Here is a 56,770-nt window from a genome sequence, read left to right as displayed (position 1 = left end):
ACATAACCTTAAAAGGCCCTGTTTTGGCGGGACAAGTGAAAGCCTATCTGGTCATGACGCTGGACGATTTTCAAAACAAAAGGCGTTTTACCGTGCCCAAGATGAAAGACAAGCTCAAGGCCGTAAACCGAGATCATGGCCCTGAAGGTCTCACACAAATCGTCGAGTTTTACGCCAGCCAACGGCGCAAATGATTCGCATTTACTCCGCCAAAGTCGTATACTGAAGGCCTGGGAAGAGCGGACAGTTGGATGACCTATGATCTTCGCTCCAGCACGGGTAATACCGCAATCGGAGCAACCTCAAAACACCGCACTTAATTCGACCACTCGGTACGCCGGGCAGGTCCCCGGCGTAGCCAATACGCAGGGGAGAGCGATTATGCAAGTTCCCGTCCAAATCAGTTTTCATGGATGCGATCACTCAGACGCCGTCGAAAGCGATATCCACGCCAGAATCAATAAGATCGAAGCCTTTTACGGACGAATTACCAGCTGTCGTGTGGTGGTGGAACTGCCGCACAAATCCCAGGCCCAAGGCAAGCTGTTTCATTTCAACATCGACATGACGGTCCCGGGCGCGGGCCACATCGTGCACAACGACCACGGCCAAGACCCGGCCCACGAAGACGTGCATGTGGCGCTGCGCGACGCGTTCAACGCCGTGGATCACCGGCTGAAAAAAGTCGTCGGAAAACGCCGCGACGAACAACGCCGCGCCGTTGGTTAATCACCCGACACCAGAGCAACGCGCGGGCGCAAAAGAGGCCTACGTGATCGTGCCTGATCACCTCTTTTCCAGTCCGCGCGATGCCCTGGTCCTCTAACACCTAAGGGGGCTGTTTTCGATTTGCGCGCGAAAGGCTGGAAAAGCCTGGAAATACAAGTAAAAACACACTAAAACTCTGCCCATGCAAATCGATACGTCCCGCGACAGAACCACACTCACCGCCGTATTGGGTCCGACCAATACTGGTAAAACCCACTTGGCGATGGAGCGCATGCTCGCCCACAATTCGGGCGTCATCGGCTTTCCGTTGCGCTTGTTGGCGCGCGAAAATTACGACCGCGCCGTCAAGGAAAAGGGCGCCGCCCACGTGGCACTGGTCACGGGGGAAGAAAAGATCATCCCCGCCAAGGCGCGCTATTTCCTCACCACCGTGGAAAGCATGCCGCAAACGTACGGTGAAAATCAGGTCTTTGAATTCGCCGCCATCGACGAAATTCAGATGTGTTCCGACGCCGACCGGGGCCACGTCTTCACGGACCGTTTGCTGAATTATCGCGGCAGCCAAGAAACCATGTTCATGGGCGCAGAAACCGTCAAGGGCTTGATCCAAGCCCTGGTGCCCGAGGTCGAGTTCCAAACCCGGCCCCGCCTATCGACGCTTCGCTATACCGGCTACAAAAAACTGACGCGCTTGAAACCACGCAGTTGCATCGTCGCGTTTTCCGCCAACGATGTGTACTCCATCGCCGAGCTGGTGCGCCGCCAGTCGGGCGGTGCCGCCATCGTCATGGGCGCGTTGAGCCCGCGCACCCGCAACGCCCAGGTGGACATGTTCCAATCGGGCGACGTGGACTACCTCATCGCCACCGACGCGGTGGGCATGGGCCTCAACATGGACGTGGACCACGTGGCCTTGGCCGCGACCCGCAAATTTGACGGCCGCATGATGCGCGACCTACAACCCGCTGAACTGGCCCAAATCGCAGGCCGTGCCGGCCGTCACATGAACGACGGCACGTTCGGCACCACGTCAGACATTGCCGGTCTGGGTGCGGGTATGGTCGAAGCCATCGAACAGCACACGTTCCAGCCGCTGAAATTCTTGTTCTGGCGCAATGCGGGTCTGGACTTCAGCTCCGTCAAAACGCTCAAAGCCAGCTTGGCCGAACGCCCTGAGCACGACGCCCTGCGCCGTGCGCGCGAAGCGGACGACGAGGTGGTGTTGGACACCCTGTTGAAAGACAGTGCCATCACGGATTTGGCGACCAGCAAAGACGCCGTCACCACCCTATGGGACGTGGCGCGCATTCCCGATTTTCGCAAAATCCAAACGGATGAGCATCCGCAATTGCTGGGGCGCATCTACCAACACATCACGAGCGACGCCGCCCACATCCCCAGTGACTGGATTGACGAGCGCGTCAAACGCATTCACCGCCTGGACGGCGACATCGACACCTTGATGGGCCGCATCGCCGCGATCCGCACCTGGACCTACGTCGCGCACCAAGCCGCCTGGGTCGAAAACCCGGTGGAATGGCAAGAACGCACCCGCGCCATCGAAGACGAACTGTCCGACGTCCTGCACGAAAAGCTCACCCAGCGCTTCGTCGACAAACGCACCAGCCAGTTGGTCAAAACCTTAAAAGACGACGTGCCCCTGGCCGCAGCGCTGCATGACGACGGCGCGCTGGAAGTCGAAGGCCACCACTTGGGCCATTTGAACGGCTTTCGCTTTGTGCCCACCGAAAGCGATACGTCTTTGGCCGCCAAAGTTTTGGATTCCGCCGCAGGCAAAGCGCTGCGCGACAAAATTACGGAGCGTGTGAGCTTGCTCCAAGCTGATGCCGACGGCGCGTTTACTTTCACATCCGACGGCCGCGTCGTATGGCGGGGCGAGCCTGTGGCGCGCTTTGCCAAGGGTGGCGAATTGCTCAGCCCGCGTATTGTTGCGCTCACCAGCGATCTGCTGGAGTTTGAGCAGAAAGAGGCCATCGAAGAGCGTCTGAACTTGTGGGCCAGCGATTTGATCCGTGACCGCTTGGGCCTGATGCTGGCCGCCCGCGAAGCCCCGCTGCAAGGCGTGGCGCGCGGACTGGTCTATCAGCTCACCGAAAGTCTGGGCGCCCTGCCCCGCTTTGAAGCCCGCGAAGAGATTAAAGGCTTGTCCAAAGAAGACCGCCACGAACTGCGCCGTTTGGGCATTCGTCTGGGACGCCACCTGATCTACATCCCCACCCTGCTGCGCCCTGCACCCGCAGAGCTGTCTGTGTTGTTGTGGGGCGTGTTCGAAGAAAGCGATCCGTTGTTGCCGCCACCCCCGGCGGGCCGCGTGTCGTTGAAGCGCGAAAAGCACGAACCCGAAGGCTGGCTGCGCGCCGCCGGCTTCCGTCCCGCAGGCCAGCTGTTTGTACGCGCCGATATGTTGGAACGCTTGGCCGAAATGGCGTGGAAACGCTTAGAAGCCGCCAAGGGCCCGTTTGAAGCCAACGAAGATTTCTTATCCCTTGCTGGCTGTGGTGCGGACGATCTGCCCGGCATTTTGACCAGCCTGGGCTTTCGCGCGGACAACGATGGCAAATGGTCGCCGAAAACTTGGCGCAACACGTCCAAGGACAAAGGCCGCCACAAGCCCAAACCGAACGCTAAAGACGGTGAACAGACGTCCGACGACGCCAAACCACACAAGAAAAAACGCCCCCCGAAAAAAGGCCCTCACAAAGGCGGCCCAAAAGGCAAACCGGGTGGAAAACCGGGTGGCAAGCGGCCGCAAAAACCGCGCGAACCCGCCATCGACCCCGATAGCCCGTTCGCCAAGCTGAAAGACCTTAAATTCAAGTCATGACCGCTGAGGCTTCCCCCCGCATCCGCATCGATAAGTGGCTGTGGCACGCCCGCTTTTTCAAAAGCCGCACCTTGGCGGGTAAGTTCTGTGCGGGTGGTGGTATGCGGGTCAACGACCAGCTGATCACCAAAGCCCACGTACAAGTCGGCCCCGGCGATGTGCTGACGTTTGCCAAGGGCAACCTCATCAAAGTCATCAAAATTGCAGCCCTCGGCACCCGGCGCGGCCCTGCGCCCGAAGCCCAGGGGCTTTATGAAGACTTGAGCCCGCCGCCTCCGCCCAAAAAAGAGCGCCCTTTCCAGCCCGCCAAACCCGGCGCGCGCGAACCCGGTGCCGGACGCCCCACCAAGGCCCAACGGCGCGCCATCGACAAGCTGCGCGGCGACTGATTACGACTTTCGGCGCGTAAACCTTGGTTCTATTTATCGCTCTATTACGCCCAACGTATACGGTTGTTTGCGGTGCACTACCACTTATGCCCCCCACCTTAACCCTAGGAGCGCTCGACAGCCCCCACTCAGATTGGGGATAATTATCCGAAGCTTGGGGAAGCAGGGGGCATAACTTGGGAGATGCAACGCACATGACTTTATCCGTAGACGAACTCTTGACCATCCAAGATTTACCAGAAGCGTTGCGCTCAGAGCATTGCTACAACGATTTGCAGCACGCCATGTTGGTGATTTTGTTCCGCCACGGCCTGAAGTCGCTAAAGCTCAACAAAACCGAGCTGTCGACACGCATCCTCGACAACATCACCCTGTATCTCTACATCCACTTCCTCAACGAAGAGGAAGGCATGATCTTCAAAACCAAACAAGGCTGGCTGGGCCGCGACAGTTTGGCCGAGCATAGTGAGCAGCACTTGAACTTCTTGGATTTTTGGTTCACCGACGTGCTCAAACCCTTTAAAGACAGTACTGTCCATGCTCAAGACACACTCGAAAAGCTTTCTCAGTTCTACAACATCGTTATCCAGCACATCGGCGAAGAAGACTTGCCGGCCTATGGTGTGGACGCCGTCAAAGTCGAAATGACCCGTCACGAACTGGGGCGTTTGTCGGCAACCAACCTGCCCATGTCTCCGTTTATGGCGGGCGCGCTCGATACCGTCAAAATGTTGGCTCCGCATGTGGCCAAAGCCCTCGACACCTCGCACCTGACGCCCGTGGCCTTAAAACCGATGAGCAACCTTAATTTGGTGAGCGGCATCGGTCCGATCTTGGAAGGCCGCAGCGGTTCGCTGCGCGATCGGTTTGTTCGCCAAACCTTGGGCGATCAAACCCAAGAGCCGGACAGCACGTTGCTTAAAGTGGGATAAAATCCAACAGTGTCTCTCAACGCAAAGGCCGCGCAATTGCGTGGCCTTTTTTCATTTATCGACGTTCGTGTTCAAGTAAGCTATCAATTGAAATGCGCCACCCACACTTCAGGATACCGCCATGATCGACCGTTTGGTTCAAATGTTCAAAACTCAAGAAGAGGACTTGCCGCTGTCCAAGCATGACAAGCAGCTGGCCGCCGCCGCCCTGTTGGTCGAAGCCGCCGTGATGGACGGCAATTTCGACGACGATGAACGCACCGTGGTTTTGGACTTGCTCAAAGACCGGTTCGAACTGTCCGGCGAAGACGCACATGCGCTGACGCAACAGGCCGAAACGACCGTCGCCGAGTCCAAAGAGCTTTATACCCTGACCCGCACCGTCAAAGACGCCTTCGATCACGAAGAACGGGTCGAAATGATTGAAATGCTGTGGACCGTTTCTTTGGCCGATGGCGTGATCCACGATTACGAAGCCAACTTGGTGCGCCGCGTGTCTGGATTGCTGTATGTTTCGGACCGCGAAAGCGGTGAAGCCCGCAAACGGGCCCTGACCAGTGTGGGTATAGAATAATCCTACATTTTTCGGGGATTTGTTTATCCTTGAGCCGTTCGAACAAATGGCGTAAACACGATGCAAATCCATTTAGAGATTGGAGTTGAGGATGACCTACCTCGTTGTCGAAAATTGCATTAAATGTAAATACACGGACTGTGTCGAAGTCTGCCCCGTAGATTGTTTCTACGAAGGAGAAAATTTTCTGGTGATTAACCCGGAAGAATGTATCGACTGCGGTGTGTGCGAGCCGGAATGCCCGGCCGAAGCTATTTTGCCCGATACCGAACCGGGATTGGAAAAATGGCTCGATATCAACACCAAGTATTCCGAAATCTGGCCCAACATCACCACCAAGCGTGATGCCCTGCCCGAAGCCGATGCTGAAAACGGCAAAGCGGACAAGCTTGCCGCTCTGAGCGAAAAACCCGGCGAAGGCGACTGATTGTTACTTTCCGAAAAGCGCCGCAGTTCAAAAAACTGCGGCGCTTTTTGCGTTTAAAGCCTGATTTTTGGGCTTTTTTTGATCCAAACAGGCCACTTTTGGCCAAAACCCCTGCCTGCGGGGGTGTTTTTTTGACGAAATTATGTTACATTAATGTTGAAGCTGGCCCCTGGGGGTCGGCTTTGTTTTGCCCTGAACGCTTGGTTGCTTGCACGCAGTGAAAACTGTGAGCAGCCTTTTTTCGGCATTTTGGGAACGGGTAACGCCCCCTTGAGCGACCAACGCGCACGATTTGAAAAACAAAAAGATCTGAAGGCAACACATGGCAGATAAAATGATGTTCAGCGAAGGCGACTTCGTGGTGTACCCGACGCATGGCGTCGGCAAAGTTCTTGGCGTCGAAGACCAAGAAATCGCAGGCCATCCCCTGAAACTTTTCGTCATCTCTTTTGAACACGAACGCATGACGTTGCGGGTTCCCATTGAGAAAGCGACCGATTCCGGCTTGCGCAAATTGAGCTCCAAAAAAGTTATGGAAGGCGCGTTGACCACGCTCAAAGGCCGCGCCCGCGTGAAACGCACCATGTGGAGCCGCCGCGCGCAGGAATACGAAGCCAAGATCAACTCTGGCGATCCGGTTTCCATCGCCGAAGTGGTGCGCGACCTGCATCGGCGCGCCGACCAGCCGGACCAATCGTTCTCCGAGCGCCAAATCTACGAACAAGCGCTCGAACGCCTGGCCAGCGAAGTCGCAGCCGTGGAAAAGATCGACATGGATAAAGCACAAGAGAAGTTGGAAAAACTCCTCAAAGTGGCCTAATCAAATTCCAAATAAACAAAAATCCGGAGCAGTCCAATTGCTCCGGCTTTTTTGTGTTTTGCGTTCTAACTATTTGACGACCTTCACCCGAGCCCCCCGGATCAGCGGGTCGTCGGGGCCGATGCCGTTGATGGCTTCGAACCATTCGGCTTTGTATTCGTCCACCTTCATGCTGGCGACCAAGTCGTCAAACGTTACCCCACGCCCGACCGTGACGACGCGGATTTCTTTGACTGGAACCCGGGCCGCTTCGCGTGATGTGATTTCGCGAAAGCTGTAGGTGGTGCGACGGAACGGCTCGTTCAAACGATCGGTGTCTTGCGCGTTCGAGACGAATTGCAGCATCCAATAATGGTCTCTGTCCTGTTCAATGACGATGCGCCTGACGTTCAGATTGTCTTGTCGCGCATGGCCTGTGACGGCAGGTAAGCCATTGATTTCTAGCCACTCTACCCCCTTGAGGCGGCTCGACAGCCCACCTTTCCATTTGTTGGTGAGGAACTGCTCCATGCCGCCAGCGTCTTCGACGGTCTTTTTGGAAACCCCGCGAAACTTAATGTTGTTGTCTTTTTTGTCTTTTGCCAAAACCAAGCTGGGTGAGTTTTGCAGTTCGAAGCCGTCCGGCACGCTGAACTCAAAGCGCAGTCCGGGATGGATGAACGTCTGTCCGTCGATAATGCCCTGCTCCGGATCGTCGCCGAACACCAAGCCGTCGATGCGTTTGAGAAAGCTTCTGGCGTTGCGCGTGTTAGCTTTGGCGGCTCCGCTTTTGTCGGCGAGTTTCACCGCCTGCAAGATCCGGTCAGCCGTGCGCGGGTGGGTGGCCAGCATGTTTTGGCGTTCCGACCGATCGGCATCGCCCGCCTTCAAGCCCTCGATGCGCTGTTGTGCGCGCAACTTGGTGAAAAAGCTGGTCATGGCGTCCGGGTCGTAGCCTGCGCGAATGATGTAGCGCACACCCAGCTTGTCGGCTTCCAGTTCTTGGTCGCGCGAATAGCTTTTGAGCGCCAAATTCGCCCCCAACGCGGCAATGTTTTGCGCGCCGTTCACGCCGTAAGCCCGAGACAGCACGCCCAAAACCTGCACACCCAAATTAGCCGCCATGGCGGAACTGTAGCGCTGTGCGGTGTGGCGTGCAGTGACGTGGCCGATTTCGTGGCCCAGGACGCCTGCGACCTCAGCCTCGTCACTGGCCAAGGCCAAAAGCCCACGGGTGATGTAGACATAACCGCCCGGCAATGCAAACGCGTTGACCTTGGTGTCGTTCAACACAGTGAACGTCCAATTCAAGTCCGGCAATTCGGAATATTGCGCCAATTCCTGGCCCAAATCGTCAATGTAGGCCTGCCAATCGCCAGCCGTGAACTCACCGCCGAAAGCCTTCACCATTTTGGGGTGCTCATCGGCACCGACCTGCTTTTCTTTGGCAGGCGACATAAAACCGGTGAAGCTCTGCTTTCCGGTGGCGGGATTGGTGGAACACGCCGCCACCACCACCAATGCAGGGGCGATGGCAAGCAAACGGGACCAGGTTCTAAGGGTATGTTTCATCATGACAAAATATAAGCACAATTAATATAGAATTTCCAAGCGTTCGGGGTGATCCAGCAAGATCAAAGGACCGTTTCGCGACTTCACCCAGCCGCGCACCCGCACGCGCTTGGCGCGCAACTTCAACAGATCAATGCCTTTGGCCTCAAAATCCGGGGCGCGCTTAGCGTCGATTTGAATGGTGAAATCTTTGCGCCAGTTCATGGCGAAATTGAGGTAAATACTGTTCTTCACATGCGCAACATCAAACACCCGCCCTTCGACCAATTGAAAGGTGCCCATGTCGTGACGCACGTTTTCGGGGGTACGGATGGTGTAGTACGGCAAGCCCCAAATGCCCTGCTTGTCGGCCCGCGCTTGGCGTTCGAACGCCAGCAATTCGTCGCCCAGAACACGGTTGTCGGGAAAGGTGTAAACCCGCGCAAGCCCTCGTTTCAACAGTTCCGCCTGCAGCCACAGCCCGTCCGCAGCGCGGCTTAAGTGCGCCAAAACGCGGCGGTGGCGGTCTTGGGGTGTGGGGGCCAGATGCAGCTTGACCTCTTGGTCCAGCACCAAATCTTCGACCAAGGCTTTGGCTTCCACCCCCAGCGGCCAAGCCGGGAAGTTGGGTCTGCCCAAAGGCAGCTTTGGGGCCTGGATGCCGACAAAACGCACTTGGCGGCCATCGCTTAACTTGACCGTATCGCCGTCCACGACTTCAACCACACGAAAGGTGCCGCCATCGGTCAAAGTCTCAGGCCCGGCCGAAACCGCAAGACCCGGCCACAGCAAAACCACCAACAAAGCGAAACGCAAAAACAGCATCACTAAATTCTCAATTGCTTCTTCGGACTTTTGTCCCATGTGACCTATACTAGGCTGAAACCACAAAAATATCATACCCCGAAGCAAACGATCCGAGCCTATGGATAGCAACCGCGGACCCTACCTCTACCCCCCGATCAAACCGTTTGTCGCCGACATGTTGGATGTTGGCGATGGCTATATGATCTATTACGAAATCTCTGGAAACCCGGATGGTATCCCCGTGGTGTTTTTGCACGGTGGGCCCGGTGCCGGCACCGTGCCGTCACAACGCCAATACTTCAATCCGGAAAAATACGCCATCGTCTTGTTCGACCAACGCGGCAGCGGACGCTCGCTCCCCTATGCCAGCCTGAAACACAACACCACCGACCATCTGGTCCAGGATATGGAAAAGCTACGCAAACACCTCCATCTCGACAAATGGATGGTTGCGGGCGGGTCTTGGGGCTCGACCTTGGCGTTGGCCTATGGCACCCGCCATGCGGACCGCTGCCTGGGCTTTTTGCTGCGCGGCGTGTTTTTGGGCACGGACGCAGAGGTGGACTGGTTCTTGAACGACATGGGCAAGATTTTTCCGGAAAACTACGCGGCGTTCCGGGCCCATATCGGTGATATGGATGGGGCCGAGCTGTTCGACGCGTATTGTGAAAAACTGTTCAGCGACGACGCCAGCGAGCACCTGCCCGCGGCACGGGCATGGGCGTCTTATGAAAGCCAGTGCTCCACACTGCTGCCCCACGCCACGCCCAAGGCTTCGCCTTCGTTCGATCATTACGCCCTAACTTTGGCGCGAATCGAGGCGCACTATTTCCGCAATTCCATGTTCTTGGAGCCTGGTGAGTTGATGAACCGCTTGGCGGCCATCACCCATCTGCCCGCCATCATCGTGCAGGGACGATATGACATTGTCTGCCCGTTCCACACCGCCCACGAACTCTATGAAGCGTGGCCCAACGCCGATTTGGTGGTGGTTTCAGACGCTGGACACTCGGGCATGGAACCCGGGATTGCCACAGCCATCACCCGCGCGGCAGACGCTTTGGCAGACGATCTTGGCTAAATCAGCACCCGGGCGTTGATTTTCGTGCCTTTTTCCCGTTAAATGCGACCAACATCGTGAGATTGATTTGCAAGGGGGCGACCGATGGGCCGCAACACCGTTAAAACCGCTAAATCCATGACCAAAACGGCCTTAGGCGCGTGCTTAGGATTGGCCGGATTGTGCTTGGCCTTCGCCCCTGCTGCCCAAGCCGACGACCCGGCCTTTATCTCCATCGCCGCCGGTGCCTATGACTTTAACCGTCAAAAAGACCAAGGCGCTGAGTTCCGCCTCGAATACCGTGGTGAGACGAAATACTTCGGCTTCTTAAAGCCCTTTGCAGCTGTAGCCGGGGCGACCAGCTCGTCGAGCTTTTTTGTCGGCGCGGGTGTTTTGACCGATCTTTATTGGGGCAAGCGCTTTGTCGTCACCCCCAGCTTCGCCCCGCATTATTATAATGGCGGCAATGACAAGCTGGATTTGGACTACGCCCTAGAATTCCGCTCTCAGTTGGAAGTCGCGTACCGCTTCGACAACCGCTCACGTCTGGGCTTGGCGGTTTCGCACTATTCCAACGCATCCTTAGGCGCAACCAACCCCGGAACGGAATCAGCCATGCTGTATTATTCCGTGCCTGTGGACTTCTTCGACTAAGAAACAACGCTTTCAAAACAAGCACATGCAACACGTCGTATAATCGCGGCTTGACTCTTTTTGCGTCTTCGCTCAATTTTCAACCAGACGGTTAAACCAGTTGGTTGAAAACATCATGGGCAAACCCAGTACGGACGAGATTCTCGACATCGCCACCTTAGCCTTTGGCGAAAAGGGCTATGACGGCGCGCGGGTGGATGAAATCGCCAAAGCGGCAGGCGTCAACAAAGCGACGCTGTACTATCGCATCGGCGATAAGGACGCCCTGTGGGCAGAAGTCCTCAACCGTATTTTTACAGCCAAAGTTCGACAGCTCGAAGACATGCTCGAAACCGTAAAGGCCCCCGAAGAGCGCCTGCGCACCTTCGCCCGCATTGTGATGAAGGAAAAAACCCCGGAACAATTTGGCGCGATCATGCTGCGCGAAATCGCCGATGGCGGGCGCAATTTACCCGACGCGGTCTTACCCCTGATGGGGCGCATCGTCGGCACACTTGAACAGATCGTTGCCCAAGGCGTCGAAGACGGTGTGTTCAAACCCACCAACCCGTTTTTGCTGCACATGGCCTTGGTCGGCGGGTGCACGCTGTATGCCTGCAACGGCCCCATTCGCCGCCGGGTGGCGCAAAATGCGCCCGAAGGGTCTTACATCAACACCGAACTTTCCATGGAAGACGCGGCCGACACCATCGCTGAAATGCTGATGTCCGGCGTGCGCAGGTAAGGAACTCCCACATGGTACAAACACTTCGCCAACGCGTTGAAGACGGCTTTGAGGCCTTTGGCCGCTGGATCACCCGCCGGGCTTGGATCGTCTTGATCCTGTCTCTCGCGGTTGTGGGTGGGCTTGCCTCCAACCTGCCCAAGCTGGTGATGGATACGGCCACCGAAAGCTTTTTGCACGACGACGACCCAGCACTTTTGGCCTACAACGATTTTCGCGATCAGTTTGGGCGCGACGAGCTGGTCATCGTAGCGGTGGAAACCGGCGACATCTTCGATCCGGCGTTCTTGACAAAATTCAAGCTGCTGCATGACGAGCTGGAAGCAAAAACCCCGTACCTGGACGACATCACCAGCCTGATCAACACGCGCAACACGTTTGGGCGCGAAGACGAACTTTTGGTCGAAGACCTATTCGAAAACTGGCCGGACGATTTGCAGCGCGTGGATGAAAAGCGCAAACGCGCCGCCGACAATCCGCTGATGATCAACACCGTCATGTCGGACGACAACACCATCGCCACCATCGTCATTCGCACCGACGCTTATAGCTCCGAAGGCCAAACCATGGACGATGCCCTGGACGGCTTTGACGATTTCGACAGCCCCGCCCAAGCCCCGCCTGCACAGCGCAAGTTCCTCACCGACGCGGAAAACTCCGAACTGGTCGGTGTGGTGCAAGACGTTGCATACGCGTATGAGGCCGATGGCTTTAAAGTCTATGTCTCCGGCTCCCCGGTTGTGGCGGACACCTTAAAACGCAACATGCAAACCAACATGAAACGGTTTACCTTGTCCGGCATCGGCGTCATTGCGCTGGTTCTATTGGTCATGTTCCGCCGCCCCAGTGGCGTCGTGCTGCCCATTTTGGTGGTGGTCTTCTCGCTGTTGGGCACGCTTGGCCTGATCCCGCTTTCGGGACGCGCCTTTACCTTGCCGATGCAAATTCTGCCGTCATTCTTGTTGGCGGTTGGGGTTGGGGCGTCGGTTCACCTGCTCGCCATCTTCTTTCGCCAAGTGCAAAAAGGGTCCAGCACCCACGACAGTGTGGTCTACGCCATGGGCCATTCGGGCCTGCCCATCGTCATGACGTCCTTAACCACTGCGGCGGGCTTGGCGTCGTTCGCAGGCGCCGAAGTCGCACCGATTGCCGATTTGGGCGTGATCGCGTCGGCCGGCATCATGTTGTCGCTGTTTTTAAACCTGACGTTTTTGCCTGCCGCGTTGAGCCTATTACCACTGAAAGCCAAATCATCCGTGCGGGCCAATGAACGCCATGAACGCATGGATAAATTGCTCACTGGGGTCGCCGCATTTTCGACCGCCAAACCGTGGTTGATTTTGAGCGTCTCCGCCATCGTGTTGACCCTCGCCTTTGGCGGCATCACGCAGCTTCGCTTTTCCCACCAGCCGTTCACCTGGATTCCGACGTCCGAGCCCTCGCGGGCTGGCCTGGATTTCATCGACCAACGCCTCAAAGGTGCCAGCACCATCGAAGTTCTGGTCGACACCGGCGAAACCAATGGACTGTATGCACCCGACGTCATGAAAGGCCTGGACGCCCTCGGCCCCAAGGTCGAAGGCCTGAATATGGATCACATCACCATCGGCAAAACCCTATCGCTGGCGGACATCTTGAAAGAATCCAACAAAGCGCTGCACGCCAACGATCAAGCCCACTACGCCATTCCCGACAACCGCGACTTGATCGCGCAGGAACTGTTTTTGTTTGAAAACTCCGGCTCTGACGACATGGAAGACTTCGTCGACAGCCAGTTCCAACACGCGCGCTTCACCATCAAAATGCCGTGGGTCGATTCGGTCTATTTACAAGATTTGGACGCAACACTGATCGACACGTTCCAAGAAACTTTGGGCGATGGTGTGAAGCTAACGGTCACCGGCATGAACGCCCTGTTGGGCCGCACCATGCAAGCCACCATTTATTCCATGGCGGAAAGTTATGTCATTGCCGCAGGCGTGATCGGCTTGATGATGATCGCGTTCTTGGGCAACGTGCGTTACGGCCTGGTCAGCATGATCCCCAACTTAACCCCCATCGTCGTCACGTTGGGTATGATGGGCTGGTTGGGTGTGCCGTTGGACATCTTCACCATGTTGATCGGCTCCATCGCCATTGGTCTGGCGGTGGATGACACCATCCACTTCATGCACAACTACCGCCGCTATCACCATGACACCGGCAGTGTTGAAATCGCGGTGAAAGAAACTTTGCTGGGCACCGGGCGCGCCATGTTGGTGACGTCGGTGGTGTTGGCGCTGGGCTTCTTCATCTACATGTTTTCGATCATGCACAACCTGTTCAATTTCGGTTGGTTGACGGGCACGGCCATCATCTTGGCCTTGTTGGCCGACACGTTCTTGGCTGCGGCCTTGATGCGTGTGTTGGACAAAGCCCACCTGATCCCCGACGATAAAGATTATTGAGACCGGAGAAACCTTCATGAAACACATCCTTGCTTTTGTCTTCACCGCCCTGGTGTTTGCCCTTCCCGCACACGCCGCCGATTTGACGGCGCGTGAAATCATGGAGAAAGTCGACGACCGTGACGATGGCGACAACCGGATTTCGCAAATGCGCATGCTCTTGCTGGACAAAAACGGCAATCAACGCATGCGCCATATGAAGTCCTTCGACAAGGACTTGATCAATGAAAAGGGTGAAGAAGACCGGCGACGCATCATGTTTTTCATAGAACCCGCAGACGTCAAAGACACGGGCTTTTTGACCTATGACTATGACGCTTATGAAAAAGACGATGACCAGTGGCTTTACTTACCTGCGTTAAAAAAGACCAAACGCATTGCCAGCTCCGACAAGTCCGGCAGCTTCATGGGATCGGATTTCAATTATTCCGACATGACGCGCAAGAACTTAGACGCCTATGACTTCAAAATCTTAAAAGAAGCCAAGGTCCACAACGCCGACACTTGGGTCATAGAAGCCTTGCCCAAAACCAAGGCAGAAATTGACGAGACCGGCTACAAAAAATCCGTCCTGTTTGTGCGCAAAGACAATTTTGTCGTGGTGCGCGGCGTCAACTGGACGGCGACGGGTGGCAAGCTCAAGTATTTAGACGTCAGCGGCCTGGAGCTCATCGACGGCATCTGGACCATCACGCGCATGACCATGACCACGAAGAAAAACAAAGTCACCGAACACGGCACCGAGCTCAGCTTCATCGGCACCCAATACAATCAAGACTTGGACGAAAGCCTGTTCACCTTGCGCCGTTTGGAAAAGGGTCTCTAAGCGATGATCGCCAAACGCACCTTATTTGCCTTCACCACCCTAGCGATGTTCGCCGGGACGGGTGCGTCTGCGCAAGAAGACCTCGACGACATCCTGGGCGGCTTTGAAGAGCTGGAAACCACCCAGCCCACAGACGTGGAAGAACTGGCCCCGCCTTCCGACTGGGAGCTATCCGGCAGCGCGTCCTTTTCCGCAGCCTATGACTATACCCAAAACGAACCCGCTTCCGGCGAAAGCGACAAACGCGGTTTGAGCCGGGCGCGGCCCAAGCTGACGTTTAAGCTCAAAGGCGATCTCACCGACACCTTCGATCACCCCGTGCGGTTCTTAGGTGAAATCAGCGCGGCCCATGAACTGGTCTACACCATTAAGGGCCGGGGCGATTACAATGACACCGTCAAAGGATCGTTCGAAAAGGATGTAAACTTAGGCGAGCTGTACTTAAGTGGCGAAATTACCAACGACGTTGAGCTCACCGTCGGACGCCAGACCATCGTCTGGGGCACGTCGGACAATCTGCGCGTCGTGGATTTGATCAACCCGCTGGACCGGCGCGAGTTGGGCATGGTCGACATCGAAGACGTGCGCTTACCCCTCGCCATGGCGCGCATGGATTATGTCACCGGGCCGTGGACGGCAACGGGATTGGTGATCCCGCACATCCGCTTTAACAAATTCGCGCCGTCTTACTCGGCTTACGATTCTCAAAACGGTGCGGCCACCGATCAGCTGGTTCCCCGTGACGGACTGGGCAATGCGGAAATAGCAGGGCGGCTCAGCGGCAACTTTTCCGGCTGGGACTTGGCCTTTCACGCCGCCAACGTCTATGACGACAGCGGTGCAAAGAAGACCATCAATGGCGAGACCACAATCCACCACGCGCGCATCACCATGGCCGGTGTGAGCACCGCCGTCGCACTTGGCAACTGGTTGGCCAAAGGCGAAGCGGCGCACTTAACTGGACTTGAAACCTTTGGCCTGCAAAGCCAAGACTTTGCCCGCACCGACGTGTTGGCGGGTGTGGACTACACCGGATTTACGGACACCACCATTAGCTTTGAAGTCGTCAACCGCCATCTGTGGGATTACAGCGCGGCGCTGAGCGCAGAAGGCCTCAAGGAAGATTCTCAAGAATATGCCCTGCGCTATAGCGCAGACTTCATGCATGACCGCTTAAACGTCACGCTGCTCACCACCCGCATTTCTCCACTCACGACTGGGGGCGGGTTTTCGCGCGGCGTTGTGGAATACGATTTGGCCGACGCGCTCACGCTTTCGGGCGGCGTCACCGTCTATCACGACGGCACGCGCACACCGTTTAAGGGCCTGGGCGATAACGACCGGGTCTTTGTGGAACTCAAAAAAAGCTTCTAGTCTAAGGGCTGACCTTAGACACCGTCACCATTGGCGACTTGCAACGCTTGCCAAGCCTTACCCGCAGCCAACGGGCACGTGATGCCGTTGGGGTGTGTCACCACGATGGTAAAAGAGCCATCGTTGGACGCCATCACTTCGATGACTGAGCCTTCATCGGTCAAACCGATGGACACGGGGTTTTCTTCATAGACTTCCGAAAGCGCCGTCACGACCTTGTCGCGACTTGCACACGTGGCTGGGCCCTCGGCCCAACCGCTATCCGGTACCATCAGTGCGGCTGCACCGAAAACCATTGCACCGAGTGCCAAGACGCTGAAGCTCCGCCTAATTTTTATGTCTAGGTTTTGCATTGCAGGTTCTCCTGTCGAGGCATGCACTCACTGACGAGTGCGCGAAAAGGCGGAATCGAAGCCCCTGCGCGCTTTGCGATGCGCCCTGACGCGATTGCCTTGTCCTTTAAAGCATTGGGGGTAACCGCGTTCAACACCAGTGAAATTTTGCACAATTATGACAGTGGTTCGCTAAATCCTTCAAAAACTTGGAGAGTTTTATGACAAGCGTGTTCACATTTTCGTGAACTGGCTTGTCGATCATGAAAAGTTCACGCAACTGTCACCACAAGGTGCCCCAAGATTCTTACGCTTCTTTTTTATTTTTCTTCAAAAGGAGTCACTTAGATGCCGACTTTTCGACGTCATCTCATCGGGACGCTGGGTCTGGCCGTGAGCCTCGCCGCAGCTTCTTCGGCCCATGCCGATGCGAAAGGCCCGTTCTTCAGCCGCACCGCCACCTTGCCGGTCTACGAAACCCTGCCCGCAGGCACGGACATGAAAACCGAAACCGTTGCTGAAATTATTTCGGCCTCTAAAGACGGCAAGACCTTGGCCTTCACCGACGGCCCCGGTTCCGACTTGGTGTTCTTGGACGCTGCGGACCCGGCGAACCTGAAAACCCTTGGCCGCACCAAGTTGGGTGGCGAGCCGACCTCCGTCGCCATCACGGGCCGCCATGCTTTGGCTGGCGTGAACACGTCCGAAAGCTACGTCAAACCCTCCGGTCACTTGGCCGTGGTCGACATCCGCATGCACATGGTCAAAAAAACCTGTGACGTCGGCGGCCAGCCCGATTCCGTCGCCATCAGCCCCAACGGCAAGTACGTGGCCATCGCCATTGAAAACGAACGTGACGAAGATTTGAACGACGGCGCGATCCCGCAAGCCCCAGCAGGCAGCCTCGCCATCTTCGATCTGGACGGTCAAGGCATGCCGATCAATTGCGACAAAGCGCGCATGGTCGACATGACCGGCCTGGCTGAAATCGCGCCGACGGATCCGGAACCGGAATTCGTGTCCATCAACACCAAAAACCAAGCCGTCGTCACCATGCAGGAAAACAACCACATCGCCATCGTCGATTTGAAGTCCGGCAAAGTCACCAGCCACTTCTCCGCAGGCTCTTCCAGCGCCGATCACATCCCGGTCAAAAAAGCACGTTTGAGCGATGCTTCCGGATCCATCAAGGACGTTGCGCGTGAACCGGACGCCGTTGCTTGGATCGATGACGAACGCTTCGTCACCGCCAACGAAGGCGACATGAACGGTGGCTCGCGCGGCTTTTCCATCTTCAACACCAAAGGCGACGTGCTGTATGACAGCGGTGCGGACATGGAACACATGGCCATGAGCCACGGTCACTACCCGTCCAAACGCGCACACAAAAAAGGCACCGAGCCCGAAGGCGTCGCTGTCGGCACATTCAACGGCGAAACCTTGATCTTCGTGAACTCCGAACGCGCCAACTTCGTCGCTGTTTACAAAGACACAGGCGCCAAGCCGGAATTCAAACAGTTCCTGCCGACCCACGTGAAACCCGAAGGTCTGCTGGCGTTGGGTGATCGCGGCCTATTCTTCGTCGCCAACGAAAAAGACGACGTCAAAGACAAAGTCCGCGCGGCTGTCGGTGTTTACAGCTACGACGCCCAATCCGCTGAATACCCGACCGTCGTGTCGGAACAAGACCCGAAAAACGGTGCGCCCATCGGTTGGGGTGCCTTGTCCGGCCTTGCGGGTGATTTGAAAAAGTCCGGCGTGGTGTATGCCGTGTCCGACAGCTTTTATGACAAAGCCCGCATCTTCACCATGGACGTGAACGCAACACCGGCGAAGATCGTCTCTCACGTCGATCTCAAAGGCGGCAAGGCTGCGCGCTATGACTTGGAAGGCATCGCGGTCAGCAAGGCCGGTGGCTATTGGCTGTCCAGCGAAGGCAATGCCAAGAAAAAGATGGATCACTTGTTGCTGAACGTCGCCACCGACGGCACCATCAAACAAGAAATCACCTTGCCCGAAGCTCTGGTGGCGCAAGCCAAACGCTTTAGCTTAGAAGGTGTGGCCGAGTTTGACATGAACGGAGAGCCCCGCGTCATCGTCGCGGTTCAACGCGAATGGAAAGACGATCCGAAAGGCTTGGTGAAGCTGGGCATCTACAACCCCAAAGACGGTTCTTGGGGCTTTGTGCACTACCCATTGAACACACCGAAAAGCAAAGCCGGTGGCTGGGTCGGCCTGTCCGAAATCACGCACCTGGGCGGCAAGAAGTTCGCCATCATCGAGCGTGACAACCAAGGCGGTCCGTTTGCGGCCATCAAACAGGTCTACACGGTCTCTTTGGACGGTGTGACACCTGCGGCCATCGGCACCGAGCTTCCGGTGTTGAAAAAGAAAATGGCCATTGATCTGCTGCCCGCTATGTCCGCCAACCACGGCTGGACCCCGGACAAAGTCGAAGGCTTGGCCGTCACCGCCGACGGCCGCTTGATCGCGGTCACCGACAACGACGGTGTGGACGACGCAACCGGCGAAACCCAACTGTTGGACTTGGGCAAAGCTTCACAGCTGAACTAAGCACACGCCGCACACATCAAAGCCCGGAGCTCACGCTCCGGGCTTTTTTGTTGGGCGTTGAAGTTGGGCGAGAAAGACGCTATCAAGCTGAGAGTGTGCGCCCGTAGCTCAGTTGGATAGAGCACCAGATTCCTAATCTGGGGGTCGTGAGTTCGAATCTCGCCGGGCGCACCATTATTACCCGGAAGAGAATTTGAGAAGGGGGGGACATATGATCAGGACGTTTCTCATCGTCGCCGTGATGACCGTGTCAGCGTGCGCAGAAAATACGAATATGTATTTGGCTGAAAGCTTAGAGGGCTTTTCAGACAAAGCCATATGCTATCACGCCTACAGGCCGGCAACTCATTCTTGGAGCACGGGCGACGACTACCAACGATTTGTAAACGAGGTTCAGCGAAGGGAGCTGACTTTAGATCAATGCCGCGCACTTGAATCCGAGTAGACAGCTCCCCACTCCCTTCACTCAAGGCTTGATGTAGGTGTAGCCTTCTGCTTGCAGCTTGGCGAGTTCGGCGACGCCGCTGGGAACGATGTCTTCATCACCCACATCATACAGATCGTTTTCGTAGCTGATTTTTTTGCCCTTCAGCGTATTTGCGCAGACATGAAAGCCAACGCCTTGCCCCTTCAGCCCAGTGATCTTGGCCGCAATCGCATCCGTGGCGTTGCCCGTTTTCATTTTGGTGTTGGCGATTGCGTCCGGCTCCAACAACAACGTCAGGCCTGCGCCGTGCAGAACGACCTTAAGGTCCAGGTTGTCCGCACCCACAGCATTGATGTGGTTTTGGATGTTGCGCAAAGCTCCGGCTTGAGAATTCGCGTCGCTATAGTTGATGTGATAGACGACCTTTTGCTTGCCGTAACCCTCGGCCAACACGGGGCTTGCCCCCAGCGAAACCGCGACCACAAAGGCCGCGATAAGTGTCATGATACGCATTGTAAATGCCTCCCGTTCCTCTGACACACGAATGATTTTTGCTAATTTGTATTAATTATCATTCTAAGTTGGGAGTCGGGAAAACGTTTTCAAGCTGAAAAAAGCTTTAGCCTTCTTGGCCTTCAATCAACCGGTTACGCGCGGCCGAGCTGAACCGTTCGACGCTCAACACCAGCACGAAGATCATCATCACGATCATCGCCGCTTGGTCGTAGCGGAACATTTCCATGGACACCGCGAGCTCCGCCCCAATGCCGCCTGCGCCCACAAGTCCAAGCACGACAGACGAGCGCACCGCCTTTTCCAAGGCGAACAACGTGGTGTTGGTCATGGCCGGAAGGGCTGCGGGCAGGACACCGCAGACCACGATGTCGATGCGTCTGGCGCCGATGGCGGACAAGGCTTCCGCCGGCCCGGGGTCGGTTTCTTCCATGTTTTCGGCAAAAAAGCGCGCGCAAAAGCCAATGGTGTCAACGATGATGGTCAAGGTCCCGGCAAAGGGCCCTAAGCCCACTGACACCACAAAAAACAGCGCCCAGGCCAAATCGGGCACGGTGCGAAAGAAGCTCACCAATCCGCGCACCACCGTTTGAACCCAGGGATGCGGCGTTAAGTTGCGCGCCGCCAACACGGCCAAGGGAATGCTGAAGATGACACCGATCACGGTGCCCACCAACGCCATTTGAAACGTCACCAGGACGGATTTGAGCATCGGCATAAAGCGGTCGGTTGCGGGCGGCACCATTTCGGACGCGATTTGGCCCATGTTGGGAATGCCCATCAACAAATCGTTGATGGAGATTTCCGCACCCACCAACGACCACATGAAAAAGCCCAAGAACAAGGCAAACGCAGCGGCGCGCACGGGACTGGGCGCGTCAAAGCGCACCGGCAAATGCGCCGCCATGGATTTGGGATCAGCCATAAAGCCCCCTTAAGGATTCTAGGGTTTGTTCATGGGTCGAGCTGTCCAATGCCAAGCCTTTGTCCTTGAGCCCCAACACCCGGTCGGCATAGCCCAGCGCGTGTTCCAAATCATGAGACACGAACACAAAGGTCAGTTCATGGCGTTGGTTGAGATCGCGAAACAGCTCCATAATCTCTTCGCCAGCATATGGGTCCAGACTTGCCGTTGGCTCGTCCGCGAACAGAAGTTCCGGGCGCTGCATCAACGCGCGGGCAATGGCCACGCGTTGCGACTGTCCACCGGACAAATGATCCGCCCGGCGCGCGGCCAAATCGGCCAAGCCCACTTGTTCCAAACAATAATACGCGTAGTCGCGTTCTTCAGCACGGGAGAAGCCATGGAACCACGCACGAGCACCCTGTCCGCGCGCCAAGCTGCCGTGACAGACATTGGACAGCACGCTTAAGCGCGGCACCAAATTGTGTTTTTGAAAAACAAAGCTGACACGGGCCCGGCTCTTGCGCAGCGCGCGCCCGCTTTGGGTCGAAAGGTCTGTGTCGTTGATGAGGATCTTGCCTTCATCGGGTTCGATCAAACGCAAGCAGCACCGCAGCAGTGTGCTCTTGCCCGCACCGTTGGCGCCGATCAAGGCGACCGCTTGGCCTTCGGGGATTTCGAACGAGACATTGCGAAAGACCTCTACCGAACCGTCGCCAAAGGTCTTGCGCAATCCTTCCACTTTCAGCGCCACCGAACCTGTCGAGGAGAGCCCGGTGTTGGCCGGACCCTCCCCTACGGTTTCGCTGTCGAGCGGAACGTGCTCTGCAAACGAATCCATCGCCTTAGTCGCCGATGAATTCAGAGTATTCCGGATAACCGGCGGTTTTGTACATGGCACGGACATAATTGTAGTCCGCATCTTTGATGGTGTCCAAGAACGCCATGCCTTTGTATTTTTGGTTGTCTTCGCCGTGCAAAATCGCAGCGATCAAGTCGTCGGATTTTTCGACGAAAGCTTTACGCACGGTTTCGACAACGTCAGCGTCAACGTGTTGGCCAGCCATCAAAACGTCGTTCGGCAGGTCCGGACCGCGGCCAATGACGCGGAAGTCACCCGGCTGCATGCCACCTTTGGCGAGTTCTTTGTTGCGCATGCTCAAGAACTTCAGATGGTTCATACCGACGGCAGCAACGTCACCCTTTTTCAAAGCTTCCCAAGCCACCGGAATTTTGGTGTTGATGACTTTGACATCGTCGATGGGGTTCAAGCCGGCGTCAGCCATGGCTTGGATGGGGCCCAAGTGCTTGGACGTGGAACCGACAGAGCCCATGGCGACCTTTTGGCCTTTGAGCTGTTTGGCCAGCGTGTACGGGCTGTCCGCACGGCTGATCAAAACCGCGAAGTAGTCCGGACGCGAAAAGCCGACGACGATGTTGGCGTCGGTGCGTTTTTTGATCACGACGTATTCCGCCGGACCGGTCAAAACGAAATCGACCTTTTTAAAGCGCAGCGCTTCAACAGCCGCCGTGCGATTGGTCACCGGCAAAAACTCGACGTCATAGCCCGTTGCGTCGGAAAGGGTTTTGGTGAACGCACCGAATTCACGTTGCAGTTCTTCCATGCCGACCAAGTCGGTCACAGCCAGTTTGATGGTTTTGGCTTCGGCCTCTGCGGCTTGGAACCCAAAGAGAGCTGCAGCAACAAACGCTGCAGAAAGTAGTTTACGAATCATAGTTACACCCCGAATTGGAATAAAAGGTTCAGCATACTGACCCACAAACGAAACAAGTCCGTGACGTCTGCGTTTCATATTTGCAAAAGTTCCGTCACAGAACCGTCATGCACACTTGCGGTAATCGGCGTCAAACATGTAGACCGGCTTGCCCGCAACAATCGTCGCCATGACGCGCGGGCACGCAGGATCGCTGTCGTCTACGATGATCATGTCTGCGCGCTGTCCGTCTTCAATCGTGCCGCGATCGTTCAACCCAGCAGCCTTTGCCGGATTTTTTGACACCATGTCCCAAGCCGTTTGGAAATCGACGATGCCGTCTTGCACCAATCGAAACGGCGCTTGCAGCAAGGACGGGTAGTAATAGTCCGACGTTAAAATGGAACAGAGCCCTTGTTTCGCCGACGGTGCCGCATCCAAGCGCCCGCAGTGACTGCCCCCGCGCAAAATGTTCGGCCCGCCCATGACCACCGGATCGCCGTTATCGATGGAAAAACGCGCCGTTTCAGCATTGACGGGAAACTCACATATCGCCACGCCCAGCTTGTGATAGCCCGCACGCATCTCAGGCGATTCGTCATCGTGAGAGGCACACGCAATGGCGTGCTTCTGGGCGCACGCCGCCAAGCGCGCCTTAGCCGGTTCCACGTCCGGCGCGCGGCTTAAAACGTCTTGGAACAAGGCTTTAAATTCATCGCCTGTCATGCCCGCGCGGTCGGCATACTTAGAAAGCTTTTGCGGTTTTTCCAAACCATCTTGGATCAGCCCTACATGGTCGTTGAACGCTAACAAATCCACTTGCCCGCTTTCCATCCAGTGCAAAACATCATCCACACCCGGCGTGTTATAGGTTTCCCAGCGCAAGTGCACGCGGGTGTCGCAGACCAAGCGGTTGCGTATTTTTTGAAGCGATGCCAACAGCTCCACCGCTGTATCGCGTCCGCGCAGGCCCGGCTCCCACGAATAGGTGATGCCGTGATACGCCGTGGCGATGCCGTTGGAGATCATTTGGCGGTCGGTTTCTTGAAGGGCCAGGTCCAGCGGAAAATGCACGCCCGGGCGCGGCATGATTTGGCGTTCGAACGCATCGCCGTGCAGATCGATAATCGCGGGCAACACCATGTAACCACCTGCATCCAAAGTTTGTTGTGAAGGTGCGCCTGCAGCTGCGATGGATTGGATGGTCTCGCCGCTCAATTGAATGTCAGCCTCGGCCAATTCGCCGTCGGCCAACAACACACGTCCGCCCGTGATGGATAGCATTTTGTTTTCGCCTGTTTCGTCTCAACGTAAAAAGACGTTGTAGGCAGTACGCATGACCCCGGTATGACAAGATGCAGACAAGTTCGAAACTCATCCGCATTCAAACAGAAAAAAGCCGGGCCCCAACCAAAGGAGCCCGGCTTTGAAGATTGTCTGTGGTGAGGCGCTTAAACGACTTTGCGCAGTTCCACGACGAAGTTGTCCATTTCGGTGCCCAGCACTTCGCCTTGGCGCGACAGTTCGCCTGCCGCACCCAAAACTCCGTGTGCGCTTTCACCGGTTTCAGAAGCCGCTTGGGTCACCTGCTGGATGTTAGACGTCACTTCCGTGGTGCCGGATGCGGCTTGTTCGACGTTGCGTGCAATCTCTTGCGTCGCCGCACCTTGTTCTTCCACGGCAGCTGCAATGGTGGACGCGATTTCGTTCATCTGGTTGATGATGCCACCAATAGACCCAATCGCGCCGACGGCGTCTTGAGTTGCACCTTGGATGCCACCGATTTGGGCGGAGATTTCCTCGGTTGCTTTGGCTGTTGCGTTCGCCAAGTTCTTCACTTCCGACGCCACAACCGCGAAGCCTTTGCCCGCTTCACCAGCACGCGCAGCCTCAATGGTAGCGTTCAAAGCCAGCAAGTTGGTCTGATCTGCGATGTCCGTAATCAACGCGACCACCTCACCAATTTTGTTGGCGGCTTCGGCCAAGCCTTGAACCTTGTCGTTGGCACTGTCCACTTCGACCACAGCCGTGTTGGCAATTTGAGTGGATTGAGCCACTTGGCGTGAAATTTCGGAAATGGAGCTGGACAGCTCTTCCGCTGCCGACGCCACCGTTTGCACGTTGGCCGAGGCTTCTTCCGCAGCAGCCGCCACGGTGGTGGCCTGTTGCGACGTGGAAGACGCTGTGCTTTCCATGCCTTGGGCGGTGGATTGCAGTTCCGTCGCTGCCGAAGCAACCGTTTCGACCACTTGCTTCATGTTGGCTTCGAAGTCGTCAGCCACCGTGCCAAAATTGTCGACCTTGGTTTTCATAGAATTGGTCGCCGTATTCACGGTGTTGGCGGCGTTCAAGAAACTGCCGATCATACCCTTGGTCAAAATGGTGCGGAAATACTTGTTGTCCGCAACATAGTTCAGGCACGCCATGCTTTCACGAACGTAAGCGTCGGAACGGTCAATCATGGCGTTGACGGAATGTTGCAGCCCGCCCATGTCGCCGCCTTCGGTGATGTAGATCAGGCGGGTTTCGAAATCACCACGGTCGGCCGCTTGGCAGACGTCTTTGGTGCGGCGCAATTCTTTTTCGACTTTCGTCAAGAAGAACAAACCCACACCGGCGGCAATCACACCAACACCGATGAGAATTTCTTCGACGATTGGGTTGAAGCCCAAGAACACACCGATTTCGGCAATGACACCGACGACACCGGCAATGATAATCACGATCTTAGCGTTGAAGAGAGAAGATGAACTCATCGTAGCTGACCCCTTTTTCTTCCAAAATGCCGACCAGCGTTTTAAATGCTGAGTTCATGCCTTCCTTGCGATTGGGATGGCTCTGTTCAATATCCAACAGCTGTTTGTAGAGCGGCTGAATAACGTTTTCGAGCGTATCGCGATCGGCGGTGCGGCGGTTGGAGTGATAGCCGACGATCTGGCCGGTGGAATCAAAGCTGGGCGTGACGTGCGCCAACACCCAATAGTGATCGCCGTTTTTAGAACGGTTGACGACGTAGGCGAAGATCTCGTGGCCCGCCGCAATCGTATCCCACAACAATTTAAAGACAGAGCGCGGCATATGCGGATGGCGAATCACCGAGTGCGGTGCACCGATGGTCTCAGCTTCTGTCATGCTGGCCAAACGTAAGAAAACATCGTTGGCGTACATGATACGCCCAGTTGTATCGGTTTTGCTGACGATGATCTCATCGTCGGCAAATGTCCGTTCAACCCCAGTCAGGGTAACTTCTTGTGCCATTTAGAGTGTCCCAATCTCAGATGTTCAATCAGAGTATTTTTACCCCAAAAACATACCAACCAAATACTTCGTCCAGCGCCACCAGATTCGATTTGTCAAATTCTCTAATACAAATATAGGAATGGTTGGTGAATGCAACAAAAACTCTCTTTTGATTTTGAGCTAAATTCCTCAAATACCTCATAAAAAAAGCCGCTCAGACCTATCTGAACAGCTTTTTCTTAATAAAACATGACGATTGAGTGCGTTATCGCAACTCGCCGCCCGTTGCCTTGACGACCGCGGCCACGACCATTGCGGTGACTTTTTCCAAGTCCTCATCCGTCATGGTTTTTTCAAACGGTTGTAAAGAAACCTGGATAGCAATGGATTTTTTGCCGTCTTCAACACCTTTGCCCTGATAAACGTCGAACAGGCGCACGTCGCTGATCAGGTTCTTATCGGCATTTTTCGCCGCGCGCATAACCCGCTGTGCATCCACGTCTGCATCCACGACAAACGCAAAGTCGCGTTCGACCGGTTGGAAGGTTGAAAGTTTGACCAATGGGCGCGCCTGGCTCTTTTTCGGCTTCGGTTTGGGCAGGTTGTCCAAGAACACTTCAAACGCCGCCATGGGGCCTTTGACGTCCATTTTTTTGAGCGTTCCGGGATGGATTTCCCCGAAGTTCGCCAAGATGGTTTTCGGACCCAAACGCAGCGTGCCGGACCGACCCGGATGGTACCAGCCGGGCACGCCGTCTTCGGCCGCGAAGACCTGCAGGTTGTCAACGGGTGCACCAGCAGCTTCCAAGGCCGCCAAAGCATCGGCTTTGGCGTCAAACGCGTCAACCGTGCGCGCCGTGCCCGTCCAGTTGCGGGCAATCGCGTCGCCCGAACGCACACCAGCCGCGACCAAGGTTTGGTCTTTGACTTCGTCGCCCGCAAACTGCGGACCGACTTCATATAGTGCGCCGTCGGTGTGACCGCGGGCATCGTTGCGCCCCACGGCTGCAATCAAGTTGGGCAACAAGCTTGGGCGCATAACGTCCAAGTCGGTCGAAATGGGGTTGGACAGCCGCACACTGTCGGGCACGCCGGCCTCGCCTGCAAACAACTCGGCATGCTGGCTGGGCAGGAACGAATAGGTGACCGCTTCGACCAAGCCGCGCGCGGCCAAAGTGCGGCGCACGCACCGGCGTTTGCGCATGGCGGGGTTCAACGCCGGATGCGGCAGGGCTTCGTCACGTTCCATAGAGACGTGGGGAATGTTGTGATAGCCGTTCACGCGGATGATTTCTTCCACGATGCAGGCCTCACCCACCATGTCACCACGCCAGGCTGGGACTTTCACAGTCCAGGCAGCCGCGTCGGATTTGTCCACGTCAAAGCCCAAGACGGTCAAGATGCGTTCCATCTCGTCTTCTTCGACCACCACACCTGTGAGCCCCTCAACACGCGACGGACGGAAGGTGATGGTTTCTTGCCAATCGGGCCCGTCGCCTGCGACGACCGCGTTTGACGGTTCACCACCGCACAGCTCCAAAACCAAGCGCGTGGCATTTTCCATGCCGTCAATGGCAAAGTCGTTGTCGATGCCGCGCTCAAAACGGTAGCGCGCATCGGATTGCAGGTTCAGCTTACGCCCCGTCACAGCAGTGCGCACGGGGTCGAAAATAGCGCTTTCGATAAACACGTTGACGGTGTCGTCACCGCAGCCACTTTCTTCGCCGCCCATGACGCCAGCAATGGCTTCGGCTTTGGCGTCGTCGGCGATGACGCACATGGTGTCGTCCAGCTCATATTCTTTGCCGTCCAAAGCCAACAGTTTTTCACCGTCTTTGGCCAAGCGTGCGGTGATGTTGCCGGTGACTTTGTCGGCGTCGAACACGTGCAGCGGGCGACCCAGGTCGATGGTGGAATAGTTGGTGATGTCGACCAGCGCGGAAATCGGACGCAATCCCACAGCAAGCAATCTTTCTTGCATCCATTTGGGGCTGGGACCGTTTTTCACACCGCGCACATAGCGTCCGGCGAATTGCGAACAGGCGTCTTCGGCACCTGCGGGGAAATCCAGCTTGATGTCGATGGAGCTTTCGAACGCGCCCTCAGTTGCTTTGATGCCGAGCGGCTTTAGCGCACCCAGCCCAGAGGCAGCCAAGTCGCGCGCGATGCCGCGCACGCCCAAGCAATCGCCCCGGTTGGGCGTAATGGCGATTTCGATGATGGGGTCGTTCAGGCCCATGACGTCAATGGCGCGCGCGCCGACTTCGGCGTCTGCGTCCAGCTCGACAATTCCGGTGTGCTCGTCGCTTAAGCCCATTTCGCGTTCCGACAACATCATGCCGTTGCTGTCCACACCGCGAATGGTAGCGGGTTTCAGTTTGAAGTCGATGCCCGGCACATACATGCCGTCGCCACCGAACACACCTTTGAGACCTTTACGCGCGTTGGGTGCGCCGCAGACCACTTGCAGGGTTTCAGCACCGTTGGACACGGTGAGCACTTGCAGCTTGTCCGCGTCCGGGTGTTTTTCAGCGGTGAGCACTTCACCCACGACAAAGTCTTCCAAGCCCGCCGCGCGGTCTTCGATGCCTTCAACTTCCAGACCCAACATGGTCAGGCGTTCGGAAACTTGGTCCAAGGTGGCGTCGGTGTCTAAATGGTCTTTCAACCAGCTCAATGTGAATTTCATGAGTTCAGCCCTCCGACCATGCTTGGCACATCCAAGGCGCTAAATCCGTAGTGACGCAGCCAGCGCAGATCGCTTTCATAGAAGGTGCGCAGATCCGGAATGCCGTATTTCAACATGGCCAGACGTTCCACACCCATGCCAAAGGCGAAGCCTTGGTACTTGGTGGAATCGATGCCGCAGTTTTCCAAAACCTTCGGGTTGACCATGCCGCTACCCAAAATTTCCAGCCAGTCTTCGCCATGCCCGATCTTGAACTCGCCGCCTTCGCGCGAACAGCCGATGTCGACTTCCGCCGACGGTTCGGTGAACGGGAAGTAGCTGGGGCGAAAACGCACGGGCAGATCGTCCACGCCGAAAAATGCGCGGCAGAAATCGATCAAGCAGCCCTTCAAGTGACCCATGTGGGTTTTTTCGTCCACCACCAGACCTTCGATCTGGTGGAACATGGGGCTGTGGGTCGCGTCGTAATCACAACGGTAGGTGCGGCCCGGCGCAATGATGCGCAGCGGTGGCTTTTTGTCCAACATGGTGCGGATTTGTACCGGCGACGTGTGGGTGCGCAGAACTTTGCGGCCCTTTTCGCCGACACCGGGCAGATAGAACGTGTCGTGTTCTTGGCGTGCGGGGTGATCGTCGGGAATGTTCAAAGCACCGAAGTTATACCAATCGTCTTCGATTTCGGGACCTTCGGCAACCTCAAAGCCCATTTCACCCAAAATCGCCACAGCCTCTTCGATGGTTTGGCTGATGGGGTGGATGAAACCTTGGTCTTCTGGGCGGGCCGGGAGCGTCACGTCAATGCGCTCGTCCACCAGTTTGGCGTTCAGGGCATCGTCTTCCAGCGCCACCTTTTTGGCGTCGATGGCTTTCGCCACTTCACCCTTCAAGGCGTTGAGCGCTTGGCCTGCAGCTTTGCGCTCTTCCGGAGCCAGGGCGCCCATGTTTTTCATCTGGGCGGTGATGGCACCTTTTTTCCCGAGCGCCGAGACGCGCACGTCTTCCAAAGCCTGAAGGTCACTTGCACCTTCGACTTGAGCCAGTAATTCAGCTTTTAATGTTTCCGTGTCCGACACTTAAACTTCCCCTAAAACAAGCAAGAGGGGCTAGCGCAGGCGCCAGCCCCTCTCGGAACAACTCTCAGATCGAATATGATCCGGTGTTTTACTTGGCGAGAGCGGCCTGGGCCTGTTCTACCAAGCTTTTAAAAGCTTCCGGTTCGCGAACAGCGATGTCGGCCAGGACTTTGCGGTCCAGCTCGATGCCAGCTTTGGACAAACCGTTCATGAAGGTGGAATACTTCATGCCGTTCAGGCGTGCGCCTGCGTTGATGCGTTGGATCCACAACTTACGGAATTCGCGCTTTTTGGTGCGACGATCGCGATATGCGTATTGCAGGCCTTTTTCGACCTTCTCAATCGCAATGCGGAAGTTGGTGGAATTGCGGCCACGATAGCCTTTAGCGGCTTTGACGACCTTTTTGTGGCGGGCGTGGGTGGTAACACCACGTTTTACACGGGACATATTTTTTCTCCGTCTCTAATCTGGGGGCCGCTTACTTCGCGTACGGCATGTAGGACAACACCATCTTGGCGTCTTGGTCAGCCAAGATCATGGTGCCGCGTGCTTTGCGCTTCATTTTCTGAGAGCGACGACGCAACATGTGGCGTTTGTAGGCGTTGCCGGATTTGACCTTGCCGGTCCCGGACAGACGGAAGCGCTTCTTCGCGCTGGATTTCGTCTTCAGCTTGGGCATTTTGCTTTATCCTTAATTCTGTGAACACACGGCCGAAGAGGGTGTGTTTCGTTAGCTTTCAGAGGTGAACCAGGCATGCCCTGCCATGTCACCAGTAGTCATTTCCCGGCCATTTGGCTGGGAAAGCGCGGTTATACAGAAGCTTGAGCCCCTTGGCAAGGCCCAAAGACACCAAAAAAGCCCCGGAAATCTGGGCTTTCACAAAAGTTCAGCCCCTCTTCCCAGGGGGAAAGGAAGAGGGGCTGGTGAACGGGGCGCCATCAAGGTCGTGCGGGGGAGGTGGCGCGAACCGTTCGGGGGGATAGATTTAGGCTCAGGCCGCCAACAAATCCGGCACCTCTTTGGCCAAACTCATGCGGCCCTGGGTGGCCTTGCCCGTCAGCGCAAAGCCCAGGGTTTGGCCGTTTTCGCCTTGGAACACGGCGCGCCGATCCACATCGTCGCCTTCCACAACCCAAGACCCCTCTGCCCCTGCCGGCGGCGGGCAGACCACGGTGGGTAGGGCTGGGGTTTTCACCACCACGGGCAAGGCTGGCATCACCACCGGGGTCGGATCGTCCGCCAAGGTTTTCGCCAAGGCGCGCGCCTGGATCATCAACGGCTGGATATAGGGCAGCACACCGACTTTGGTTTGAGCACAATCGCCCAAGGCATAAATATGCGGGTCTGTCGTCATCATGAACGGATCGACGACAATGCCCTGTTCGGTCTGAAGACCGCTCACGTCAGCCAATTCGGTGTTCGCCACCAAACCGATGGCGCTGAGCACATGGTCGTAGTCCACCACTTGACCGTTGGTCAGGCGAGCTTCGCCGTCCGTCATATGTTGGATAGACTGGTTCATATGGAACGTCACACCCACCTCGACCAACTTGGCCTGCATCAACACACCAAGTTCTGAGGGCAACAAACGACCCAAGGGATGCGGTGCAGGGTCAACCACGTCGACCTGGTGCCCACTCCCCGCCAAATCGTTGGCGAACTCGACCCCGATCAGGCCAGCCCCAACGATGAGGACACGATCGCCCAGCTGAATATCTCTGCGCCATGCGGCGTAATCCGCCAAGCTGTTGACGGCGGGCAAGGCTTTCGGCGCAACACCCAGCGGAGCATAGGGCCGGGGGCTGGCGCCGACGGCCAGGACCAGTTGGTCGTAGCCGATCTCTTCACGCCCGTTTGGGCCGGACACCACAACGGTTTTTGCCGTGCGGTTGATGGCGCTCACCCAGGTCTTGGTCGACAGAACGACGTTTTGTTCAGCGGCCCAATCCGAGCCCGATTTTTGCACCAAATCCTCAGCTCGCTTGTTTTGCGCAAAGGCGTTGGACAGCATCGGCTTGGAATATTGCGCGCCATCGTCGGCGGTTAACATGTGGATCGTCTTTTCGCCGTCCAACTTGCGCAGTTCACGAACCAACGTCATGCCGGCCATGCCGGATCCGATGATAAGAACGTCTGTTTTGTGAGTTTGTGTGGTCATGGTTCTGATCTCCCCGATTAAGGTCCGAAATTCGGGCCGGGTTGGGGAGGCCGCCCCTTAGGCGGCCTCTTGATAAACTTCGAAATCGGCTTTGGAGACGCCGCAATCGGGGCAGGCCCAATCGTCGGGGATGTCGGCAAAGGCGGTTCCGGCGGGGATCCCGTCTTCGGGCATACCGACGGCGGGGTCATAGACGAAGTTGCAAACGACGCAGATGTATTTTTGGTCTTCCATAGGTTTTCTCCTTCAATGAGTTTTGGCTTTATTCGGCAGCTTCGGATTTGGCTTTGACGCCGTCCAAAACGCTTTGGTAGTGGTTGGCGTGGCGTTCTTCGACGCGCGAAAGCGCATCAAAACGTTTGGCGGCTTTTTCCAAGACGGCCTGGAACATCTCTGCGTGTTCGCGGCTTTCTTCGATCTGCTCGTCCATTTCTTCGACCGCGTCCATGCGGCCTTCTTCCAAGGCCAGGTGGCGGAACTTCGGATACATTTCGGTGTATTCGTAGGTTTCCCCTTCGACCGCCAATTCCAGCATGCGTTCGACGGTGAGCTCTTTGGACGGGTAAAGCAGTTCCAAATGTCCGAAGGCGTGAGCCGTTTCTTGTTCGGCAGTTTTTTCAAAAACTTCCGCAACATCGTCGCGGCCCAGTTTGCGGCAAGCGCGGGCAAAGTAGAGGTACTTGCGGTTGGCCATGGATTCGCCTGCAAAGGCTGCTTCCAAGTTTTGAATGGTGACGGATTTTTTGGTGCTGTTGCTCATTTTGAATTCTCCTCAGTGTTGGTTTGCTGTGTGCGTTGAAGAGAACTTAGCGGGATTGCACAAATCGCTCCAATTGATTAAAATCTTCTCAGTTATTGATTAAATCGATTAATGGAGATGACCGTGTACCTGCCCAGTATCCGCCAGCTGGAATACTTGGTCGCCGTGGTGGACCTGTGCCATTTCGGCCATGCGGCGGAACGCTGCCACGTCACCCAATCGACCTTGAGCACAGGCCTGCGCGAGCTGGAAAACCTGTTGCAGGCCGAATTGGTGGAGCGCACGCGCCGGTCCGTGAAGCCGACACCGCTGGGCTTGGACATCGCTGAAAAAGCCCGTGATGTGTTGGAACGCGCCCGCGACATTTCCGAAACCGCGTCGGCGGCGAGCAATCCTTTATCGGGCCGCATGCGGTTGGGCACCATCCCCACCATCGGCCCGTTCGTGCTGCCGCGCGTGTTGAGCGGGCTGCGCCAGGCGTATCCGGATTTGAAGCTGTATTTGAAAGAAGGCAAGACGGAAGAGGTTCTCGAACAACTCCACCGCGGCGATCTGGAAGCTGCCATCATCGCGCGGCCTTATGACACCGGGAACTTCGATTCCATGGCCTTGGGCAAGGACCCATTTTGGGTGGCCCTACCCAAAGACCACGAACTGGCCCGCAAAAAATCCATTGCCCCTGAAGACCTGCCGCAAGACGAGCTGTTGATGTTGGAAGACGGGCATTGCCTGCGCGATCACGCTTTGGCGGCGTGCGCACTTCCCTTTGCACATCACCCCGATCAGTTCGAGGCGTCCAACCTGTACACCTTGACCGAAATGGTGGCGAACGGCCTGGGCATAACGTTTTTGCCCGACATCGCGTTGGGGTCGGGCATGATCAACACCAAGGCGTTGGTGCTGCGCCCGCTTAAAACCGACGGCGCACCACGAACCATTTCCCTGGTGTGGCGCAAAACGTTTCGCCGGGATTTGGACATTGCCGCTCTGGCCACATACTTGCGCGGACGGATGGCGGGATTGCGGGTCAAACGGACATGATCAGCGCAACAATAAAGCTTTCTCGTGAAATCATTTTCACACCCAATTGTGAGATGCCAATGTTATGGTTCGGGTGCAGTCCGGTTAAAACGTAAAGATGAAGTCAGAAATGAGCACGCCACCACCACAGACGCTTACGCTTCAGCAAGCCTTTAACCTTGCCCTATCGCACCAATCCTCTGGCAACTTGTCCGAAGCTGAAAACATTTATCGCCAAATTTTGCAAGCCGATCCCAATCAGCCTGAAGTTCTTCTCAATCTCGGCGTCATTTCTGGACAAGCCGGACAGTTCGACGTTGCCTGTGATTTCTTGAAACAGGCCATTGCCCTGAGCCCCAATTCAGCGTTGGCACGGTTCAATTACGGCAATGCCCTGAGAGAGCTGGGCCGCTTGGACGAAGCGGCTGAAAGCTTCAAAAAAGCCCTCGTCATCAATCCGGGTCACGCAGAGGCGCATAACAATCTTGGCAATGTGCTTCGGGAGCTGGATCAGTTGGACGGCGCCGCCGACAGCTTTGCCAAAGCCATAGAGGCCAACCCAAACCATGCCGTTGCCCATAACAATCTCGGCAATGTGCTGCAAGACCTGGGAAAACCAGACGCCGCCATCGACGCCTATCAAAAAGCTCTGCAGATCCAACCGGACTACGCCGAACCCCTATACAACATTGGGATTTGCCAACTGTTGCTGGGGCAATACCGGCAAGGGTGGCAAGGGTACAGCCATCGATTCGATGTTGGGATGAGCCAGCTCAAAGAAGCCCCACAGCCCCTTTGGGATGGCCAAACGGCCGCAGGCAAGTCTTTGTATCTGTATCAGGAACAGGGCATCGGCGATGAGGTTATGTTTGCTTCTTGCCTGCCAGATGTGCAAGCCCTGCCGTTCAAACGTGTCGTTGTTGAATGCGACCCAAGGCTCGTGCCCATTTTTGCAAGATCGTTCCCAAAATGTGAATTTGTCGGCGCCGGCACAACAAATGCCATCCCCGAAGACTTCGACGTTCAATGCCCAACAGGCACACTGGCGGGCCTATTCAGAAACCAACGCGCGGACTTTCCGGGCAGGCGTGGATTCTTGAAACCAGACCCCAAACAAGTCGCGTTCTGGGCGTCCCGCTTTAAAGACTTGCCTGGCTCAAAGACAATTGGGATTTCGTGGTTTGGCGGGCAAAAAAAGCACCAACAGCTGCGCCGCTCAATTTCTTTGGAGACGTTTCTTCCCTTTTTTGGTCTGGATGTGAACGTTGTTTCCCTGCAATACGGAAACCATGCCGAGGAAATTGAAAATTTTGTCTCTGAACATCAGGTCCAGTTACACCAGTGGGCCGATTGCGATCCTCTGCAGGATTTAGACGCGTTCTTTGCACAAATCGCCGCCCTAGACCTCGTGATTTCCATCGACAATTCCACTGTACATTTTTCCGGCAGCTTAGGTGTCGAGACGTTCGCCATGCTGCCTTTTGTCCCGGACTGGCGGTGGTTGTTAAAGTCTAGTGAGACGGCTTGGTATCCGTCTTTACGTCTGTATAGATGTGACAGCCATAATGCGTGGGACAAAGTTATCGACTTAATTGTGTCCGATATGGGCAGGGGGGAACAGACATGAACAATCCAATATCGAGCACCAAAGGCCTAAAGCTCATCGACGCCTACACAGAAATGGCCGAGAGCGGATATGATCGCCGAGACGGGACCCGGGTTTCAGACCCTTTCAGCGATTTTGAACTGCGGTTTTATCGCCAAGAATTGCGTGAAGAACTCAAGCGCTTCGATGTGTCCTCCATACTTGATTACGGCTGCGGCGGTGCGGATTGGCAAGCCCCGGGTTTTGATGAGGGTGGTGAGACGGCCATGCAGTATTTTGGGCTGGACAAGGCCTACCGGTACGAGCCGGCCCGCGCCATTGATGAACGCCAAAGCGTGGACTGCGTGATTTCATTTGATGTGCTCGAACACATTTTTATTGCGGATGTGCCGAACGTTGTGCGGGATATTTTTTCGTATGCAGAAAAATTCGTCATTCTCAACGTTGCCTGCTATCCGGCCGCAGCCACCCTTCCCAACGGCGAAAATGCCCATATAACCGTGCGCAATCCACACTGGTGGAAAGGCATCATCGACACCATTGCCATCGATTTTCCCAACGTCTCGGTTTTGCTGATGTGCTCGGCAGCTTGGCGCAACACCAACTCATTCCCAATTTGGAAGGCGGATGATTGGCACAACAGTGACAGCTTTATCACGAACAGCTAGAGCTAGCAGGACATTTCCCCTGGTGAGGCGAAGTTAATCGAACAACGCGTCGATATCGGCTTGGCTGACCGTGGTGTCGCCTTCCAGCGCCGGGCCGTCCATGACCACGCCGCCACTTTCTTCGGCTTTCACTTCCGCAACCGGAAGTGCGGCGATGGAATCTTTGCCGATAATCACCACCAAAGAACTCAGCGTGCCTTCCAGCAAGTTCATGGTTTTCACGATCTTGGAAATGCGCTGGCCGGTGATGTCTTGAAAGGTGCAGGCTTCGAACACCTTGTTGGAGTTTTCGATGATGTGGTCGAAATCGTCCCCAAGGTCCTCTTGGGCAACTTTTTTCCTCAGCCCCTCCACCAGTTCTGAGGTGGATTCGGTCGCCTCCATAATGGTGTTGGTGGCTTCTTCCGTGGCTTGCACAATGGCGTCCAACTGATCGGCGGCCTTATTAAAGTGGTCCACCGAAGCATTGGGATGCTTGACCGCCGCAATCTCAGCCTTGATGCGCTCCATATACTCATAGAGCTGCACGATCTGGCGGGACAGTTCAACGTATTGGCCCTTGGTAATGTTGTCCGACATATGAATACGTTAGCACCAACTGGTACCCTGCGCATCCCAAACTGAGGTATTACCCACGAAAAAATCCCAGCCCATTTCCGGGCCGGGATTTTCAATTCTTATGCGAGGCACACCGTCTTATTTCGGCGAGATCACCATGGTCATCATGCGGCCTTCGGATTTGGGCACTTGTTCAACCTTGATGGTTTCGCCCAAATCGTCGCGCATACGGTTCAAGACTTTCAAGCCTAAATCTTGGTGAGCCATTTCACGGCCGCGGAAGCGGATGGTGACTTTGACCTTGTCGCCGTGGTCCAAGAATTTGCGCGCCGCCTTCATCTTCACCTCATAATCATGGATGTCGATGCCGGGACGCATCTTGATTTCCTTGATGGCGATGACCTTTTGCTTTTTCTTCGCCTCGTTGCGCTTTTTCTGTTCCTCGTACTTGTACTTACCGTAGTCGAGGATTTTGCACACGGGCGGTTCAGCGTTGGGCGAAACTTCGACCAAATCCAGACCGAAGTCGGCAGCAATATCGATGGCTTCTTTTGTGGGTTTGACGCCGATCATTTCACCGTCGGGTCCGACCAAACGGACTTCGGTTACTGTGATGCGTTCATTCACGCGCGGACCTTCGATGGTCGGCTTTTTGTTAAACGGTGGGCGGGCGATGGCCCTTCTCCTACAATGGTGCGCGGCCGGGCTGCGCAAAAATTTACAGTGCTTAAGATTATTATCTGTTTAAGCGGCCTTAGCTCCCGGCGAGCGGGCCTTTTGCTTCTGCCGAGAGGATAGCAATTGCCTCCTCCAGCGCAAGGATTTCTTGATCTTTTCCGCCCAAACGGCGCACCGCGACTTTGCCGTCTTCGGCTTCGCGTTTGCCCACCACATAAATGGCGGGGACTTTTTTGTGGCTGTGGTCACGGATCTTGTAGTTGATCTTTTCGTTGCGCGTATCGATTTCGGCCCGGATTCCAGCGGCTTTGAGGTCTTTTAGAACCTTTTCAGCGTATTCATCCGCGTCCGACGTGATGGTCGTGACCACGGCTTGAACCGGGGCCAACCACATGGGCATGCGACCCGCGTAGTTTTCAATCAAAATGCCGATAAAGCGCTCGAAGCTGCCCAAAATCGCGCGGTGCAGCATGACGGGGCGATGTTTTTCGCCGTCTTCACCGATGAAACCGGCGTCCAGACGCTCGGGCAAGACGAAGTCGACCTGCAGCGTGCCGCACTGCCAATCGCGGCCAATGGCGTCGCGCAGCACAAACTCCAGCTTCGGACCATAGAACGCACCTTCGCCGGGGTTGAGCGTCATGTCCACGCCCGCGGCTTCGGATGCATCGCGCAAAGCCTTTTCCGCCTTGTCCCACGTTTCGTTGGACCCGGCGCGTTTTTCCGGACGGTCGGAGAATTTGATGACAAACTCTTCAAAGCCAAAATCTTTGTAAATCGACGTCAGCAGAGAAATGAATTCTTTGGTTTCCGCCTCGATCTGATCTTCGGTGCAGAAAATATGCGCGTCATCTTGCACAAACGCGCGCACCCGCATCAGACCGTGCAGCGCGCCCGACGGTTCGTTGCGCGCGCAAGAGCCAAACTCGGCCATGCGCAGCGGCAGGTCGCGATAGCTGGTCGTGCCTTGTTTGAAGATTTGCACGTGGCACGGACAGTTCATGGGCTTGATCGCCAGCATGCGGTCTTCGGATTCGGCCACGAACATGTTCTCGCGGAATTTTTCCCAGTGCCCACTGTCTTCCCACAACGTGCGGTCCACCATCTGCGGCGTGTTGACCTCGACGTAGTTGGCGGCTTCCAAGCGCTGACGCATATAGGTCTGGATCGCACGGTACATGGTCCAGCCGTTGGGGTGCCAAAACACCGAGCCCTGCGCCACGTCTTGGAGGTGGAACAAAGACATTTCTTTGCCCAAGCGGCGGTGGTCGCGCTTTTCGGCTTCTTCCAACATGTGCAGATAAGCTTTGAGCTGCTTTTTGTCCGCCCACGCGGTGCCGTAGATGCGCTGAAGCATTTCGTTGTTGCTGTCGCCGCGCCAGTAGGCCCCCGCCAGCTTCATCAGCTTGAACGATTTGCCCAGTTTGCCCGTGCTGGGCAAGTGCGGCCCGCGGCACAGATCGATAAAATCGCCCTGGCGGTACATGGTGATGTCTTCGTCGCCCGGAATGGCTTCGATGATCTGCGCCTTGTAGTGTTCGCCTTTTTCTTTGAAGAAATTGACGGCCTCTTGGCGGTTCCAGACTTCGCGTTTGATCTCTTCATTGCGCGCGACGATCTCGTGCATGCGCTTTTCGATCTTTTCCAGATCTTCCGGCGTGAACGGTTCGGACTTGGAGAAATCGTAATAAAACCCATTTTCGATGGCCGGGCCGATGGTGACCTGGACTTCGGGGTAAAGCTCTTGCACGGCTTCGGCCATGATGTGCGCAGCGTCGTGGCGCAAAAGGTCCAACGCTTCCTCGTCCTTGGCGGTGACGATGGCAAAGTCCACGTCTTCGGTGATGGGCAAAGACAAGTCCGCCATGTCACCGTTGATCTTCACCGCCAAAGCGGCTTTTGCCAGTCCCGGACCGATGTCAGCCGCAACGTCTGCACCCGTTACAGGGGCGTCGTATTCGCGATTGGTTCCGTCGGGAAGAGTAAGCTTAACCATATGTCGTATTGCCTTGCGCTATCAGAGCGTTTGAATGCGTGTCGAAACCCCGGAATGTAAGGGGAAACGGGGCTGTGTCAAGCAACCTCTTTGCGGTGAAGATTAAGACAACGGCGCAATGCGGCGTACAGCGTTCCAGACCTCGTCTTGGCCCAGGTCTTCCAAGTTCGGTTTCCTCAGAATTTCGACCTTTGGGCCGCGTTGCGCGCAGAGTTCGGGGTTGCTCTCGAATGAATACAAAACCACGGATGCACAGCCCGCCAGTGAGATCATGTGCATGGGGCCGGTATCATTACCCACGGCCAGTGCCGCACCGCGGGCCAGCACGGCGATGTCGATGAAATCCGTCTTAGCACACAGATTCACCGAACCAGGGGCTTCGCGTTCGATCACGCCCATGATGGCTTGCTCGGCGCGGGAACCCAGCAGAACGGGCGTGATGCCTTCGGAAAACAGATGATTGGCCAGCTCAACGAACTTTTCCACCGGCCAGCGTTTGGCCGGGCGGTGGGGGGCGCCGCCGGGGACCAACAGGGCGAAGGGTTTTTCGATGCCAAATTGAGACACGTCCTTGTTGGCGAAGCTGAGATCGGGCATGGGCACATCTTCGATGCCCGCCATTTTGAGCTGTTCGGCTTGGCGTTCGATGGTGTGCATGTCGTCACGCTTGGGGTTTGCATGGGGGTGCGAACAGCCCCGCGCGATGCCCGACCATTCGGGCTTTTTGCCAAACCCAAACAAGCGGTAATAAAAGCTGGAACGATCCGAAGTCTGCAAATCGTAGACGCGCTTAAAATGACCCGATTTCAGCAAGCGGCTGAGCCCCCTCACCTTGCCAAACTGCCAGGCTTTGGGCTTGTCATCATCAGTCCAAATTTCGTCGAACAGGCCGGACGCTTCGGCCAGCGACACGTAGGGCTTGGTGGTCAGCAAAACGATGGCGGCGTCTGGGTGGTGCGTGCGGATGGCCTTGGCCGGGCCCAACGCCTGGACGAAGTCGCCCAGCGCACCCAACTTGATGACAAGGATGTTGTCAGAGTTTGCCATGATCCGCCAAGACTTCCCGGTATACGGCCAAGGTCTTTTCGCACATGGCGTCTTTGGAGAAATTCTCAGCCACACTTTCAATGGCGCGCGCCGAATAGGCTTGGCGGCCTTCTTCGTCCAGGTCTAAGGCTTCTTTCAACGCTTGGGACAGGGCGTCCTTGTCGCCAGCCTCAAACAGCCAGCCGGTGTCACGGTCGATAATGGTTTCACACGCCCCGCCATGGTTGGGGGCGACGACCGGACGGCCCAGGGCTTGGGCTTCGACCACCACGCGGCCAAACGCTTCGGGGTCGGTGGAGGCCGACACAATCACGTCGGCCAGCATGTAGGCGGCGGGCATATCGTCGCAGTGATCCATAATGCGCACCACACCGGACAGGTCATTGGCTTCGATCAGGCGTTCCAGCTCTTTGCGATAGCCCGTGCGCCCTTGGTCAGAACCCACCAACACGCAGCAGATGTCTTTGCGTCCCAGGGCGGCGATGGCTTCGATGAACACACCTTGACCTTTCCAGCGGGTTAAGCGGCCCGGCAGCATCACCACAGGATAACCGTCTTCCAGCCGCCATTGATTGGCGAGCTTCACCACCCGTTCCACACTGACAAGGCCGGTGTTGAAGCTGTCCAAATCCACGCCCCGGTGGATCACCCGGATTTTGTCCCCCGGCGCGCCGTACATTTGTTTCAAATGCCCGGCGATAAAGCGCGAAATGGCGATAATGCGCTCACCCTTGGTCATGATGGCGTTGTAGGCGCGTTTGAGCGCATTGCCCGCCCCGTAGGTGCCGTGAAACGTCGTCATAAACGGCGTGCCCGTGCGTTTGCAGGCATAATACGCGCTCCACGCCGGCGCGCGGGAGCGGGCATGAACCAAGTCCACGCCTTGCTCTTCAATAAGCGTTTGCAGCTTTTTGATGTTGGCGCGCATCACAAACGGATTTTTGGAATGCAAGGGCAGTTCGAAATGTTCGGCGTGCGCACGTTGGAGCTGATAAACCCGCGGACCGCCGTTACTGGCCACCAAAGAGCGCCAGCCCGTCTTGTGAATGCAGCCCGCAATTTCCACCGTTCCGCGCTCAACCCCGCCACTGCCGCCCAGGGCGGGCAGGACTTGAAGCACCGTCACCTTGGGCGCATCGGTTTGGGATGCTTGCGGCGCGGGTGCACTTTCGGTGTCTGGCGACCGTTTGGCCTGTGGCCAAAGGATGTTAAAGTTTGCAAAAATGGTTATCGCCCCTTTTCACATTTGTGCAAAAGTATAGCAAAACATGGTTGCAGGTCATTAGTGAGGTGTCCAGAGAAATGCAAGCTTTTTCAGACGATTCTCCACAAATACTCGAGCGCGAAGACGGTGCGAAAATCGCCTATCACTTCACCCAACGCACCGACGAAACCAAGCCCACAGGGGTGATTTTCTGCGGCGGGCTGCGCTCTGACATGGAAGGCTCCAAGGCTTTGGCCCTTGAAGACTGGTGCCGGGCCGAAGGTCGCGCGTTTCTGCGCTTCGACTACACCGGACACGGCCAGTCGTCGGGCACGTTTGAAGAAACCTGTATTGGGGACTGGGCCAAGGACGCTTTGTGCGCGTTGGACACCTTGACCGAAGGCCCGCAGGTGATCGTCGGCAGCTCCATGGGGGGCTGGGTGTCGTTGATGGTTGCGCGCGACCGCCCCGAACGCATCCAAGCTTTGCTCGGTCTTGCCGCCGCACCTGATTTCACCGAAGATTTAATGTGGCAAGAATTGACGCCAGAGCAACGCGAAAACCTCATGACCGAAGGCCAAGTCGCGGTTCCCAATGACTATGATCCGAACGATCCCTACATCATTTCCAAGCTTTTGATCGAGGACGGCAAAAATCATTTGCTTTTGCGCGAACCGTTGAATATCCAAAAGCCCGTGCGCCTGATCCAGGGCATGAAGGACGCCGACGTGCCGTGGCAAACGGCGCTCAAGATCCAAGACGCCCTGGTTACGGACGATGTGGAAATCCAGTTCATCAAGACCGGCGATCATCGTTTGTCGACGGACACAGACTTAATGCGCTTGACACGCACACTGGGCGCACTACTTAGCGATATTGAAGGTTAACTTTCGTCGCGTTAGAGGGAGCACACACATGAACGATGCCATCGACAAACTCGTTTCAGGCTTTTCCACCTTTCACGAGCGCTTTTTCGAAGACCACAAAGAACTCTATCAGGACTTGGTCGAAAAAGGCCAAAAGCCTAAGGCTCTGGTCATTGCGTGCGCCGATTCCCGCGTCGATCCGGCCATCGTGTTGCAGGCCGAACCCGGCGATATCTTTTCCATCCGCAACGTCGCCAACGTGGTTCCGCCCTACGAAGGCGGTGACGATGTGACGTATCACGGCACCTCGGCCGCCATTGAATTTGCCGTTGATAAGCTGGGCGTGAAAAACGTCGTGGTGTTCGGACATGCCCACTGCGCTGGTGTGAAAGCCATGGTCAATGGGCAAGAAGGCAACCCCATTGACGGCCACTTCTTGCCGTGCTGGACCTCAATCATCAACAAAGGCTATGAGCTGGCGAAGAAAAAGAACCCCGACGCCACAGGAGCCGAACTGGACCGCTGTTGCGAACGCCAGTCCGTGATCGTGTCTTTGGAAAACCTGATGACCTTCCCGTTCGTGCGTTCGCGCGTCGAAAAGGGCGAGCTGGAAATCCACGGCTGGTATCTCGACATTGCCGAAGGCGAAATGTCGCAATACGACAAAGACAGCGACAAATTCATCAAAGTGGAAATATAAGCCGCCCACTCACAAGGGGGACGGATTGACTTGGGGGGCAATCAACGTTTGCAGCCAGTCTTCCAACGTGCCTGCGGTTTTCGCATGGCCTGCATTGTCGTTGGCTGTACGCGCCCCTTCCAGATAGAGCTTGCGTGCCAAACACCGTCCACAGGCAAGGGTGTCTTGGGTGAAACGGTCGTCACCGCAGACACGTTCGCATTTGCCGACGGCTTCAACACGCACGCGCCACAGCTCAACCGCGTGGTGATAATCACCGTGCAGAATTTTTTCGATCAAATCTTCTAAAATGTACGTCTGAAAAAACTGCGCACTCATTCAGACCCCTCCGCAAACCACCTCTAACGCAATACTTGCGCATTATAGAGCAATTCCAAAACCCAAACTTGACGTTCTGTCCAATATTTTGACCATTTTGTCCGATTTTTGAGTGAAATCATCCCAAAGTTCATACTCTGCTATGTCTGCGCCCGCCCCATCGCACGCCCCCGGTGCATAGCAGCGACGCGCTTGGCGCATGCTTTTTACCCTGTGCAGGGGAGAATCTTTCCTTATAATCCGCTGCGAATGTACTACGTATAAAAATAACCTCTGCGCACACAAGAATTTGTGGGGAATTCGTGCGACGGAGCGACGGGTGCATTTTTAAATGATACCTTTGGTGAGTAGGTACGATCATGACACGAAAAGTGACGCGTGAGGCGGCTCTGAATTATCACGAGCTGCCGCGCCCTGGTAAGCTGTGCATTACCCCCACAAAACCCCTGGCCAACCAACGCGATCTATCGCTGGCGTATTCGCCGGGCGTGGCGGACGCGTGCGAAGCCATTGTTGAAGACCCGTCGGCTGCGGCGCGCTATACCACGCGCGGCAACTTGGTCGGCGTGGTGACCAATGGCTCCGCCGTTTTGGGCTTAGGCGACATCGGCCCGCTGGCCGCCAAGCCGGTGATGGAAGGCAAAGCGGTCCTGTTCAAAAAGTTCGCCGGCATCGACGTGTTCGATATCGAGATGGACGAAAAGGACCCGCACAAGCTGTCCGAAGCCATCGCCATGTTGGAGCCCACCTTCGGCGCCATCAACTTAGAAGACATCAAAGCGCCGGAGTGCTTCATCGTTGAAAGCACCCTGCGCGAAAAAATGAACATCCCCGTATTTCACGACGACCAACACGGCACCGCCATTGTCGTCGGCACGGCCGTGTTGAACGGGCTTCGCTTGGTCGAAAAGAACATCGAAGACATCAAGATCGTGTCCACCGGTGGCGGCGCTGCGGGTATTGCGTGCTTGGATATGTTGCTGTTGATGGGGGCCAAGCGCGAAAACGTCTACCTGTCGGACCATTTAGGCGTGGTCTACACAGGCCGCACGGACGGCATGACCGACCAAAAGGCCGAATACGCCCAAGACACCGATGCACGGGATTTAGACGAGGTCATCGGGGATGCAGACTTGTTCTTAGGGCTTTCCGCGCCCGGCGTTTTAAAACCCGACATGGTCGCTAAAATGGCCCAAGACCCGATTATTTTAGCACTCGCCAACCCCGAGCCGGAAATCCGGCCCGAAGCGGTGAAAGAGGTCCGTTCCGACGCCATTATCGCCACGGGGCGGTCGGACTATCCCAACCAAGTGAACAACGTTTTGTGCTTCCCGTTCATCTTTCGCGGGGCGCTCGACGTCGGTGCCACCACGGTGAACGACGACATGAAGCTCGCCTGCGTGCAGGCCTTAGCCGATTTGGCCCACGCCGAATCCAGCGCCGAGGTCGCCGATGCCTACCGGGGCGAAGACCTGGTGTTCGGGCCGGACTATTTAATCCCCAAGCCGTTCGACCCGCGACTGATCGTCGAAATCGCCCCCGCCGTGGCCAAAGCCGCCATGGACAGCGGCGTGGCCACGCGCCCTATAGAAGACTTTGATGCCTACATCGAAAGCTTGGAACGCTTCGTCTATCGCTCCGGCATGTTGATGAAGCCGGTTGTCGAAGCGGCCAAACGTGATGTGCGCCGTGTGGTCTTTGCCGAGGGCGAGGACGAGCGCGTGCTGCGCTGTGTACAGGCCTTGCTGGACGAGGGTTTGGCCAAACCGATCTTGGTGGGTCGCCCCGAAGTCATCCATCATCGCGCCCAAAAACTGGGCCTACGATTGAGCGACGTGGAAATCTGTAACCCGGAAAATGATCCGCGCTATCGCGAATACTGGCAGCTGTATCACGAGCTCAACGAACGCAAAGGCGTTTCGCCAGAAGCGGCCAAGACCATCATACGCACCAACTCAACGGCGATTGCAGCCATCATGGTCGCCCGCTGCGAAGCGGATGCAATGATCTGCGGCACATACGGTCAATATATGTGGCACCACCGCTATATTATGAACGTCATCGGTCAACACGAAGAGTGTTCGGTGAACGCCGCACTGAGCGTCATGATCATGCCCACGGGCACGCTGTTTTTGGCCGATACTTACGTGAATCCGGACCCTTCCCCAGAAGAAATCGCCGAGATCACCATGCTCGCCGCCAAAGAGGTTCGTCGCTTCGGTCAAGAGCCCAAGGTGGCCCTTCTCAGCCATTCCAACTTCGGCAATGTGTCCAACACATCGGCCAACAAAATGCGCCGCGCGGTGGAACTCTTGGAAGATTTGCAGCCCGACTTCCAATTCGAAGGCGAAATGCACGCCGACGCCGCATTGGATGAAGACCTGCGCAAACNGGATGAAGACCTGCGCAAACGCATCTTCCCCAATTCTCGCCTGGACGGTGTGGCCAACCTTTTGATTATGCCGAACTTGGACGCAGCCAACACATCGTCGAACTTGCTGAAAATTATGGGCAATGGTTTGCGCGTGGGCCCGGTGCTGTTGGGCGGGGCAAAGCCTGCACACATCGTCACACCGTCGGTCACCCCGCGCGGTCTGTTCAACCTGACCGCCTTGGCGTGCGTCGAAGCCCAACTGGCGAAAGACGAAAACTGCAACTAGAGGCGTTCAGCACCCCTTCAGCTTCAACACCGTAACCTGGGTCTCCTATTAGTGGAGGCCCTGGTTATGTTGAAATCCCTTGCTCTGTTTGCCGTCATAAGCCTGTTCGCAAGCCAAGCTTTGGCGCTGTCTTCGGACCTGACGGTATCCGCCGATGAGGTTCAGCGGTTTTTCGAAGATCAAAACCGCCGTCCCAAAGCCCGCGCCATCACCGTTGTGGATGCCCACGCCAAGCTAGACTTGGCCTTTGGCTTTGCCGACGGACGCTATGATCTCGCCAAATATAAAATCCTCAAAATCCGCCCCAACATCTATGCCTTAGGCCTGGTTTTTGAAAAGAAAAAAGGGGCCGCCGTTTATCGCCAAAGCTTGGCGTCTTACTTTTGGTACGACGGCGGGCGCGAGATCGTCTTTAAGGATGGCGCGCGCAAAAAAGTCTATGACGTGCGGCGCACGTGGCGCGTCAAAAAACGCAAAACAAATTCCGAACACGATCTGGAGTTTCGCCCCCATACTGACCGCATCAAGGTCCAGCTGAGCCACCGGGCCGGAACCGTCTACATGACCTTAGCGCTTAAGTGAGGGGCACTTAAGCGCTGGAATCGTTCTGACGAGCGACGATGTCGCGCACGGTGTCGTGTGCACCGTTTAAGAATGTGCGCACTTCGTTATCGATCGCACCGTCCACATCTTCGGTGATGGGCAAGCCGTACACAAAGTGACGAATGCCGCGATAAAAGAACATGCCGTGCAGGCTCCAGACGTGCTCGACCTCTTCATCCGAAATCGGAACTTCTGACGCATCGGGCAGGCCGTATGCGTGGCGAAGTTCCAGACATACGGGCTCTAAATAGCGGCTGCGCAGGTGACCCAAATAGCGATTGTTGATGTCGATGCCCCGCAGACCCGAAAAGACAAAAATCCGCACCCAGACGTAATCGTAAACGGCCTTGGCGTATTCTTTGTAAAATTGGGTCAAGCGGTCTTGAAGGGGACGGTCGCGATCCACCACCATGGTTTCCCAGTTGGTATCCCAGCGGCTGACATAGACCTCTTCATAAACCCGCTCGATCAAGCTTTCCTTGCTGGGGAAGTAGCGATACAGCAACGGCTGGGTGATGCCGATCCTGTCCGCCAAGTCGCGGGTTTTCCCTTCGAAGCCATTTTCCGCAAAAAACTGAATGGCCTCTTCAACAATGTGCGCTTCGCGTTCTTCGCGCTCCATGCGTTTGCGTGGGCGGGCACTTGCGTCGGACGATGGGGAGGAGATCCTGTCTGTCATAACCTCAATGTATACCAATTTAGATCCATTGGACTATCTTGCCGCAAAACGCCAGATAGGCAAAGCCCTCAATCACAAAGCAGCCAGGCGCGCGGTCCAAGCCTTTTTCTGTGCGTTTAGAAACCGTTAGCAATCGCGCGTCCATAATGGCTTTGGTGTGATTCGCGCAACTGCGATTCGCCACCTAAAGGCTTGGAAGTATGGACGAAAGAGGGCTCAAATACTGCTCGGTTCTGGTCGCGGACGAAAACCCTTCGTCACGCGCGCTTTTGGTGAGCACACTCCAAGACATCGGAGTGGGCACGGTCAACTCCGTCGCGAACGGGGCGGCCGCGATCGAACAGTTGCGCCATTCCAACCACACCGTGCTCAATTCCAACACCCCCCCGGTTGATTTGCTCATCACCGAATGGGACATGGAACCCGTCGGCGGGATGATGTTGCTCAACTGGGTGCGCAGCCACGCCGAATCCCCCGATCGCTTTTTGCGCACCATTATCATGAGCGGGGATTTGGACTCTGAAAAGGTCGAGCGCGCCCGGGGCGCCGGGGCCAACGCCGTTTTTGCCAAGCCGTTTTCCATCAATTCCTTGCGCAAGCACGTGCTCAACGTGATGGGCGCCAACCCGGCCTTTTTCAAATCCAAAGCCTATTTTGGTCCCGACCGCAGGCGCAACACCACCGAAGTCGTGTTGGAAGAAAATCGCCGCATCAAAAAACCCTATATCGAAATCTTGGGCAAAGGTGCCGACCCGGATGTCGGGTGCTTCGACCTGCCGCACTATTTGGCTGAAATCGCCCTGGGCCGCATGCGCGACCAAATCGAAGTCCAAGAAAAGTTCCAGGCCCACCACCTGCTGGCTCCACACACACAAACCTATGCCGAATGGGTGCTGGGCGACGTCGAGGTTTTGCGCCTCGCCTACCGTTTATCCGATCAAAACGAAGACATGCGCGCGCGCAACATTTCCCTGATGACGAACTTGGTGAACCGCTTGCAGTTGGAAGGCACGTTGATGGGCTATCCGCTGATTTCAGCCTTTGCCCGCACGTTGGCGCGTGCCATCAAGGTCGACATCCGCATGTGGAACCAAACCCGCGAAATCTTCGACGCGGCGATCAATGGGCTCGACATCGTGGTGCGTCAAGACATCCAAGGCGACGGCGGTGCGCTGGGACAAGAGCTAAGCCTGCAATTGCGCAAACTCGACAAAAAGCTCATGGCCCCGCTGCCGATCAACCCCCACCGCAAAGGTGTGGCGCAGTTTGGGTGATGGTGCTTAAGACCGCAGCTTAATTTTCTTCAGCAATGGCAAAACGACTGTATCCAAGTCTGGTTTTTTGCCGATTTCACAATGCTGACCGCTGATACGTCCCGTATACCCAGGACCTCGTGTCAACGCGATCGTGCGGCCCTGGTTGCCCATGCCGACCACGCAAGTCACATCCTCTTTCCCATTATAAATTGTCGTATGGTACAGCGTGCCGACATTCGCATGTACCGCAGCGCTTGGTTTGAGGGGCTCAAAACTGCTGTAATATTTACCGACTATTTTGTCGAGGTTGTGTTCACTGACACGGGTAAAACCACCCCTGAAATAGCGTTCAAAACTAAAAAATCCACCCTTGAACTTGACCTCTTCGTTCACATAGCTGCCCTCTTCTTGAACGAATATGCGTTCAATTTCAAACCCCTTCAAATTCAACAGACTGTCCGGCAAGACGATGTGGATGTCATCAAGCGTGACATCTTTTTTCTCAAGCGGTTGGCTCGTTGTTTGACAGGCCGACAAAGCCCCGGCACAAATGACCACCCCTAAGCCCACTTTCACAAAACGGCTCACCTTATTTCTCAGACCAATCATCAAAATCCACCCCTGCTATTGAATTGAATTTGCACACTACAGGTTAACTGCATGCAACTATACAGAACTCACAAGTCAGTTCAATCTACTTTTAGTAATGTCTCTTTACAGGGTTGACCACGCCGTCTTTTCCGGGCAAAGCTTATGCCATGAGCAATCCACAAACGACCCTTAAGCCCAAAGTCTCCGTGTTCGTCTGCACCAACCTGCGCATGAGCGGGAATTCGTGTGCCGGCAGCCAGTCGAAAGCCCTGCTCAAAGCCATGCAGGACCGCGCCGATGCGCGGACTCTTGACGACCATCCCTTGATCAGCGTCAAAGAAAGCGTGTGCATGGGCTATTGCGGCGAAGGTCCCAACGTCAAAATCATCGGTGGGGATTTTTATCACGAGGTTGAGCTCGACCAGATCGACGCCATTCTCGACGACGCCGAAAAGCTGGCGTCTGCCAAATCCTAAACATTGCAATTGCCCATCGCCGTAGCGATGGGTTAAAACCAGTGACCAAACTCACCGACAACTCATGCGGAGCGCTCAGTCCATGGCGGCTTACCAATACATCTATGTCATGAAGAACCTGTCCAAGGTCTTCCCCGGCGGCAAAGAAATTTTGAAGGGCATCACCCTGTCTTTCCTGCCCGGTGTCAAAATCGGCGTCCTGGGCCACAACGGTGCGGGTAAATCCACGCTGCTCAAAATCATGGCTGGCATCGACACCGATTATAACGGCGAAGCCTGGGCGGCGGACGGCGTCAAAGTCGGCTATCTGGAACAAGAACCGGAGCTCGACAATTCTTTGAGCGTGGTTGAAAACGTGATGCATGGTTTGGGCGAAACCAAAGATTTGCTGGACCGCTTCAACGAAATTTCCATGAAGTTCGCCGAACCCATGGAAGACGATGAAATGACCGCTCTGTTGGAAGAACAAGGCGAGCTGCAAGAAAAGATCGACGCGTGTGACGGCTGGGAGCTGGAACGCACCATCGAAATCGCCATGGACGCCCTGCGCTGCCCGCCGGCCGACAGCTCGGTGGAACAGCTTTCGGGCGGTGAAAAACGCCGAATCGCGCTGTGCCGTTTGTTGCTGCAAAAGCCCGACATCTTGCTGCTGGATGAACCCACCAACCACTTGGACGCGGAATCGGTGGCTTGGTTGGAACGCCACTTGGAAGACTACAAAGGCACCGTGATGATCGTGACCCACGATCGGTACTTCCTGGACAACGTCACGGGCTGGATTTTGGAACTGGATCGCGGTCGCGGCATTCCGTACGAAGGCAACTATTCCAGCTGGCTGGAACAACAAGAAAAACGTCTGGCCCACGAAGAAAAAGAAGAAACCGGGCGTCAACGCACCCTCAAACACGAATTGGAATGGATCCGCCAATCGCCCAAAGCGCGCCAATCCAAATCCAAAGCGCGTATTTCGGCCTATGAAGAATTGCTGGCCCAAGACAAAGACAAGCGCATCGGCCAGGCCCAAATCACCATCCCCGCCGGGCCGCGTTTGGGCCAAAACGTCATCGAAGCCGAAGGCCTCACCAAGGGTTTTGGCGACAAGATGTTGATCGACAATTTGGACTTCAAACTGCCGCCGGGCGGGATTGTCGGCATCATCGGCGCCAATGGTGCGGGTAAAACCACCCTGTTTCGCATGATCACCGGCAAAGACGAGCCCGATGGCGGCGCGCTGAAAATCGGCGACAGCGTTAAGCTCGGTTACGTGGATCAGTCCCGCGACACCCTAGATGACAGCAAAGGCGTGTGGGAGGAAATCTCGGACGGGCTCGACATCATTCAGCTGGGCGGCAAAGAGGTTCAGTCGCGCGCCTATGTGTCGTGGTTCAACTTCAAAGGCGGCGACCAACAAAAGAAAGTCGGCCAGCTTTCCGGTGGTGAGCGCAACCGCGTGCACTTGGCCAAAATGCTGCAAACCGGCGCCAACGTGATCTTGCTGGACGAACCGACCAACGATTTGGACGTGGACACACTTCGCGGGCTCGAAGAAGCCTTGTTGGATTTTGCCGGCTGCGCCGTGGTGATCTCGCACGATCGCTGGTTTCTGGACCGCATCGCCACGCACATTTTGGCGTTTGAAGGCAATTCCGAAGTGGTCTGGTTCGAAGGCAACTTCGCCGACTATGAAGAAGACAAAAAACGCAGGCTCGGCGACGACGCGGTGGAACCCCATCGCATTCAATACAAACCGCTCACGCGTTAACGCAAAAAAGGCCGGACCAACATCCGGCCTTTTTTAGTGCACAGCACTTAAGCATACCCCAACGACTGACGCGCGACCTCGACCGGGGCCGAATGGCGGCGTTCTGCATCTGCGTAGAGTTCCGAATCATGTCGCCTGCGGGTTGGGCCGAAGTACTCGCCATCACCGAAACACCGCACGTAGGGCCTGGGGTTGTCGATCACCGCGCAAATCCGGGCGTACAAGGATTTCGGCGAAACCGGCTTGATCAGGTATTCGTTGATGCCCGCATCACGCGCCTCGATCACGTGTTTAAACTCCCGGTGCGCCGTCAACATGACGATGTTAACGAACGGGTTGGGACTGTCGGTACTGGTGCGCACCAACCGCGTGAACTCCAGCCCATCGATGGGGCACATGTTCCAATCGCAAAAGACGATGTCTGCGGCAAAGGTTTGGAGAATGCGCAGCGCCTCGGCCCCGTCCTTGGCCTCGCGCACATCGCGCACACCGAGAGCCCACAAAATCCCTTTGACGATTTGGCGTGAATGGATGTCATCGTCAACGACGAGGACGTTTACATTTTGAATGTTGTAAGTCTTGAAGGTCATCACAGATCCCCTTTCTGGGTTGCCGAGATGAGAAGGTTTTCTTCCCGTTAAACGCCCGTCGAGAGGACTTCTGCCACTCTTGGGGAGCTGATTTATGTTACAAATTCTATGGTTAATTTTCGGTTAATTCAATACTTCCGAAGTATGTGTGCGGTGCACTAAGCGCAGAGTTCGGCGTAGAGGTCGCGCCAGTTTTGGTTAGTGGATTGAATTAGATTGATTTTCCATTCGCGCTTCCACAGCTTGAGCTGTTTTTCGCGGACAATGGCAGCTTCCATGGTGTCGTGAGGCTCGGCGTAAACGAGAAGATGTAGCCCGTGCTTTTTCGTAAAGCCATCAATGACATTGTTCTTGTGCTCCCAAATCCGACGAGCGAGATCACTAGTCACCCCGATATAGAGGGTGCCATACCGCTTGTTCGTGAGGATGTAGACACAGGGTTGCTTCACCCAAACCTCCCTAAACTCTCCGTCGCACCTGCGCAGGCAGGTGCCTATGGGCGTAACGCCACGAGACAGCCTCAAGAGACACTAAACCGACAAGCCCATGGATCCCTGCCTTCGCAGGGATGACAAGTATAGAGGGTGTTATAATGGCTGCAAACACCGATTCGGAGATTGAAATGGTTGACCCGGGAACTTTAATTACATCCGTAAGCGCATCAATTGAGCTGGCAAAGGGTCTGCTTAAGGTAAAAGAGATTGCTGAATCTGCCGAGGCGAAAATGGCAATTGCGGAACTCACCTCAAAGCTCGCGGAATCCCAGGTCCAAGTTGCGGAACTGAAAACCGATCACATTCGCAAAGATGAATTGATCCATGAGCTTGAGAAGAGGTTAGAAACTCGCGAAACTTTAGTGCGCCATAATGAAATGTACTTTCGCGCAGATGAAAACGGCAACCCAACGGGAGACCCGTTTTGTCCACGGTGTTATGAAGCAGATGACAAACTGATCCACCTTGTTCATTTTTCCAGGAGCAAGTTAATGTGTAGAGAATGTACTAACAGATATCCAAAAGTTCCTGGTGAAACAACATCCTCACCACGGCGGGCACAAACTTTTCATCCTGTATTACGTTAAAAAAGAAACCGTCGCACCTGCGAAGGCAGGTGCCTATGGGCTTAACGTCACGGAACACTCTCAAGAGACACTGAACCGAAAAGTCCGTGGATTCCTGCCTGCGCAGGAATGACGCCTTAAATATTGCGCACAAAAAAGCCCGCCTCAACGAGACGGGCTTTTGTATTCGTGACGCTCGCGAGAGACTTAGCCCCGCTTGCTCAGCTCATTCAACTGCTGCTGCATTTGCTCCAACTGCTTGCGCAGATCGTCGCTTTCGTCCGTGGACGGCGTTTCCGCAGATGCTGCGGGTGTTTCCGCGCCCGGTACGCCACCTTGCCCAGGCGCCATCGGGTTGAACATCTTCATGGCGTTTTCGAACATGGCCATGTTTTGACGGGCCATGTCTTCGAACGGTTTCATGGCGGTGTTAGCGCCGAAGGTTTGTTCCATGACTTCGCGCATTTGATCTTGGTTGCCGGAAAAAGCCTTCATGGTCTGTTCCAGATAGCTCGGCACCATGGACTGCAGGCTGTCGCCGTACAGCGAGATCAATTGACGCAAGAAGCTCAGCGGCAGCAAGTTCGTGCCCTTGGCTTCTTCTTCCACAATAATGTGCGTCAGAACTTGGCGCGTGATGTCCTCACCAGACTTCGCATCGTGAACCACAAAATCAACACTGTCGCGCACCATTTGCGCCAAGTGATCCAGAGTTACGTAACTGCTGGTTGCGGTGTTGTACAAACGCCGGTTGGCGTACTTTTTAATGACAATCGGGTCTTCGTTTCGTTTTTTCTCAGCCATACCCACCCCTGTGCAGTTTGATCAAAACACGCCGGGTTTCGCGGTTCGTGTCATCAAACTGTCGTTCAGTTTTATCTAATATCCACTATCACTTTGTGCCGCAGCTTGCTGCAATGCAATGAAAAAATGTTGCAGCCGCCAAAATTTCTTTTGTGCAGTGCAACATTTTTATTGCAACCGTGGTGAAAATCACTCTAAGCTGAGGGTTCACAGGGTTTCAGAACTGGGCAACGAGGGCTTAAGCCCCAAAACAACACATGCCCGAACTTGGGAGAATATCTAATGACCGATATCGTCATCGCCAGCGCCGTCCGTACTCCAATCGGTGCCTTTTCCGGCACTTTGGCAACCACGCCTGCTGTTGAGCTGGGTCGCATTGTCATCACCGAAGCTTTAAGCCGCGCCGGCGTGGATGCGCAAGACGTCTCCGAAGTTATCATGGGCAACGTTCTGTCCGCAGGTGCCGGCCAAAACCCGGCCCGCCAATCTGCCGTCAACGCAGGCATCCCGGTCGAAAGCACCGCTTACACCATCAACCAAGTTTGCGGTTCCGGTCTGCGCACCATTGCGCTGGGTAGCCAAGCCATTCAATGCGGCGACAGCTCCATTGTGGTTGCAGGCGGCATGGAAAACATGAGCCTGTCCCAACACACGACCTACCTGCGCTCCGGCACCAAAATGGGCCCGACCGAGCTGGTCGACACCATGATCAAAGACGGTCTGTGGGATGCGTTCAACGGCTATCACATGGGCACCACGGCGGAAAACGTAGCGACCAAGTTCCAACTCACCCGCGAAGCCCAAGACGAATTTGCCGCCGCTTCGCAAAACAAAGCCGAAGCCGCACAAAAAGCCGGGAAGTTCAAAGACGAAATCGTTCCCGTCACCATCAAAACCCGCAAGGGCGAAACCGTGATGGAAGACGACGAATACCCCCGTCATGGCGCAACTGTCGAAGGCATGGGCAAACTGCGCCCGGCCTTTTCCAAAGACGGCACGGTCACAGCTGGCAACGCTTCGGGGATCAACGACGGCGCAGCCGCTTGTGTGTTGATGAGCGCCGAAGACGCCGAAAAACGCGGCATCAAAGGCTTGGCCCGCATCAAATCTTGGGCTACCACGGGTGTGGATCCGGAAATCATGGGCACGGGCCCGATCCCGGCGTCCAAAGCGGCGTTGGAAAAAGCCGGTTGGTCCATCGACGATCTGGACTTGGTCGAAGCCAACGAAGCGTTCGCCGCACAAGCGTGCGCCGTGAACCAAGACTTGGGCTGGGACACCGACAAAGTGAACGTCAACGGCGGCGCCATTGCACTGGGTCACCCCATCGGCGCCAGCGGCACGCGCGTTCTGGTCACGTTGCTGTTTGAGATGCAAAAACGCGATGCCAAAAAAGGCCTCGCCACGTTGTGCATCGGCGGCGGTATGGGCATTGCCATGTGTGTCGAACGCGACTAATCATAAAAGTACAAAAACAAACTAACATCTTACAGGGACTTCCCCAGGAGTATTCACTATGGCACGTACAGCACTGGTTACCGGTGGCACGCGCGGCATCGGCGCAGCCATTTCCATCGCATTAAAAGAAGCAGGCCTTGAAGTTTGCGCATCCTACGCCGGAAACGACGAAGCCGCCGCCACGTTCAAAGAACTGACCGGCATTCGCGTTCACAAGTTCGACGTTGCAGACTTTGACAGCTGCCACACGGCGATCTTGGAAATCGAAGGCGAGATTGGCCCCATCGACGTTCTGGTCAACAACGCCGGCATCACGCGCGACGCCATGCTGCACAAAATGACCATCGATCAATGGCGCGACGTCATGTCCACCAACATGGACAGCTTGTTCAACACCTGCAAAAACGTCATCGACAGCATGCGCGACCGTGGTTTTGGCCGCATCATCAACATCAGCTCCATCAACGGCCAAAAAGGTCAAATGGGTCAGTCGAACTACTCGGCTGCGAAAGCGGGTCTGATCGGTTTCACCAAAGCGCTGGCTCAAGAAGGTGCGCGCAAAGGCATCACCGTCAACGCGGTTGCGCCGGGTTACATCGCCACCGAAATGGTCAAAGCCATCCCCGAAGACGTTCTGGCCACGCAAATCCTGCCGTACATCCCGGTGGGCCGTTTGGGCGAGCCGTCCGAAATCGCACGCTGCGTCGTGTTCTTGGCTTCGGAAGAAGCAGGCTTCATCACCGGCTCCACCATCACCGTGAACGGTGGTCAATACTTTACCAGCTAAGCTTCGGCTTCGCTGACGCGGACCTCCCCCCTTCTACACACTCCGCGTAAAAAGAACCGCCCCAGGGTTTTTCCTGGGGCGGTTTTTGTTTGAGACTTTGGAGGAGGAGCGCACGTTAAGCGGCTTGGGCAACCGCCGTTTTCAGTGTGCTCATGGCGTCTACCAACTGAGCCTTCAGCTCAGCATTCGTCATCTCTTGGGCCTCAACGTCGAAGTTGTCGTAGAAGCTTGGCACCGACAGGGTGGCTTTCACGTCGCCCGCAAAAAAGCCCATGGAGCCTTCGGCCTGCGCCAACACGGTTTTGGCTCCGCCGGGACCGGGGGAGGTGGCGAGCAGAACCATAGGCTTGTTGGCATAGACATCCCGGGTGATGCGCGACGCCCAGTCGAACAGGCTTTTGAACGCAGCGGCGTAGGAGCCGTTGTGTTCGGCAAAAGAAATCACAACGGCGTCGGCACCGGAGAGCTTGGCCAAGAAATCATGCGCCAACTGCGGCTGACCCAGCTCGGCCTCGCGGTCTTCGCTAAACAGGGGAAGCTCAAAATCGTTCAAATCCAAAACCTCAACCGAGGCCCCCTCCACCAGCCCAGCGGCATAGGTGGCGAGTTGCTTGTTGACGGATTTCGAAGACGTGGTGGCGGCAAAGGCGACAATGTTGAGTGAAGTGCTCATGGGGGATGGCTCCTAACACGGGGTGGCTTTTCGTTAAAAGCAATATAGGTGTTTTCAAAACAGGTGATAATCAGGATATTTTGAAACTAATTGTTTCCAATATCGATACACAGTCGCTCCTGCGAAGGCAGGAGCCTATGGGCTTATCGTCACGGAATAACATCAAGAAACACGAAGCCGTTAGG

General features: G+C 55.8%; 58 protein-coding genes and 1 tRNA gene (1 of these 59 cut by a window edge). 30 read left to right on the top strand and 29 right to left on the bottom strand.

Features of this window, described 5'->3' with window-relative positions; all coding sequences use genetic code 11:
• The 8 genes from V5T82_RS12645 to V5T82_RS12610 form a co-directional block, all read left to right on the top strand.
• Window positions 1-194 carry the end of a c-type cytochrome gene (locus V5T82_RS12645; RefSeq protein WP_332896011.1) on the top strand. 403 nt of this gene lie to the left of the window's left edge, so the window shows 194 of its 597 coding nt (coding positions 404-597); its start codon lies off the left edge, out of view; its stop codon occupies window positions 192-194.
• A gap of 187 nt (window positions 195-381) precedes the next feature.
• Window positions 382-729, top strand: coding sequence for an HPF/RaiA family ribosome-associated protein (locus V5T82_RS12640; RefSeq protein WP_332896010.1), 348 nt, complete (start codon window positions 382-384; stop codon window positions 727-729).
• 181 nt (window positions 730-910) lie between these two features.
• Complete coding sequence (locus V5T82_RS12635; RefSeq protein ID WP_332896009.1) at window positions 911-3,574, top strand: helicase-related protein; 2,664 nt, start codon at window positions 911-913, stop codon at window positions 3,572-3,574.
• The gene (locus tag V5T82_RS12630; protein WP_332896008.1) at window positions 3,571-3,963 is read left to right on the top strand and encodes an RNA-binding S4 domain-containing protein; all 393 of its coding nucleotides are present in this window, start codon (window positions 3,571-3,573) and stop codon (window positions 3,961-3,963) included. Before V5T82_RS12635 ends, V5T82_RS12630 begins: the two co-directional genes overlap by 4 nt.
• A 194-nt stretch (window positions 3,964-4,157) precedes the next feature.
• On the top strand, window positions 4,158-4,895 hold the full coding sequence (locus V5T82_RS12625) for a hypothetical protein (protein WP_332896007.1): 738 nt from the start codon (window positions 4,158-4,160) through the stop codon (window positions 4,893-4,895).
• A gap of 121 nt (window positions 4,896-5,016) precedes the next feature.
• On the top strand, window positions 5,017-5,469 hold the full coding sequence (locus V5T82_RS12620) for a tellurite resistance TerB family protein (protein WP_332896006.1): 453 nt from the start codon (window positions 5,017-5,019) through the stop codon (window positions 5,467-5,469).
• A gap of 91 nt (window positions 5,470-5,560) precedes the next feature.
• The gene (gene fdxA, locus V5T82_RS12615) at window positions 5,561-5,896 is read left to right on the top strand and encodes a ferredoxin FdxA (RefSeq protein WP_332896005.1); all 336 of its coding nucleotides are present in this window, start codon (window positions 5,561-5,563) and stop codon (window positions 5,894-5,896) included.
• 322 nt (window positions 5,897-6,218) lie between these two features.
• Entirely contained in the window at window positions 6,219-6,716 is a 498-nt protein-coding gene (locus tag V5T82_RS12610) for a CarD family transcriptional regulator (protein WP_332896004.1), read from the top strand.
• A gap of 69 nt (window positions 6,717-6,785) precedes the next feature.
• Here V5T82_RS12610 and V5T82_RS12605 read toward each other — a convergent pair whose 3' ends face one another.
• Window positions 6,786-8,270 (bottom strand): M48 family metalloprotease, encoded by a 1,485-nt coding sequence (locus tag V5T82_RS12605; protein WP_332896003.1) that lies wholly within the window; start codon window positions 8,268-8,270, stop codon window positions 6,786-6,788.
• Between the two features lie 18 nt (window positions 8,271-8,288).
• Entirely contained in the window at window positions 8,289-9,110 is an 822-nt protein-coding gene (locus V5T82_RS12600) for a thermonuclease family protein (protein WP_332896002.1), read from the bottom strand.
• 61 nt (window positions 9,111-9,171) lie between these two features.
• Here V5T82_RS12600 and pip point away from each other — a divergent pair, with 61 nt between their 5' ends.
• The 6 genes from pip to V5T82_RS12570 all read left to right on the top strand — a co-directional run bounded on the left by pip (window position 9,172) and on the right by V5T82_RS12570 (window position 16,138).
• A complete protein-coding gene (pip, locus tag V5T82_RS12595) occupies window positions 9,172-10,134 on the top strand; it encodes a prolyl aminopeptidase (protein WP_332896001.1) in 963 nt (320 codons plus the stop codon).
• An 84-nt stretch (window positions 10,135-10,218) separates the two neighbouring features.
• On the top strand, window positions 10,219-10,767 hold the full coding sequence (locus V5T82_RS12590; protein WP_332896000.1) for an acyloxyacyl hydrolase: 549 nt from the start codon (window positions 10,219-10,221) through the stop codon (window positions 10,765-10,767).
• 115 nt (window positions 10,768-10,882) lie between these two features.
• Window positions 10,883-11,491 (top strand): TetR/AcrR family transcriptional regulator, encoded by a 609-nt coding sequence (locus tag V5T82_RS12585; protein ID WP_332895999.1) that lies wholly within the window; start codon window positions 10,883-10,885, stop codon window positions 11,489-11,491.
• Window positions 11,492-11,502: 11 nt separating this feature from the next.
• Window positions 11,503-13,938: an efflux RND transporter permease subunit gene (locus tag V5T82_RS12580; RefSeq protein WP_332895998.1), complete on the top strand. Its 2,436-nt coding sequence runs from the start codon at window positions 11,503-11,505 to the stop codon at window positions 13,936-13,938.
• 16 nt (window positions 13,939-13,954) lie between these two features.
• The gene (locus V5T82_RS12575) at window positions 13,955-14,764 is read left to right on the top strand and encodes an outer membrane lipoprotein-sorting protein (RefSeq protein WP_332895997.1); all 810 of its coding nucleotides are present in this window, start codon (window positions 13,955-13,957) and stop codon (window positions 14,762-14,764) included.
• A gap of 3 nt (window positions 14,765-14,767) precedes the next feature.
• The gene (locus tag V5T82_RS12570) at window positions 14,768-16,138 is read left to right on the top strand and encodes a DUF1302 family protein (protein WP_332895996.1); all 1,371 of its coding nucleotides are present in this window, start codon (window positions 14,768-14,770) and stop codon (window positions 16,136-16,138) included.
• Window positions 16,139-16,152: 14 nt separating this feature from the next.
• On the opposite strand, the gene V5T82_RS12565 is transcribed toward V5T82_RS12570, so the two are convergent.
• Window positions 16,153-16,449, bottom strand: coding sequence for a hypothetical protein (locus V5T82_RS12565; protein ID WP_332895995.1), 297 nt, complete (start codon window positions 16,447-16,449; stop codon window positions 16,153-16,155).
• 369 nt (window positions 16,450-16,818) lie between these two features.
• On the opposite strand from V5T82_RS12565, the gene V5T82_RS12560 reads away from it, so the two are divergent.
• Window positions 16,819-19,044: an esterase-like activity of phytase family protein gene (locus V5T82_RS12560; RefSeq protein WP_332895994.1), complete on the top strand. Its 2,226-nt coding sequence runs from the start codon at window positions 16,819-16,821 to the stop codon at window positions 19,042-19,044.
• A 97-nt stretch (window positions 19,045-19,141) separates the two neighbouring features.
• Window positions 19,142-19,218 (top strand) — tRNA-Arg (locus V5T82_RS12555).
• 292 nt (window positions 19,219-19,510) lie between these two features.
• Here V5T82_RS12555 and V5T82_RS12550 read toward each other — a convergent pair.
• From V5T82_RS12550 to V5T82_RS12485, 14 genes are all read right to left on the bottom strand, one after another.
• Window positions 19,511-19,984: a DsrE family protein gene (locus V5T82_RS12550; RefSeq protein ID WP_332895993.1), complete on the bottom strand. Its 474-nt coding sequence runs from the start codon at window positions 19,982-19,984 to the stop codon at window positions 19,511-19,513.
• 106 nt (window positions 19,985-20,090) lie between these two features.
• Entirely contained in the window at window positions 20,091-20,909 is an 819-nt protein-coding gene (gene phnE / locus V5T82_RS12545; RefSeq protein WP_332895992.1) for a phosphonate ABC transporter, permease protein PhnE, read from the bottom strand.
• Entirely contained in the window at window positions 20,902-21,729 is an 828-nt protein-coding gene (locus V5T82_RS12540; protein ID WP_332895991.1) for a phosphonate ABC transporter ATP-binding protein, read from the bottom strand. Before V5T82_RS12540 ends, phnE begins: the two co-directional genes overlap by 8 nt.
• 4 nt (window positions 21,730-21,733) lie before the next feature.
• Window positions 21,734-22,624 (bottom strand): phosphate/phosphite/phosphonate ABC transporter substrate-binding protein, encoded by an 891-nt coding sequence (locus V5T82_RS12535; RefSeq protein WP_332895990.1) that lies wholly within the window; start codon window positions 22,622-22,624, stop codon window positions 21,734-21,736.
• Window positions 22,625-22,729: 105 nt separating this feature from the next.
• Window positions 22,730-23,887, bottom strand: coding sequence for an alpha-D-ribose 1-methylphosphonate 5-triphosphate diphosphatase (locus V5T82_RS12530; RefSeq protein WP_332895989.1), 1,158 nt, complete (start codon window positions 23,885-23,887; stop codon window positions 22,730-22,732).
• A gap of 167 nt (window positions 23,888-24,054) precedes the next feature.
• Window positions 24,055-25,359, bottom strand: coding sequence for a methyl-accepting chemotaxis protein (locus V5T82_RS12525; RefSeq protein WP_332895988.1), 1,305 nt, complete (start codon window positions 25,357-25,359; stop codon window positions 24,055-24,057).
• A complete protein-coding gene (locus tag V5T82_RS12520) occupies window positions 25,331-25,861 on the bottom strand; it encodes a PAS domain-containing protein (RefSeq protein ID WP_332895987.1) in 531 nt (176 codons plus the stop codon). The genes V5T82_RS12525 and V5T82_RS12520 overlap by 29 nt, the downstream gene beginning before the upstream one ends.
• Window positions 25,862-26,108: 247 nt before the next feature.
• Complete coding sequence (gene pheT / locus V5T82_RS12515) at window positions 26,109-28,532, bottom strand: phenylalanine--tRNA ligase subunit beta (RefSeq protein WP_332895986.1); 2,424 nt, start codon at window positions 28,530-28,532, stop codon at window positions 26,109-26,111.
• Window positions 28,529-29,605 carry a phenylalanine--tRNA ligase subunit alpha gene (gene pheS / locus V5T82_RS12510; RefSeq protein WP_332895985.1) on the bottom strand — a complete coding sequence of 359 codons (1,077 nt, stop codon included), beginning with the start codon at window positions 29,603-29,605 and terminating at the stop codon, window positions 28,529-28,531. The genes pheT and pheS overlap by 4 nt, the downstream gene beginning before the upstream one ends.
• Before the next feature lie 88 nt (window positions 29,606-29,693).
• Window positions 29,694-30,053 (bottom strand): 50S ribosomal protein L20, encoded by a 360-nt coding sequence (rplT, locus tag V5T82_RS12505; RefSeq protein WP_332895984.1) that lies wholly within the window; start codon window positions 30,051-30,053, stop codon window positions 29,694-29,696.
• A 31-nt stretch (window positions 30,054-30,084) separates the two neighbouring features.
• Window positions 30,085-30,285, bottom strand: a complete 201-nt coding sequence (gene rpmI / locus V5T82_RS12500; protein ID WP_332895983.1) for a 50S ribosomal protein L35 — start codon at window positions 30,283-30,285, stop codon at window positions 30,085-30,087.
• A 313-nt stretch (window positions 30,286-30,598) separates the two neighbouring features.
• The gene (locus V5T82_RS12495) at window positions 30,599-31,765 is read right to left on the bottom strand and encodes an FAD-dependent oxidoreductase (protein WP_332895982.1); all 1,167 of its coding nucleotides are present in this window, start codon (window positions 31,763-31,765) and stop codon (window positions 30,599-30,601) included.
• A 57-nt stretch (window positions 31,766-31,822) separates the two neighbouring features.
• Window positions 31,823-31,999, bottom strand: a complete 177-nt coding sequence (locus tag V5T82_RS12490; RefSeq protein WP_332895981.1) for a rubredoxin — start codon at window positions 31,997-31,999, stop codon at window positions 31,823-31,825.
• 28 nt (window positions 32,000-32,027) lie between these two features.
• On the bottom strand, window positions 32,028-32,525 hold the full coding sequence (locus V5T82_RS12485) for a rubrerythrin family protein (protein ID WP_332895980.1): 498 nt from the start codon (window positions 32,523-32,525) through the stop codon (window positions 32,028-32,030).
• Between the two features lie 117 nt (window positions 32,526-32,642).
• Here V5T82_RS12485 and V5T82_RS12480 point away from each other — a divergent pair, with 117 nt between their 5' ends.
• From V5T82_RS12480 to V5T82_RS12470, 3 genes are all read left to right on the top strand, one after another.
• Window positions 32,643-33,566, top strand: coding sequence for a hydrogen peroxide-inducible genes activator (locus V5T82_RS12480; protein WP_332895979.1), 924 nt, complete (start codon window positions 32,643-32,645; stop codon window positions 33,564-33,566).
• A 109-nt stretch (window positions 33,567-33,675) separates the two neighbouring features.
• A complete protein-coding gene (locus tag V5T82_RS12475) occupies window positions 33,676-35,172 on the top strand; it encodes a tetratricopeptide repeat protein (RefSeq protein ID WP_332895978.1) in 1,497 nt (498 codons plus the stop codon).
• Window positions 35,169-35,819, top strand: coding sequence for a class I SAM-dependent methyltransferase (locus V5T82_RS12470; RefSeq protein WP_332895977.1), 651 nt, complete (start codon window positions 35,169-35,171; stop codon window positions 35,817-35,819). The genes V5T82_RS12475 and V5T82_RS12470 overlap by 4 nt, the downstream gene beginning before the upstream one ends.
• 33 nt (window positions 35,820-35,852) lie before the next feature.
• Here the strand turns inward: V5T82_RS12470 and V5T82_RS12465 are convergent, their stop codons facing one another.
• The 5 genes from V5T82_RS12465 to V5T82_RS12445 all read right to left on the bottom strand — a co-directional run bounded on the left by V5T82_RS12465 (window position 35,853) and on the right by V5T82_RS12445 (window position 41,224).
• Window positions 35,853-36,398: a protein phosphatase CheZ gene (locus tag V5T82_RS12465; protein WP_332895976.1), complete on the bottom strand. Its 546-nt coding sequence runs from the start codon at window positions 36,396-36,398 to the stop codon at window positions 35,853-35,855.
• Window positions 36,399-36,515: 117 nt separating this feature from the next.
• Complete coding sequence (infC, locus tag V5T82_RS12460; RefSeq protein ID WP_332896109.1) at window positions 36,516-37,052, bottom strand: translation initiation factor IF-3; 537 nt, start codon at window positions 37,050-37,052, stop codon at window positions 36,516-36,518.
• Window positions 37,053-37,131: 79 nt separating this feature from the next.
• On the bottom strand, window positions 37,132-39,051 hold the full coding sequence (thrS, locus tag V5T82_RS12455) for a threonine--tRNA ligase (protein WP_332895975.1): 1,920 nt from the start codon (window positions 39,049-39,051) through the stop codon (window positions 37,132-37,134).
• Between the two features lie 102 nt (window positions 39,052-39,153).
• Window positions 39,154-40,098, bottom strand: coding sequence for a glycosyltransferase family 9 protein (locus V5T82_RS12450; RefSeq protein ID WP_332895974.1), 945 nt, complete (start codon window positions 40,096-40,098; stop codon window positions 39,154-39,156).
• On the bottom strand, window positions 40,085-41,224 hold the full coding sequence (locus V5T82_RS12445; protein ID WP_332895973.1) for a glycosyltransferase family 4 protein: 1,140 nt from the start codon (window positions 41,222-41,224) through the stop codon (window positions 40,085-40,087). Before V5T82_RS12445 ends, V5T82_RS12450 begins: the two co-directional genes overlap by 14 nt.
• A 176-nt stretch (window positions 41,225-41,400) precedes the next feature.
• Between V5T82_RS12445 and V5T82_RS12440 the strand changes: the two genes are divergently transcribed.
• Complete coding sequence (locus V5T82_RS12440) at window positions 41,401-42,189, top strand: alpha/beta hydrolase (RefSeq protein ID WP_332895972.1); 789 nt, start codon at window positions 41,401-41,403, stop codon at window positions 42,187-42,189.
• A 28-nt stretch (window positions 42,190-42,217) separates the two neighbouring features.
• Window positions 42,218-42,868 carry a carbonic anhydrase gene (locus V5T82_RS12435; protein WP_332895971.1) on the top strand — a complete coding sequence of 217 codons (651 nt, stop codon included), beginning with the start codon at window positions 42,218-42,220 and terminating at the stop codon, window positions 42,866-42,868.
• A gap of 9 nt (window positions 42,869-42,877) precedes the next feature.
• Here the strand turns inward: V5T82_RS12435 and V5T82_RS12430 are convergent, their stop codons facing one another.
• Entirely contained in the window at window positions 42,878-43,186 is a 309-nt protein-coding gene (locus tag V5T82_RS12430; protein ID WP_332895970.1) for a hypothetical protein, read from the bottom strand.
• 359 nt (window positions 43,187-43,545) lie between these two features.
• Here V5T82_RS12430 and V5T82_RS12425 point away from each other — a divergent pair, with 359 nt between their 5' ends.
• Both V5T82_RS12425 and V5T82_RS12420 read left to right on the top strand, forming a co-directional pair.
• Window positions 43,546-45,846: an NADP-dependent malic enzyme gene (locus V5T82_RS12425; protein WP_332895969.1), complete on the top strand. Its 2,301-nt coding sequence runs from the start codon at window positions 43,546-43,548 to the stop codon at window positions 45,844-45,846.
• Between the two features lie 66 nt (window positions 45,847-45,912).
• Window positions 45,913-46,428, top strand: coding sequence for a hypothetical protein (locus V5T82_RS12420; RefSeq protein WP_332895968.1), 516 nt, complete (start codon window positions 45,913-45,915; stop codon window positions 46,426-46,428).
• A gap of 7 nt (window positions 46,429-46,435) precedes the next feature.
• Here V5T82_RS12420 and V5T82_RS12415 read toward each other — a convergent pair whose 3' ends face one another.
• Window positions 46,436-47,128, bottom strand: a complete 693-nt coding sequence (locus tag V5T82_RS12415; RefSeq protein WP_332895967.1) for a TetR/AcrR family transcriptional regulator — start codon at window positions 47,126-47,128, stop codon at window positions 46,436-46,438.
• A 200-nt stretch (window positions 47,129-47,328) separates the two neighbouring features.
• Here V5T82_RS12415 and V5T82_RS12410 point away from each other — a divergent pair, with 200 nt between their 5' ends.
• On the top strand, window positions 47,329-48,402 hold the full coding sequence (locus V5T82_RS12410) for a response regulator (RefSeq protein ID WP_332895966.1): 1,074 nt from the start codon (window positions 47,329-47,331) through the stop codon (window positions 48,400-48,402).
• A 6-nt stretch (window positions 48,403-48,408) separates the two neighbouring features.
• Here the strand turns inward: V5T82_RS12410 and V5T82_RS12405 are convergent, their stop codons facing one another.
• On the bottom strand, window positions 48,409-48,996 hold the full coding sequence (locus V5T82_RS12405; protein ID WP_332895965.1) for a hypothetical protein: 588 nt from the start codon (window positions 48,994-48,996) through the stop codon (window positions 48,409-48,411).
• A 146-nt stretch (window positions 48,997-49,142) separates the two neighbouring features.
• On the opposite strand from V5T82_RS12405, the gene V5T82_RS12400 reads away from it, so the two are divergent.
• Both V5T82_RS12400 and ettA read left to right on the top strand, forming a co-directional pair.
• The gene (locus tag V5T82_RS12400) at window positions 49,143-49,451 is read left to right on the top strand and encodes a (2Fe-2S) ferredoxin domain-containing protein (protein ID WP_332895964.1); all 309 of its coding nucleotides are present in this window, start codon (window positions 49,143-49,145) and stop codon (window positions 49,449-49,451) included.
• Window positions 49,452-49,533: 82 nt separating this feature from the next.
• Entirely contained in the window at window positions 49,534-51,213 is a 1,680-nt protein-coding gene (gene ettA, locus V5T82_RS12395; RefSeq protein ID WP_332895963.1) for an energy-dependent translational throttle protein EttA, read from the top strand.
• Window positions 51,214-51,260: 47 nt separating this feature from the next.
• On the opposite strand, the gene V5T82_RS12390 is transcribed toward ettA, so the two are convergent.
• Both V5T82_RS12390 and V5T82_RS12385 read right to left on the bottom strand, forming a co-directional pair.
• A complete protein-coding gene (locus tag V5T82_RS12390) occupies window positions 51,261-51,803 on the bottom strand; it encodes a response regulator (protein WP_332895962.1) in 543 nt (180 codons plus the stop codon).
• A gap of 158 nt (window positions 51,804-51,961) precedes the next feature.
• Window positions 51,962-52,252 (bottom strand): GIY-YIG nuclease family protein, encoded by a 291-nt coding sequence (locus tag V5T82_RS12385; protein ID WP_332895961.1) that lies wholly within the window; start codon window positions 52,250-52,252, stop codon window positions 51,962-51,964.
• A 143-nt stretch (window positions 52,253-52,395) separates the two neighbouring features.
• Here V5T82_RS12385 and V5T82_RS12380 point away from each other — a divergent pair, with 143 nt between their 5' ends.
• On the top strand, window positions 52,396-52,884 hold the full coding sequence (locus tag V5T82_RS12380; protein ID WP_332895960.1) for a hypothetical protein: 489 nt from the start codon (window positions 52,396-52,398) through the stop codon (window positions 52,882-52,884).
• Between the two features lie 186 nt (window positions 52,885-53,070).
• Here the strand turns inward: V5T82_RS12380 and phaR are convergent, their stop codons facing one another.
• The gene (gene phaR / locus V5T82_RS12375; RefSeq protein WP_332895959.1) at window positions 53,071-53,667 is read right to left on the bottom strand and encodes a polyhydroxyalkanoate synthesis repressor PhaR; all 597 of its coding nucleotides are present in this window, start codon (window positions 53,665-53,667) and stop codon (window positions 53,071-53,073) included.
• Between the two features lie 282 nt (window positions 53,668-53,949).
• On the opposite strand from phaR, the gene V5T82_RS12370 reads away from it, so the two are divergent.
• Entirely contained in the window at window positions 53,950-55,125 is a 1,176-nt protein-coding gene (locus V5T82_RS12370; RefSeq protein WP_332895958.1) for an acetyl-CoA C-acetyltransferase, read from the top strand.
• Window positions 55,126-55,183: 58 nt separating this feature from the next.
• Window positions 55,184-55,912, top strand: a complete 729-nt coding sequence (phbB, locus tag V5T82_RS12365; RefSeq protein ID WP_332895957.1) for an acetoacetyl-CoA reductase — start codon at window positions 55,184-55,186, stop codon at window positions 55,910-55,912.
• A gap of 115 nt (window positions 55,913-56,027) precedes the next feature.
• On the opposite strand, the gene V5T82_RS12360 is transcribed toward phbB, so the two are convergent.
• Window positions 56,028-56,585 (bottom strand): NADPH-dependent FMN reductase, encoded by a 558-nt coding sequence (locus tag V5T82_RS12360; RefSeq protein ID WP_332895956.1) that lies wholly within the window; start codon window positions 56,583-56,585, stop codon window positions 56,028-56,030.
• Between the two features lie 5 nt (window positions 56,586-56,590).
• Here V5T82_RS12360 and V5T82_RS12355 point away from each other — a divergent pair.
• Window positions 56,591-56,770 (top strand): hypothetical protein (locus V5T82_RS12355; protein WP_332895955.1); only part of this gene is annotated, 180 nt, incomplete at its 3' end.

Origin of the sequence: Magnetovibrio sp. PR-2, assembly GCF_036689815.1 — a bacterium.
Lineage (GTDB): Bacteria > Pseudomonadota > Alphaproteobacteria > Rhodospirillales > Magnetovibrionaceae > Magnetovibrio.
The sequence above is the reverse complement of the archived record's forward strand: the minus strand, read 5'-3'. Positions and strand labels throughout refer to the sequence as shown.

Bases quoted from the DNA above. Each gene is read 5' to 3' on its own strand.
- V5T82_RS12640 (WP_332896010.1), top strand. From the start codon at position 382: ATGCAAGTTCCCGTCCAAATCAGTTTTCATGGATGCGATCACTCAGAC.
- V5T82_RS12635 (WP_332896009.1), top strand. From the start codon at position 911: ATGCAAATCGATACGTCCCGCGACAGAACCACACTCACCGCCGTATTG.
- V5T82_RS12630 (WP_332896008.1), top strand. From the start codon at position 3,571: ATGACCGCTGAGGCTTCCCCCCGCATCCGCATCGATAAGTGGCTGTGG.
- V5T82_RS12625 (WP_332896007.1), top strand. From the start codon at position 4,158: ATGACTTTATCCGTAGACGAACTCTTGACCATCCAAGATTTACCAGAA.
- V5T82_RS12620 (WP_332896006.1), top strand. From the start codon at position 5,017: ATGATCGACCGTTTGGTTCAAATGTTCAAAACTCAAGAAGAGGACTTG.
- fdxA (WP_332896005.1), top strand. From the start codon at position 5,561: ATGACCTACCTCGTTGTCGAAAATTGCATTAAATGTAAATACACGGAC.
- V5T82_RS12610 (WP_332896004.1), top strand. From the start codon at position 6,219: ATGGCAGATAAAATGATGTTCAGCGAAGGCGACTTCGTGGTGTACCCG.
- V5T82_RS12605 (WP_332896003.1), bottom strand. From the start codon at position 8,270: ATGATGAAACATACCCTTAGAACCTGGTCCCGTTTGCTTGCCATCGCC.
- V5T82_RS12600 (WP_332896002.1), bottom strand. From the start codon at position 9,110: ATGGGACAAAAGTCCGAAGAAGCAATTGAGAATTTAGTGATGCTGTTT.
- pip (WP_332896001.1), top strand. From the start codon at position 9,172: ATGGATAGCAACCGCGGACCCTACCTCTACCCCCCGATCAAACCGTTT.
- V5T82_RS12590 (WP_332896000.1), top strand. From the start codon at position 10,219: ATGGGCCGCAACACCGTTAAAACCGCTAAATCCATGACCAAAACGGCC.
- V5T82_RS12585 (WP_332895999.1), top strand. From the start codon at position 10,883: ATGGGCAAACCCAGTACGGACGAGATTCTCGACATCGCCACCTTAGCC.
- V5T82_RS12580 (WP_332895998.1), top strand. From the start codon at position 11,503: ATGGTACAAACACTTCGCCAACGCGTTGAAGACGGCTTTGAGGCCTTT.
- V5T82_RS12575 (WP_332895997.1), top strand. From the start codon at position 13,955: ATGAAACACATCCTTGCTTTTGTCTTCACCGCCCTGGTGTTTGCCCTT.
- V5T82_RS12570 (WP_332895996.1), top strand. From the start codon at position 14,768: ATGATCGCCAAACGCACCTTATTTGCCTTCACCACCCTAGCGATGTTC.
- V5T82_RS12560 (WP_332895994.1), top strand. From the start codon at position 16,819: ATGCCGACTTTTCGACGTCATCTCATCGGGACGCTGGGTCTGGCCGTG.
- V5T82_RS12550 (WP_332895993.1), bottom strand. From the start codon at position 19,984: ATGCGTATCATGACACTTATCGCGGCCTTTGTGGTCGCGGTTTCGCTG.
- phnE (WP_332895992.1), bottom strand. From the start codon at position 20,909: ATGGCTGATCCCAAATCCATGGCGGCGCATTTGCCGGTGCGCTTTGAC.
- V5T82_RS12540 (WP_332895991.1), bottom strand. From the start codon at position 21,729: ATGGATTCGTTTGCAGAGCACGTTCCGCTCGACAGCGAAACCGTAGGG.
- V5T82_RS12535 (WP_332895990.1), bottom strand. From the start codon at position 22,624: ATGATTCGTAAACTACTTTCTGCAGCGTTTGTTGCTGCAGCTCTCTTT.
- V5T82_RS12530 (WP_332895989.1), bottom strand. From the start codon at position 23,887: ATGCTATCCATCACGGGCGGACGTGTGTTGTTGGCCGACGGCGAATTG.
- V5T82_RS12525 (WP_332895988.1), bottom strand. From the start codon at position 25,359: ATGAGTTCATCTTCTCTCTTCAACGCTAAGATCGTGATTATCATTGCC.
- V5T82_RS12520 (WP_332895987.1), bottom strand. From the start codon at position 25,861: ATGGCACAAGAAGTTACCCTGACTGGGGTTGAACGGACATTTGCCGAC.
- pheT (WP_332895986.1), bottom strand. From the start codon at position 28,532: ATGAAATTCACATTGAGCTGGTTGAAAGACCATTTAGACACCGACGCC.
- rplT (WP_332895984.1), bottom strand. From the start codon at position 30,053: ATGTCCCGTGTAAAACGTGGTGTTACCACCCACGCCCGCCACAAAAAG.
- rpmI (WP_332895983.1), bottom strand. From the start codon at position 30,285: ATGCCCAAGCTGAAGACGAAATCCAGCGCGAAGAAGCGCTTCCGTCTG.
- V5T82_RS12495 (WP_332895982.1), bottom strand. From the start codon at position 31,765: ATGACCACACAAACTCACAAAACAGACGTTCTTATCATCGGATCCGGC.
- V5T82_RS12490 (WP_332895981.1), bottom strand. From the start codon at position 31,999: ATGGAAGACCAAAAATACATCTGCGTCGTTTGCAACTTCGTCTATGAC.
- V5T82_RS12485 (WP_332895980.1), bottom strand. From the start codon at position 32,525: ATGAGCAACAGCACCAAAAAATCCGTCACCATTCAAAACTTGGAAGCA.
- V5T82_RS12480 (WP_332895979.1), top strand. From the start codon at position 32,643: ATGACCGTGTACCTGCCCAGTATCCGCCAGCTGGAATACTTGGTCGCC.
- V5T82_RS12475 (WP_332895978.1), top strand. From the start codon at position 33,676: ATGAGCACGCCACCACCACAGACGCTTACGCTTCAGCAAGCCTTTAAC.
- V5T82_RS12470 (WP_332895977.1), top strand. From the start codon at position 35,169: ATGAACAATCCAATATCGAGCACCAAAGGCCTAAAGCTCATCGACGCC.
- V5T82_RS12465 (WP_332895976.1), bottom strand. From the start codon at position 36,398: ATGTCGGACAACATTACCAAGGGCCAATACGTTGAACTGTCCCGCCAG.
- thrS (WP_332895975.1), bottom strand. From the start codon at position 39,051: ATGGTTAAGCTTACTCTTCCCGACGGAACCAATCGCGAATACGACGCC.
- V5T82_RS12450 (WP_332895974.1), bottom strand. From the start codon at position 40,098: ATGGCAAACTCTGACAACATCCTTGTCATCAAGTTGGGTGCGCTGGGC.
- V5T82_RS12440 (WP_332895972.1), top strand. From the start codon at position 41,401: ATGCAAGCTTTTTCAGACGATTCTCCACAAATACTCGAGCGCGAAGAC.
- V5T82_RS12435 (WP_332895971.1), top strand. From the start codon at position 42,218: ATGAACGATGCCATCGACAAACTCGTTTCAGGCTTTTCCACCTTTCAC.
- V5T82_RS12430 (WP_332895970.1), bottom strand. From the start codon at position 43,186: ATGAGTGCGCAGTTTTTTCAGACGTACATTTTAGAAGATTTGATCGAA.
- V5T82_RS12420 (WP_332895968.1), top strand. From the start codon at position 45,913: ATGTTGAAATCCCTTGCTCTGTTTGCCGTCATAAGCCTGTTCGCAAGC.
- V5T82_RS12415 (WP_332895967.1), bottom strand. From the start codon at position 47,128: ATGACAGACAGGATCTCCTCCCCATCGTCCGACGCAAGTGCCCGCCCA.
- V5T82_RS12410 (WP_332895966.1), top strand. From the start codon at position 47,329: ATGGACGAAAGAGGGCTCAAATACTGCTCGGTTCTGGTCGCGGACGAA.
- V5T82_RS12400 (WP_332895964.1), top strand. From the start codon at position 49,143: ATGAGCAATCCACAAACGACCCTTAAGCCCAAAGTCTCCGTGTTCGTC.
- ettA (WP_332895963.1), top strand. From the start codon at position 49,534: ATGGCGGCTTACCAATACATCTATGTCATGAAGAACCTGTCCAAGGTC.
- V5T82_RS12390 (WP_332895962.1), bottom strand. From the start codon at position 51,803: ATGACCTTCAAGACTTACAACATTCAAAATGTAAACGTCCTCGTCGTT.
- V5T82_RS12380 (WP_332895960.1), top strand. From the start codon at position 52,396: ATGGCTGCAAACACCGATTCGGAGATTGAAATGGTTGACCCGGGAACT.
- phaR (WP_332895959.1), bottom strand. From the start codon at position 53,667: ATGGCTGAGAAAAAACGAAACGAAGACCCGATTGTCATTAAAAAGTAC.
- V5T82_RS12370 (WP_332895958.1), top strand. From the start codon at position 53,950: ATGACCGATATCGTCATCGCCAGCGCCGTCCGTACTCCAATCGGTGCC.
- phbB (WP_332895957.1), top strand. From the start codon at position 55,184: ATGGCACGTACAGCACTGGTTACCGGTGGCACGCGCGGCATCGGCGCA.
- V5T82_RS12360 (WP_332895956.1), bottom strand. From the start codon at position 56,585: ATGAGCACTTCACTCAACATTGTCGCCTTTGCCGCCACCACGTCTTCG.